The following is a 57,671-nucleotide window of genomic DNA, read 5'->3' as shown; positions in this document are numbered from 1 at the left end:
TGCCCGGTGTTGGGGCCAGCAGTAATCCACAACGGCAACGTTATCCGCTGTGCGGTTGGATGTGTAGCGTTTGAAGGGGAGGGGGAGCCCTAAGGGCCATGTCATTTACCCTTAGCTCAGTTATGACGATTTGCTTTGATCCCACCACGCCACATCCCAATACCATTTCATGATCAAATCACCAGTAACTGAAATCATCAATCCACGTTAACATTATTGACATCTTTTTGAATGGAATTCTTAAAAATGCTGACAATGCGCATGGTGTATGACGACCAGGCCAGAAAAAGCGGTCAGGGAGAATTGCTGATTAATGGCGTTGGCCGTTTTCCCGTTCTTAGTGGCCGCAAAACACACATCAACGATCCGAATTGTGAATATCTTGCCGATGAGGGGTCAATACCAGTCGGTCGCTACTGGATTGTGGAACCACCTCAGGGCGGTGTTTACACGCAAGCCAGGCGAGCCTTTATGGATTTTCTGCATAATACAGACCATTCAGAATGGTTTGGACTATATAATTCGCAGACGATGGATGATTACGCCTATGTTAATGGTGTAAAGCGTACTGGTTTCCGTCTGCACCCATTGCGCCCGGATGGAAGTGGCGAGTCATGGGGATGCATTACCTTGTTCAAGGTAAGCGACTTTAAGCAAATAAGGCAGGCTTTGTTGCGTACCAGCAAGGTAAAAGTACCTGGTTCCAGAAGTGGCCTGATGGCTTATGGTTATGTTGATGTGATGGGGAAAGCGGATTATGCGAAATGTGTTAATTAAAATATTCGCTGGCCTGATTTACCTTTTCCTGGCAATGCTGCTGATCAGGTATATCACGCCGTTAAATAGTATGATCTTAACCTTCGGCTCATGGTTGTTCTTCATAATTGGCCCCGGTGGTTTGGAATGGGTGGGTAGCGATTACTTATGGGCAGAAGACCCGGCCACCACGGTAGTGACTATATTGGCGGTGGTCGTCATCGCGTGGTTGCTCTCATTAGCGGCCAGAAGTCTCATTTTCAGGAAGTGAGGTTTATGCTTTGATGATCGTCACCCCTCGTGCTCGCAGATTTGGTTGCTTACCAACGCACCTTGTCGCGGACAGGGTTGATTCCGACTTTAATGATGGGGTGGTTGCCCTGTAAGTATCCCGGCAAACCGGACCATTCACATTTAGAGATCTTCTGACATACTGACTATGTTCCCGGAGGAGATTGCCATGCGCAAAGCATGACTCACCGGGCACCAGATCATCGCCGTTCTGAAGTCCGTCGAAGCCGGACGCACCGCGAAAGACGTCTGCCGCGAGGCTGGGATCTCTGAGGCCTCGTACTAAAACTGGAAAGCGAAGTTTGGCGGTATGGAAGCTTCTGATATCAAAAAGATGAAAGACCTGGAAGATGAAAACCACCGGCTGAAACGAAAGTTGTACTGGCCTGGCGTGGCATCGAAATGTAATACATATGGCTCAGGTGTTACGTTTGGACGTGGTTATGACATGAAGCACAGATCTGCCGGAGAAATCATTGCTGATTTAACCTATGTAGGCATCCCTCTGGATGAAGCGAAAAAAATAGCCGGAGGCGCTTAGAAAAGTCATTGCGCGGCCAGCGATTTCGTAAAAAATAACAAAGGCTCCACGATTGAATTAACCGAACAACAACAGCTGAGGCTGTTCGAAAAAATCTATGCCAGGTATGTAAAAGATTCCATCCGCTTTTATAACAAATATAAAAAAACAGGATTCGGTTTCATGGGATAAAATTCACCCGGCTTTGAAAGAGGTTTTTGTTGACATGAAATATCAGGGGGCCATGTCACGGGAAATGGTGCCAGTTTTTGGGACAAACAATAAAGATGATGTTATAAAACTGATAAGAAATAACCCTGACATAATGCTGCATGAATCTCAAGATGCCGTATCCCGTATATTCAGAGATATGTAAAATGAAAATAGTCTATGCTGTTTTAATTTATATGCTTACTCTAAGCAACTCTTTGGCTGAGTTAGTAGAAAAAATACTATCACTGATGCATTAAAACCATGCATGAGTATCAAGCATTCTGGTGAAGTAGAATCGTGCCTCATCGATCTTAAAGAGCAAAAAAAAAGGATTATGAAAAGGAATATAAATCTTATATTCAGTCAGTAAAAAATTCAAAGGAAACTCCGGCTAATAAAACCAAAATCATAAATATCGAACAAAAAGCAAAGGAGGGGTGGGATGCTTACCTTAAAAATTCCTGTCTGGCTGAAGTTGCTTTATACTAAAAAGATTCTTATGGATACAATTCCAAATACTATGTTTGTCTCACTGAGAACTATTTAAGTCGAATTGATTATTATATAAAAAACAAATTCTGACAAAGATGGCAGAAAAAGGATTCACAGAAAACGCCGGCGAAGGAACCCGCTCTCGCCAGAAAGCTCTTGGCGGAGGTACTTAATGAAGCTTGTAAACCATAAAGAACTGCATAACGAGTGGATGCAGGATGATGAATATAGCGCTGCGTGGCATGAAGAAGCACGCAGGGAGAAACTCAGAGATATGCTTGCTGAATGACGTAAGCGTGACAATCTGACCAAAGCGCAGGTTGCTGAACGCATGGGTGTCACGCCTCCGATTATTTCCCGCCTGGAAAACAACATCACCAAAGCCAGCATTGACACGCTTACTCGCTACGCTCACGCCTGTGGTATCAAGAAACCTGTCATTACCCTGTACTGAGCAACCAGCCTTTTGGGGCGGCCTTTTGTTTCAGAAAGCCCCAATATTGCTTTATCTTGCCCCTGACTAACCAAATCCCCGCCATCCCCTCGCGTACGCGCGCGTTTGTCTGGTGGTGGAAATGCATTTAGCCAGGATTTCGACCGCGCTTTAAATCACTCTCGCATCAGTTCAAATGCGAGGCATATCATGGGCAGACCACGTAAAAACCCCGTCGAAGTCCCCGGCGCGGAAAAATCCAGCGTTACATCGCCAGGCGCTGATGACGCCACAATAAACACAGAGCCGCTGGCAGAATCATCAGAATTTGATGTTGCCAGCGCAAGCGATGCGGAGTTACTCAACTACTTACTGAGCTACCAGTTCAGTGACGGGACGGAAACAATCTGGGGCAATGTGAGCCATTTCTGCAACAGCTTGTAACCGGTAATATATGCGCCAGCTCCATCTGCCGCAGTCAGTGAGGCTGTTACTACGCAAATCCATAACCAGCGAAAAGGCCCGGTGCTCACAGAGCCCGGCTGGCTGTACGGTCAGGATGAAATCTGGCAGTCAGCCAGCGATCCAAGTGATACGGCGATTGGATTGTCGGTGGCCGGAAGGACTGGACTGCCCCCACGACAGTAGACAGATTCTGTCCTCACGATGAGGCCTGTTCGAAGGCCTCTGGACTGACGCCGCTGAGGTGACTGTGGCGCCGGGCCCTGTTGTAGAACACTTCAATGTAATCGAAGATATCCGCCCGGGCCAGATCCCGGGTTTTATAGATACGTTTTCTGATCCGTTCTTTTTTCAGCGAACTGAAGAACGATTCGGCCACCGCATTATCCCAGCTGTTGCCACGACGGCTCATACTCGGTGCCAGATTATTGGCCCGGCAGAAACGCGGCCAGTCGTCGCTGCCGTACTGACTTCCCTGATCCGAATGTACGATGACCTCGCTATCGGGCTTTCGCCGCCACACGGCCATCATCAGAGCGTCCAGCGCCAGTTCACGTGAGAGTGTGGGCTTCATCGACCAGCCCACCACATTACGGGCGAAGAGATCGATAACCACCGCCAGATACAGCCAGCCCTGCCAGGTGCGGATATAAGTAATATCAGTGACCCAGACCTGATTGGCCCGGACAACAGTAAACTGCCGCTGCACGCGATTAGGGGCAACCACTGAGGGTCGGCCAGCGATACGACGCGGCGCTTTATAGCCGCGTACGGCTTTAATCCGGTTCAGTTGCATAATACGACCCACCCGGTTTTTGCCGCAGGTTTCACCGATTTCATTCAGATCGCCATGAACCCGACGATAGCCATATACGCCACCGCTCAGGGAATATGAATCGCGGATGAGCGTCAGCAGACGCTGGTTATCTTTATCCCGCGCAGAGACCGGATTATGCAGCCACGCATAAAACCCAGCCCGGGCAACGCACAACACCCGACACATCGTCATGACACCCCATACAGTGCGGTGCTCATTGATAAAGCGGTACTTCAGTCGGGCTCCCTTGCAAAGTAGCGCGCGGCCTTTTTCAGAATGTCCCGTTCTTCCTCAGTGCGCTTCAGCTGTGCCCTGAGCTTCAGGATCTCACTTTTGGCTTCCAGTAAATCCCGGGCATGCTGTTCGCTGCTATCAGGCTTGATAGCCCATAGCCACTTGTAGAGGCTGTGCGCAGAAACGCCCAGACGGTCGGATACTTCGGCAACGGAATAACCGCGCTCCATTATCTGACGGACGGCTTCTTCCTTAAATTCAGGTGTAAATCGTGGTGTACCCATACGCTCCTCCTATGCTCAAACTATAGGGCAGGATCGTCTACCGGGCTGGGGTCAGTCCAAAAATGACTCTGAGGTGTCTGTTAAACCCGTGGCGATTCAAACCATTTTTTTGCAGCCACCTGCAATGTGTGTTCAGTAGCCGCTTTTAAGGCATTCGCCTTCTCAGCATTATGCTGTTGTGGGTCAATCTGCTGGGCAAGAAGTGCGAGGTACTGGTCTCTTAGAGAGCGAGCACGAGCTAGGGTGAGGTGAGGGTAAGTACCCAGGCTCATTTTTGTGCGTTTTCGGGTCGTCGGAACTGTGTATCTAAAATACCAGTTTTTCTTACCACCTTTTGCTGATGGTGAGATTCGCACAAACAAGCCTTCGCCGTCGAAGAGACTCACTTCCTTCTCTCCGGGCTTGGTGTTCCTGATTTGGGTATCATTCAGCTTTATGACGACCTTAGGCATTTTTGGACACTCTGATTTTGGACCCACACTGGTGGGCCTAAAGGAGGGTGTCATAAGGCTTGAACTCTAGCAACTCTTAAGAAATTATGATGAACACAAAAAAGCCCGCAGGGCTTGTGCCGTGCGGGCTTTCAGGACTTCAGCGGACGATTCTGGTATCGCCGCGAAAGAATTTTGGGCTGGCGTCCCTGTGCTTTATTTTTCAATAATATGATTTTTATGATTATTTTTTTATAGTCCTAAATTAAGGGTTCAATAAAGGGTCCTAAAAAAGGCGTCAGCACTGATTTATGTATTCCAGAGCTACAAACTTAGATACTGCAACGTTAAGGAGTTGAACTCACGAAACAGAGCCTTTCAGATCCAGAGGTTATTTCCCGTATGCAAGAGCTGACCTCCAACTACGTCTTCTCAATGCGCTAAACAAGAATTATAAAGGGGATAGTACGGAATTAAATCAAAAATCACTTAATTCATTGATAAATAGGTTTTTATTAAAAAAACTGTCATAGGCCGGAAAAATAGCACTTTTTGCTAATGTCCTCCTAAGCCTATGCTGGCTTGCTTTCAAAAAAACCTTCATAAATCTGCCTAAAAAAACACCATGTCTTGATCAATTCGTGCTTTTTCAGTGTTGATCGTCATAAGCGATATTCGAATAATAGCCTCATCAAAACAACGACGAGGAAATATATGAACGAAAGAAAAAGACTTATCCGCTTACCCGAAGTGTTAAACAAGACTGGTTTTTGTAAGGCGTGGATCTATCGGCTGATTAGCCGGGGTGATTTCCCTGCTCCGGTGAAAATAGGTGAGAGAGCGATAGCTTTCATTGAAAGTGAAGTAGACGAGTGGATTGATCAGATGATTTTTTCATCAAGAAGCAAAGCAGCATGATTAAATATTAACATAAATAAAAAGAGGAGTATTATATGAGAACGAAAATAGAACAATGTCAGAAAAAGATTGATCAATTTGATTGGGGATATCTTGATATCCTTGCGGAATATTTATACAGCAAACGATTGATTGCTTCATTTGACGATAAAACAAGTATGTTTTATAAAGTCATCAATATATTCAGAAATAGTGATTATGAAACACAAGAAGCATTAAAGTTCTATGTTATGTTTCGTAAGTATAAGTTAGTTGCTGAAGGTAAATAGTAGATTTCATCTATCTGAGTAGAAAACATCTCAAAATCGATTACAGAGCGTTTTAGAGCTGTATATGAACAATATGACTGATAGGCTAAAGACTGGATTTTTAATATCTGGTCTTTTTATTTGTTTTTTATATTTTCCTTTGTCTATTTTTTCTGTTGATAGCAGATGTGAAAATATTTTTTGATTTTTACTTGACGAATAATATATATCAGTTAAATAAAATAAAGATACAAAAAAAGCCAGATGATAAACTGACTTTTTAAGGACTAAAAAAGTATTCGCTGACTTTTTTAAGTCTTGTAATCAGTTATAGGATTAACGTGATTACAAATATAATGAAGTATTAAATAATCTTTTCATATTTGTCAAATCTAAATCTGAGCTTTTTACAAGTCTTTTAAATACCACTTCCAGAATCTTTAATGTCCTCGAAAGCAATCAAATTATAAACCTTTGTATCAGGTCTGCATATGTGGAGCAATTGAGCGCGAGTCGCTAATAAGAGATGTCCGTATGTTTTGTTGGTTGTAGGTATAGAAGGGGAAACGACGTAATACCAACCCGAAGCGAAGTTCTAAACAGATAATGAAGTTGTATATGGAATGGCTATGAGAAAGCCCTACCTTTGTTGACAGCATAAATAGGGGATAACAATACATTGATCTGCATGAACGAATCTGGGGGTGTCGTAGGGTGTCCTACATTGGAAACGATGTAGAGCTTTAAGCCAGATCAACTTGGATGAAGTCATATTTTTCATCTTGGTTTTCGCCAATCTTGATAGATTTCCAACAAAATAAGTTGAAAATCTCAGGAGGCGAAGCCTTGGATGAAGTCGCCTTTTTCGGGGGCGAACACAAGGCAGGATATAACTCTTAGTAAGGCTGTTTTTGTTTATAGAAAAAGTTCCTAGTTTTATGGCGTCAATAAAATATAAAGTAGAACTAGATCTAAAAAATGTATAGGGCGAAGCCCAATAAAGTAAAAAGAAAACCATATATAAAATAAGTTTCGCGCCAGATATCCCACCATAGAAATTTTCCCGTTGTTAGCCATTCAAGAAACAAATCCCAAATAGAAATAGATCGGTATAAAATATCGATATGGTGATATTGATAGGTTTTATCAATCAAAAGAGTCCAAATTGATCGTTGTTAATTGTTTTAAACGATCAATCATATATATATGATAGTCTTTGGCTATCAACGTCCATTTTTTCGATCGGTACAAACGATATGACTAAGCATAAAAATAATTGAATTCTAAGGCGTTTACAGATCAATCGTAGGTCTGTGCTATTGGTGAAGGAAAAGTTATGCGCAAATTTATGTTAGCGGCAGGTCTTGCCGTCCTACTGTCGGGTTGTGGCGATGATGGGATTTATGGAAACTACGTTAATCAACAATATGGTGTAAGACTTGATGTTCAGAAAGATGTGATCAAGTTCAGAAATGGCGTTTTTACTGTTGAAAGCTGGGATGAAAGCAAGAAACCCATCTATATAGCCAAAACGCAAAACAAAGATCTTGGCTCTTGGACTTTTAAAATCGAAAAAGTCAAAGATGGCGTTGTCTATCAAGGTGCTTTTTTTAAAAGGAACTGATAAATGGAAAACAACACAATCAAATGCCCTTTTTGCCTAAAAGAAAGCCAAAGAGGTGTTCAGGTATGCACAGGCTGCCAAGCGTCAGTTCTATATGGAACATATCCCGGTTGGTATGCGGCGGTGATCATCCTGTTAGCTTTTGGTCTGTCAGTTCTGATTGGAATGTCTACTGGCATGGCAGGAGCTACAATTAGCTTACCAATAATAGCTATTGTTGGTTTTGTCGCGGGTAAGGCAATTTTCTCAGACAACATTATCTTCAGAAGAAGAATGTAAATCAGTTTCGTCTTTCAGGGTGATGCTCCACTACGTGAACCATCACCCATATAAATTTTATTTCCTCCCCCTATGTCATCAAGCACTAAATCGGAACCCGTAAACGGGACCCCACGATTTAGCACTTGACGATTTGTCCCCGCAGCTACGCATAGCTACCATAAAGACAATATATTATTTACCCTATCTTTTATTTGCTTTTTATTCGTCGTGCAGTGTATTTATTATGTAGCCGCTATTGACAAGTATATTATATCGGTTATTTATTTAAATATAAGTGTAGTTCAGATTTTTTTGTTTTTCGGAAACTGAGGCAAGGTGTAATAGCGTATCCGCTATTTACCCAATCCTTCGGATTGCCCCCACGCGCTACGCTTGGAGGGTTGTTAAAAAATCTACCCTTCCGCCTGTTCCCCTTATCAAAGGGGAGGCGGTAAATAAAACCCCAAAGATTTACTTTGGATATTATAAATAACATTAGGAGTTATACATATGTCGCACGATTTTAGTATTGAAAGAAAAAAAGATGAAAAAATAGCTTTCTTTTTTGGTTGTGCTGATGCTGTTTTTTATAAGAGTTTTCATTGTGAAGAATATAAAAATCATTTTTCTGGTAGCAATGAAGGTAAAATAATAAGTAAAAAAGGAGCTGAAAACGCATTGAGTAAAATAATAAATAGCGAAGAGATAAAGAACTATCCAGATCCTTAACGTATAAATGACATTAAGGATTTTCATAATAATTTTTTTTAAAATCAAAAGAAGAAGATAAGTTTTATATTCATTTTAGTTGAGGGGATTAATATATGATTATAGCAATAGCAATGATGCTTCTTTGTATTCTTTTAGGTGCGTTTATGATCCGTAGTTGTATGGGTAAAACAAACACACCAAGCGAAGCAAAGCAAGCAATATCAGATGTCAGAAAAATAATATATAAAAAAGAACTTACAAAATACAAAAAGAGGTATCAACAATGATTATGGAATATGAAATGAAACTTAATATATTAGCGCGTTATTTCTATTATATTGAAAAAGTTAAAGATATACCTTTTGATTACTCTAGCTATGAGGAACAAAGCTTATGCTATTTTGTTGCCAATAGATACATTAACGAAAATAAAGCTGATGAGCTTATACAAGCACTGATAGATACTAATGACGATGATTATATAAAAGCTATAAGAGATTATGTTCATCATACAGCTTTGAATGAAGTGAGAAAGAAATATGAAAACAGATAGAAGGAGAGGACGTATAGAATTAAATCACGAAGAACGCAGAGATATATCTATACAGTTTAGAGTAAACAAAGCAGAGTTTGAATATTTAAAAGAACTTGTTGAGGCATCTGGCCTTGAAAGAGGCCATTACATTAGAAAAGAGATTTTAAATTCTGAACCTATTGTTAAAAGAAAAATGCCGGATTTTGAGAAATCATTGTATAGAGAAATACAGCATCAAGGTAATAATATAAATCAGATTGCTAAAAGACTACATACTAATGAAGACTTTAAACAATCGGTAGCTTCAGAAGCTAACTTTGCTATAAAGCAACTTATGAAAAGAATATTAAAAGCTTGCGAGGTTTATACAGTATGAAAGGGAATGTGGCTAAAACAGGGAGATCATTTAAAAGTAGAGTTGAGTATATATTAAAGGATGATCACAATTTCATATGTAGCAATATGGCAAGTGATTTTAATAATGTTAGTGATTTAACTGATGAGTTCAAGACTGTAAGCAGCTTTAGACCTGACATAAAAAAACCAGTCTTTCATGCGTTTTTATCTCTTCCAAAAGGTGATCATTTGACGGATGAACAATGGCAAGAGATAGCAAAAGACTATTTGAAAGAAATGAATATCGATATGGAAAAGCATCAATATATTTGTGTGCGCCATAAAGATACTGATAAAGACCATATCCATATTGTAGCAAATAGAGTCGGTTTAGATGGTTCGGTATGGTTTGGTCAGCACTCAGCATTTAACACAATAGCAGCTTGTGAACGTTTAGAAGTAAAGCATAGCTTAACCATTACACAAAGTCTCAAAGGCCAAAAATCAGAGTTATCAGCACCAACAAAAGCAGAGATCGAGATGTCATTGAGGACAGGTGAGAAACCAGCTCGTAGCGTGCTACAGAACGCATTACAGGCGGCTATGTTGAGTAAACCAGACCTACAGACGTTCATAGACAGACTACAGGCTGTAGGCATCGATCCGGCCTTCAACGTTGCAAGCACTGGCAACGTCGCCGGAGTGTCATTTGGTATCAAAAATAATGAAAAAAATATTTATTTTAAAGGCTCACAGTTAGGTAAAAAATACAGTTGGAATACTATTAAAGGCAGGATTAAATATGACAAAAATAGAGATGATAAACTCATTAGGAGCTTCTCAGCAAGAAAAGATGATGAATCAGATAGTATTGGACGATCACCTTTTGAATCAGATTTCAATGACAGTAGAACCCCTGACGGAATCAATGATGATATTATCCGAATCAATCAGTACAGCATTGAATCAGACGCAACAGACACTAACAAGAGTGAACAACTCATTAGAAGCAACAACAACAGCTTTAAACTCAGCGAAAAATATAATAGATCAGCAAGCCATAAAGTTAGAAGAACAACACAAAAAGCTGCACAAATACTCAACAGAGTTAAAAAACAATACATTAAAGAACCAATCAAAACTTATACTAAAAGTAGCTTTAATCGTGGGAGCAATACATTTAGCGGCAGTTCTATCAGTAGGATACTTGATCATGCAGAAACAGCCACAACAGCCACGAATAACTTTAGACTCAAAGGCCGTCGCAATTTCAATAGTAGAGCAGCTAAGATCGAAGAAATAAGACGTAGACTTGGAATAGAAAAACCTGTTATTCAGCCAAGGAAAATACTTAAAGAAGAAATAAAGAAAAAGCCTTTAGGTTCGAGTATGAATGAAAATAGATTTAAATCGAAGTTAAAAAAAGCTCTTAAAAAAGGAAAGCCAAAAAATGAAAGAATATCCTTACAGAAGGAAGATGAACAGAGTTTAAAACCAAAGGCTCTTAATTCTCTTTAATGTGATATCAATGAATCAATGTGTCAATATATAAGTTTTACTTGCCTCAGGTGTAATTGTTTTTTATTTATAGGACCGTTTGGAAGTTATGCGGCCCTTTAGATAAAATAAATTTACGATGTAATCAGTAAATCAAAATGGGATATCATTCTCAAAATTAATAGTTCCAGTTATCTTTGTTTTAGAAATATCTTCTATCATTTTTGCTAGTTCATCTTTAATTTCTTCATTTCCATTTAATGCGTTAATCAACTTATCATTTTTTGTGTCAATATCAATATCAATATTTCCTTTATATAATGATATTCGTGTTATTGCGCATTTATCATAAAGATTAATTTTCCTGTAAATGAGGGATCTTATTTTATTAGCGAATTTTCTATTCAGTTCATTGGCAAGGATTTTCTGTTTTTCTATTTTTTCCAATGCATCTTTGAAAAAGACGTTAAAGCAGCGCGAAATGTGTTGACAATAATGCTTATGCAGAGAGTGATAATTCTTGATTAAATCACAAAAACCGTCAGGGGTCATGAAATTAATTTTTGAGGATACGGATTCACCATTGATTATATAGTTGCTTATATATATTTGTGAATTCACTTCATTGGGTTCGATATGTTCATCTGAACAATCAAGTGTTATTAAATTGCTATCTATTATTGATAGTAGATGAAAGAAATAAACACATCTTTCTTTTTTTCTTTTAGACAATGAACTAATTTCATATGATTGTGATTTCATTAATGACGTAATTGAGTTAAATATGTTTTTATCGTTATCGGGCTTGCCATTATTTTTTGACATTTCTTGGAAAGCAAAAACTTGTTTGTGAGGCTCAAATAGTTTTTCGTAAAGTTCGCCTGTTGGGACAGCTTCTTTTATTAATTTTTCTTCTTGTAATTGATAGTCTATTATTGGATGATTGGACCAATACTGTAATGGTTCCAACTCAATATTAGGATCGCTTTTATTGAATTCTTTCGTGAGTAAAGCCCAAATTTTTTCGTCGTTTTTTTTACAACTTATTATTAGTGAAGTATAAACATAGATATCTTCTATCTTGGTGGCTTTATAGGCAATGATATCAATTTCTCTGGCTGTTTTTGCCACGTCATCAATGTAATACTTGTTGTTTATTACATTCCATTTGTTGCTGATCAATATCTTTGATATCTTGTTTTCCAAGATAAAACCTGTGGATTTAATATTTTCAGAAAAAATTGTCAGGTCCATTTATACGCCTCTATTGATTGCCTTGATTTATACAATCGCTCATAGTTTATCTATTTATAAATGCCTATCACGCTGCAATTGCCTTATATTTCTGCGCCTGAACGTAATCTCCCCACCACTGCATCAGCTCTGTTCTTTCAGCAAGATACTCAGCACGATTGTAAGCGGCTATGATTTCGTTGTTCTTAGTATGAGCTAAGGCTGATTCAAGCACCTCTGTTCTAAATTTACCACTTTCTTCAGCAGCCGTTCTTGCTATAGAGCGCATTCCGTGAGCAACCAGTTCACCACCGAATCCCATACGGATAATTGCAGCATTGGCTGTTTGTTCATGCATGTGGTTAAGAAGGGCCTTAATACTTGGGAAAACCCACTCTCTATGACCACTGATCGGTTTAATTGACTCAAGGATGCGCATAGCTTCTTTGCTCAGAGGAATCTTGTGAGGGCGCTTCATCTTCATAAACTCACCGGGGATATTCCAGAACCGATTATCTTCGTCTATATCACTCCAACGAGCACGGACTGCTTCCCCTGGACGAACCCACGTAAGGAGTTGCCACTCAATTAGAAGACGTGTTTCGAGTCGTATAGAAGCGTTATAAAGAGCAATTAAGAATCGGGGTAAATCATCTGGTGGTAAAGCTGGCATATTTTGCTTCTTGGGTTTGCTGAATCTCTGGCCGAGATTGTCAGCAGGATTAAACTCAATAAGTTCTTCTGTAGCAGCCCAACGAAAAATTTCATTTAGACGCGAAATGATACGGCGTAGGGTTTCCAATACGCCTCGTTGTTCTATGGGGTCAAGGTGTTGTTTTAAGAGCTTGGGACGGATCTCTTTGATCGGAACGTTGCCTAAACCGGGGAAGATATTTCGTTCAAGGCTCCGCCAGATATCTTCTGCGTGGTCTGTAGAGATACCAGAAGTCTTGACCTTCTCATCTAACCATTTCCTAGCAACTGCCTGTAGCGTGTGCTCAGTGGCATCCTTAAGAGCATTGGCTTTATCGTTGTTGTGAATCTGCGGATCGATACCATTTGCAAGCAACGACAAGTATTCATCACGTAAAGCCCGGGCTTTGGCAAGTGTGAGATGAGGATAGGTTCCTAAGCTCATCTTTGTTCGCTTTTTATTCACTGGCACTGCATACCTGAAATACCAATTTTTCTTACCACCCTTTGATAGGGGAGCGATTCGTAGCATCAGGCCGTCACCGTCAAAAAGGTTGATCTCCTTTTCTGCTGGCTTGGTATTTTTGATTTCAGTGTCAGTGAGTTTCTTAGCGATTTTTGCCATTTTTAGGACCCTCGATTTTGGGACCCTTTGCGTTGGGTCCCAAAAAGGGTGCCACAAGGAGTAGCTTCTAGCAAATTTCAGTAGACTTCTGCAGACGTAGAAAAGCCCGCAAGGCTGGTTCCATGCGGGCTTAGTAGACTTCAGTATACTTCAAACAACTAAAAAGTGGTGGAGCTGGCGGGAGTTGAACCCGCGTCCGAAATTACTACACCGTCGGCACTACATGCTTAGTCCAGTTATTACATTCGCTGGTTAGCTGCGAACGGACACGCCACTAACAAACTAGCCTGATTGGATTTAACGCTTCAACCCCAGGCAGGGCATCCACGCGATCTCTTTTGGGTTTGACCTCTCTTGATCCCCGTCCTAAGAGCGGAGGCTAGGGAGAGAGGACACCTTCAGTTTCTTAGGCTGATTAAGCTGCGATTGCAGCAGGTGCGTAGTTTTCGTCGTTTGCGACTATTTTTTTGCGGCTTTTAACGAGGCCAACCGCCCCTCGGCATGCTCCTTGGGCTTCGCAAATCCCGTCGAATCCAGAATCAGCCCCAGGTACTGGAACAGCACTATACAGAAAAACCTGCCATTACACCAGTGGCTTAGCGATTAGCGTGTTTCATAATACGTGCTTTGTCTAATTTCCACTCTCTGTCTTTAATATCATCGCGTTTGTCATGCTCTTTTTTGCCTTTGGCAACGCCGATTTTTAGCTTGGCCCAGGCATTTTTCCAGTAGAGTGACAATGCCACTATGGTATAACCTTCGCGGTTTACACGACCATACAATGAATCCAGCTCGCGTTGATTTAACAATAACTTACGGTTGCGAGTGGGGTCGCAAACCACATGTGAGGACGCTACGGTCAACGCCTGAAAAGTAGAGCCGAACAGGTAAGCTTCACCATCACGCAGTAAAATATAGCTGTCGCTGATATTGGCTTTACCTGCACGTAATGATTTGACTTCCCATCCCTGTAACGAAAGCCCGGCTTCGAATTCTTCCTCAATGAAGTATTCATGGCGGGCTCGCTTATTCATGGCAATGGTGGCTGAACCGGGTTTATGTGCTTTTTTCTTTGTCATAGTGCAACTTAGTCTTCATGAAGCAATGATTGATGGCATCCCCTGTAACAAGCGCGGCAGGGAAAACCGCTATTCTAGCAGAACACTGACGGCTGAGAATTTTTGTTTGATCTCCGGCAATGTTATAATCGGAAAGTTTTAAGATTAACAGGAAATGTTATGTCTCAGATTAGTCGCTCGGCTTTGGTTCCTTACAGTGCAGAGCAAATGTTCAGGTTGGTAAATGATGTTGATGCTTACCCGGAGTTTCTTCCAGGCTGTACTGGTAGCCGTGTTCTCGAAGCCAGTGAACAACAAATGACAGCATCCGTGGACGTCTCAAAAGCAGGTATCAGCAAAACTTTTGTAACCCGTAACACATTGACCAACAATCAAAGCATACATATGCAGCTGGTTGACGGGCCGTTCCGCAAACTGACAGGTGGCTGGATATTTACTGCGTTAAGTGAAGAAGCATGTAAAGTTGAGCTGAATCTTGAGTTCGAATTTACCAATCTGTTAGTGGAAATGGCCTTTGGAAGGGTCTTTAAAGAGCTTGCCAGTAGCATGGTTCAGGCTTTTACCCTTCGGGCTAAAGAGGTCTACAGTGCCTGATATCGCGGTCGAAGTTGTTTATGCTCTTCCGGATAAACAGTATCAGCTTACAGTCAATGTGGCAGAGGGCTGCACCATTGAGCAGGCGATTAAACTATCCGGACTTCTCGAATTAAGAAGCGAAATCGATCTTTCCAGCAACAAAGTAGGAATATTTAGTCGTCCGGTAAAACTTTACGATGAGGTTCACAGCGGCGATCGAATTGAAATCTATCGTCCTTTGCTGGCAGATCCAAAAGATCTGCGCCGTCAGCGTGCTGAGCGAGCGAGCAAAAAATAAGGCGCTTTCTGCGCCTTATCATTCCTGACTTTTCCCCGCCATTCATCAGCTTTATCGTAAAAATCAGCCTTTTTTGCTGGTCAGATTGGGTTTGTTATCGATGTTAGTCAGCTTACCGTTACTGTCAAAAGTTAGCGTCAGCGTCTGCTGAGTGACAGGTTCATGTCCTGGTTCCTGACGGAAAACGTAATACCAGACGTTGCTCCCAAACGGGTCACGCATCATTGGGGTTCCCAGCGTATAAGCCACCTGCTGTTGCGTCATTCCGGTATGAATTTTAGAAACGTCGTTTGCAACAAGATAGTTACCCTGATTGATGTCTGGCCGATAAACCACACGTTCCAGAGTGGAACATCCTGTAGTCATCATTAGAAGAACCACCGCAGCAGCAGTCAGCGTTTTACAGCGCATAAGTATCTATATTCCTTTTAAGGCCAACAATCTGGCTGCATCGAACAGTCACGACGATAACAGCATAAGAAGTCGATGATAATAAACCTTTCCGCAGTTTTAAACCTCTGCGAATTAAGCTTATGACCACAGCTGCCTTAAAAAGTGCAACATCAGGCAGCTAAAAGCTCTCTGGCATTTGCCAGTGCGTTACGGGTCACTTCACTTCCACCCAGCAAACGTGCGAGCTCCTGCAAGCGGGCACGTTTATCAAGAGGCCGCATATGCGTTTCTGTCATCTCACCATCCGTCTCTTTACTGACGAAGAAATGATGATTACCGCAACCCGCAACCTGTGGCAGATGGGTGACACACATTACTTGGGTAGACTCACCCAACTGCCGCAGCATCTTCCCGACTACCGCTGCGGTTGGTCCGCTTATGCCCACATCAACTTCATCAAAAATCAGTGCTGGGGTATCCATTTTACGTGCGGTAATGACCTGGATCGCCAGCGCGATACGCGAAAGTTCACCCCCGGAGGCCACTTTTGACAGAGGTTGAAGTGGCTGACCGGGATTGGTGCTGACCCGAAAATCAATGCGGTCTGCGCCTTCCGCTGTGAGCTGATCGGGATTAAAAACGATGTCGATGCCAAGCTGTCCATGCGGCATTGACAGGGCGTGCATACTTTCGCCAATCAACTGGCTGAGTTCCTGTGCATAGTGAACGCGGCGCTGGTGCAGCGTTTTAGCATGGTTCAAGGCGAGATGATGATGTTGTGCGGCAATTTGTGCCAGATTTTCCTGGTCGCTTTCCTGCTGATTGAGCAGTCCCTGCTCCTGCAACAATTGCTGATGAAAGCCCGGGAGTTCTTCCGGAGTAATGTGATGCTTGCGTGCCAGGCTAATCTGTCGTGACAGGCGTTGTTCCAGTTCATACAACCGGTTAGGATCCAAATCAAGATGTTCGCAGTAATGGCGAAGCTCATCGCTGGCTTCACTGATTTGTATTGCAGCCTCATCAAGCAGGGTACAAATCCCGCTGAGTTTATTATCCATGCCGACCAGTTCAATCAGCATTTGTTGGGTAATATAAAGCTGATTTTGTAAGGTACAGTCCTCGCCATCAGCCAGTAGCATCAGCGCTTGCTGGCTGGTGGATAACAGTTGTCCGCTATTAGCCAGCCGTTTGTACTCTTCATCAATGGACTCGTATTCACCCAACTGTGGGGCAAATTCATTGAGTTCTTTCAACTGATATTGCAACAGCTCGCGGCGGGCTTCACGTTCCTGCGACAGTTGCTGATGCTGTGCCAGCAAACGACAGCTCTGATTCCACTGGCGATAGCTGTCAGCCATTTCCTGCAACAGCATATTTTCACCCGCATAACCATCCAGCAAGGTCTTTTGATGTTCAGGCTTAAGCAGTAGTTGGTGGGCGTGTTGGCCGTGAATCTGAATAAGCAACTGACCAAGTTCACGAAGTTGTGAAAGAGGAACGGCAGTGCCATTAATGAAGCTTCGCGAGCGGCCATCGCTGCTAATTACACGGCGTAACAGGCATTCGCTTCCTTCATCAAGTTCATTAGCAGCCAGCCATTGTAAAGCCGTTGGGGTGTCTTTGAGGGTGAAACTGGCACAGATGTCAGCTCTGGTGGCTCCACGGCGCACCATGTCTGCTTCTGCACGACTTCCCAGACACAAACTCAACGCATCAATTGCAATCGATTTACCGGCTCCTGTTTCGCCGGTGATTGCTGTCATGCCGCGTTGAAAGTCGATTTCAAGTTCACGAACAATCGCAAAATTACTGATGGTCAGTTGTGCCAGCATAATGAATATTCCTGTATGAATACACAGATATGATTTTTCATACAGTATATACTGGTTTTATAACCAGTAAAGTGGCTGGCGTTGATTTTCAAAACAATTTTTTTGACCAGTTAAGCTTGGAACTTAATGTGTTGAAATAATTATAATTTTGCGGATGGATGAGATTAAGATGATCATCATTTCTGCGAATCAGCACATCTTCGCCCTCCTGAATGGGCAGGGCAATCTGACTGTCACAGCTGACTTCCAGATCGCTGCGCATGTGAGAGAAGCGTAGTCGGATAGTGCTGCTGCTGTTGATAACCAAAGGACGGGCTGAGAGCGTATGCGGAAACATCGGCACAATTGCTATTGCGTCCAGGGAGGGAGTGAGAATAGGGCCCCCCGCAGAGAGTGAATAGGCAGTAGAACCGGTTGGTGTTGAGATGATCAAACCATCAGATCGCTGTGAAAATGCAAAAGTTTCATCAATATACACTTCAAACTCAATCATATGAGCGACTTTGCCCGGATGCAGCACCACTTCATTTATTGCGGTACCAATTCTTGGCTCTCGTCCCTGGCGGCAGACCTGTGCTTCCAGTAAAAAACGGCTTTCGGTGATGTATTTGCCTTCCAGTACGTCTGCCAGTTGTTGTTGAGCATTGTCAGGGTCGAGATCGGTGAGAAAGCCCAAATTTCCCCGGTTGATACCAATTACTTTAATATCGTAGCGCGCAAGCACGCGAGCGGCACCCAGCATATTTCCATCACCACCCACCACGACCGCCAGATCGGCACGTTGGCCGATTTCAGCCAGGGTTCCGGTTGCAACATCAGAAAGGTTCAGCTCACGGGCAATTTGCTGCTCAATGATCACCTGATATCCTTTAGCCGTCAGCCAGCGGTAGAGCATCTCATGAGTGGTCAGCGCAGTGGGATGGCGTGGATGTCCCACAATACCAATGCAATTGAAAAGATTGTTCATCATGCTGGTGTTCCTCGTTAAGGTAAACTACCTCAGACAATGTGATGGGTTCACTTGAAACCGCAATTCTGATCCCCATAATAAGCGAACCAGCGAGATGAATGTGCACAAACGCGGAGAATTTCATGAGCAGTAAAGAACAGAACACACCAAACGAGCAAGTCTCAGACGATATGGAGATGGCGCAGGCGCAACAACAGGAAGCGGAGACAACTGAAGGCGTGGATCTGCGTGACGAGCGTATTGCTACATTAGAAGCTGAACTGGCACAGGCTCAGGGCGGTGTACGTGAAGCACAACTTCGTGCGCAGGCAGAAATTGAAAATATTCGCCGCCGTACCGAACAGGATGTAGAAAAAGCACACAAATTTGCTTTGGAAAAATTTGCTAATGAGCTGCTGCCGGTGATTGACAGCCTGGAACGTGCGCTGGAAGTCGCAGACAAAGAAAATCCTGAACTTACCGCTATGGTTGAAGGAATTGATCTGACTCTGAAATCACTGCTGGGCGCAGTAGGTAAGTTTGGTGTTCAGGTTGTCGGGGATATTAACGTTCCTTTTAATCCGGACATTCATCAGGCTATGTCGATGATGGAATCCGCCGATGTGGCACCGAATCACGTTTTGATGGTAATGCAGCGTGGTTACACACTGAATGGTCGCTTGTTGCGTCCTGCAATGGTGGCGGTATCCAAAGCTAAAGCTTGATCACTCGCCTTTTCAGGGTTTAATGCCGGTTTTATCAGTGTTAAACCCTGACCCACCCGCTTGTTATGGCAACACGGGTTTCCAGTCTACCGGCTGTTCACCATGTTCAACCAGCCACTGGTTGGTTTTTGAAAAGTGGGCGCAGCCAAAAAATCCCCGATGAGCAGATAAAGGCGATGGGTGAGGGGCCTGCAATACACAATGGCGCTTTCTGTCGATGATGGCTCCCTTCTTCTGTGCGTGAGAACCCCACAATAAGAACACGACGTCTTCACGATGCTGATTAATTGCGGCTATTACATTATCAGTGAAGGTTTCCCAGCCAAAACGTGCATGCGAGTGTGCATGACCGCCTTCCACTGTCAGAACTGTATTGAGCAACATCACCCCCTGTCTGGCCCAGCTTTCCAGAAAACCGTGATCGGGGCGTTTGAAGCCGGGAATATCTGTTTCCAACTCCTTATAGATATTGAGCAGCGAGGGAGGCACGGCAATGCCCGGCAGAACGGAAAAAGATAAGCCATGTGCCTGATTCGGGCCGTGGTAGGGGTCCTGGCCCAGGATCACAACTTTCACCTTACCCAGCTCGGTCAGACGAAAAGCGTTAAAAACGTCTTTTTGCGGTGGATAAACTGTTTTGCCTGCGGCCCGTTCTTTTGCTACCGATGCCAGCGTTTCGATGAAGTAAGATTTTTCTTTTTCCTGTGCCAGCACATCGTGCCAGGTCAGCGCATTGACCATTTCTGCCTCCTTAGGGGTAACCAGAGCGTAGCTTAACGCGGATTCCTGGCGGCGCAAAATTAAAATAAAATTGAAATTTACAAAATTATTTTTAGCGAAGCGGTTGTGAAAATTGAGTCAAATCAAAAAGTTGATTGTCGGGCAACTCTCAATGCGTAGGCGTGATTGATTCAGATCAAAATCATCCTTTTCTCATGCTGATATACAGCTCTGATACGGTTTAAGTTTTCACCTGATTTAACTCGCTGATCATTTCAGCACTGAATAGCCTGGGAGGCATAACATGATTACCGGAGTTCAAATTACCAAAGCAACCAATGCTGCATTGCTGAATTCATTCTGGCTGCTTGATGATGAGAAAAATGAAGCTCGCTGTGTTTGTGCTAAAGCAGAATATAGTGAAGACCAGATTGTGCCTGTCGATCAGCTTGGCAAGTTTGAATATCGCGAAGTTCCTCTGGAGGTGAAACCTCAGGTGCGTGTTGAAGGTGGTCAACATCTGAATGTGAATGTTCTGCGACGTGAAACACTGGAGGATGCCGTTAAACATCCTGAGAAATATCCACAACTGACTATCCGTGTTTCCGGATATGCCGTGCGTTTTAATTCTTTGACTCCTGAACAGCAGCGGGATGTTATTGCTCGTACTTTTACTGAAAGTCTTTGATATCGCGGAAATAACAACGGAATCATTAATCATTTACGGCTGGTGCAATCTCGTATAGCGGCAGAGTAGCAGGGGATTCAACTTAGCTGTGCCAGATACATATATCGAATTGAAGGATCTGGCAGACATTAATGATTCCGTTAACTGACGTTGTCATCTCTCAAGTCAGAAGCCGTCTCATATCATTGTTGGTGGAGAGGCGTTCGGTATGAGTAATTATAAGAATGTGCATTACTGTTTTTTTACCAGGCTTCATTGGCGGGTAATTATTTTTTGATGCCCGGGAAATATCTCCGCTAAACCGCAGACAGCCGCCGCGAAGACGGCTGAGCGGGTTTATTCCTGATCGGCAGGAACAATGTTTTCGCTCGGGTAGCAGCCAAGTACCTTGAGTGATCGGGTGATAGTAGCCAGTTCGCGCAAAGCCTGCTGTACCGCTTCGCTGCGCAAATTACCCTGAAAATCAATGTAAAACATCTCTTCCCACGGGTTACCATTAATAGGACGTGATTCCAGTTTGCTCATTGGCAGATTATGCTTTTGTAACACCAGAAGCGCTTCTACCAGTGCACCTGCTTGTTGACCTGTTGCCATGATCAATGTGGTTTTTGCCGGAACTTGCTGTGTGACTTCTACGGGTTTACGGGCGAGAACAATGAAGCGGGTGAAATTGTGTTTCTGGTTTGCCAGACCTCGTTCCAACACCTGCAATCCATACAAATTACCGCCAGCTTCACTACCCAGCGCGGCCACCTTTGGTGAATTCAGCGTGGCGACTTTCTCCATTGCCGCTGCGGTACTTTCGGTATATTCAATTTTCCAGTGCGGATAGCGATGAATAAACAGGCTGCATTGTTGAAAAGGCTGAGGATGGCTGTAAACCGTGTCGATTTGTGCCAGATCGGTAGTATCAGAAACCAGTACACAGTGGTCGATTGGGATGGTCATTTCACCGACAATGGACAAACTGGTTTGCTGTAAAAGGTCATAAACCTCATTAATTGAACCTGAGCTGGTGTTTTCGATTGGCAGAACTGCATAGTCTGCCTGCCCCGTTTCTACCTGTCTAAAAATATCACGAAAGTTCAGGCATCCGCTTTCAATAACATTATCAAAGTGGCGGGTTGCATACTGACGTGATGCCAGGTGGGAGTAAGAACCTTTGGGACCAAGGAAGGATATACGCGCCGAATGCGCACAGGTTTTATTCAGGTGTTTTTGCAGTAAAGCCTGCTGGGTTAAAACTGAGTCTTCAATAATCAGTTGGAAGAGACGGGTGATGTAGTGTGCATTCAGATTGTGCGTTTTAGCTTGTATTATGAGGTTTTCCAGAAGCTCCCTTTCTCGCTCAATGTCGCGAATAGGGCGATGTGTGGCCATTTTAGCTGTCGCCACCTCAATTGCCAGTTTCCGGCGACTGGCCAGTAAGTCCAGTAGTTTGGTATCCAGTGCGCTGATCTTTTCACGCAGGCTCAGCAAAGGATTTTCATCGGTCATAGTGCTACCTGTCAGATGTTCATAAAAAAAAAAGCCTCCCGCTGGGGAGGCTTAGTTGTTCGTCTTCGCATTCTTACTTAAATGACGAATAGCCTCCCAGTCAGGGGAAGGTAAAAAAGAATGCGAAGAAAAACAGCTGTTTTTTCATAATAATGTCCATAGTACCTGAGTACTTAAAATAACCGCTGCAAATTCTTTCTGTCAATAAAAAACGCGCCCTGAGGCGCGTTATCCCATTTATCAGGTTATTCTTCGTCTACAACGCTAAGATCCTTCACGCTGGCTGCTGCGCGTCGCGCCTCACCTTTATGCTGAACTTTGTTCAGCTGGCGTTCGAGTTTGTTGATAAGTTCATTGATAGCCGTGTACATATCATCATGTTTGGCGCTGGCAACCAGGGGGCCATTAGGTGTGTTGATGGTCGCATCGGCGACAAATTCTTTCGGTTCTTTCGAAAGAACAATGTGAGGATTGATCAGATGAGTTTGCCATTTTTCAAGTTTGGCAAGACGATCTTCGACATGCTGGCGGATAGCCGGAGTGATTTCCATTTGCTTGCTGGTAATGTTCAGAACCATATATGCCTACCTCTCTGTCATTTCCGTCGAATGTAGATTCAGCATACCCGCAAAAAGGAGGAAATGTATGATTCAGATCGCATTTTTTTGTCACTTTTTGTCAAGCATACAAAATTTGCGAGATCTGCTGATAATTGGAGGCTCTGGCCTTGTAGGACAGAACATTGCAGTGCATTATGGGTAAGTTAACTCAGGAAGAAGGGTATGACTGATGCTCTGTCTGAGGAGAAAAAGCAGCCAGTGGCTGCTTTTTTTGTAGTTAAGTGTGGTCAGAATAAGAATGCCATCCGCATCTGAATGGCATTACATTAGTCAACCCACTGGCTTACTTATATCATGCTTTGTTCAGCGCGATAATTTTTGCCACTTTCTCCGCTTCGGCGTTTAGCTGTAGCTGGCGGTAAGCATTTTCCATCAAAGGCAGGGCTTTGCGAGTAGCCTGTGTATCGGGATAGTCTTTCATCATTTGTTCTACCCGGTTGACGACGGCAACATAAGCTTCGCGCATAGTGTAGAATTGCGCAACGGATAATTCATACTTTGCCAGGCGATCTTTCAGGTATACCAGACGCTTTCTTGCATCTGTCGCGTACTGGCTGTTTGGATAGCCACGCAGCAACTGAGAGAAGTCATGGAAAGCATCACGTGCGTGGGTGGGATCGCGATCGGAACGATCAATACCAAAAAAGCCCTGTAATGCGCTGTCATCAAGCGCCATGTCAGTCAGACCACGCATGTAAATAACGTAATCAATGTTTGGATGGGTTGGATTCAGACGCATAAAGCGGTCAATTGCGGCCTGCGCCAGCGGCAAATCGGCATTTTTGTAGTAAGCGTAGATCAGGTCCAACTGAACTTGCTGGGAGTAAGGTCCGAACGGATAGCGATTGTCGAGTGCTTCCAGTTGCGTTATTGCTCCTTTAAAGTTACCGTCCTGCAGTTTTTGCTGGGCAGTGGCATAAATCTCAGAAGGCGGGCTATCGGGCACCGTATCCTTCGAGCCGGAACAACCCGCTAATGCCAGGCTCAACGTGGCTGCAGCCACCAGATATTTCATACGCGTCATGACGATTTGATTATCCTCAGAGTGTTATTCAGGAAGCTGTCCATATAGCTCCCGATAGTGACCAGGTACAATAGCACATTATATTAAACGGCATTGCCGTGAAAACCCAACGTTAACGAAGAAGCTGTTTATGGCACAACAAGTAAAACTCAACGCAACGGTCTCCGAGTCGCAACTCGGACAACGCTTAGATCAGGCTTTGGCCGAATTGTTCCCGGATTATTCAAGATCTCGCATAAAAGAGTGGATTCTTGACCGTCGCGTCGAAGTGAATGGCGCAATTATTGATAAACCTAAAGAAAAAGTGCTCGGTGGTGAACACGTCGCTATCAACGCGGAGATTGAAGAGGATGTACGCTGGGAAGCACAGGACATTCCACTGAATGTGGTTTATGAGGATGATGATATCCTGGTTATCAATAAGCCTCGAGATCTGGTGGTGCATCCGGGCGCAGGCAATCCTGATGGAACGGTGCTGAATGCCTTGCTTCATCTTTATCCTGCTATTCGCGATGTCCCCAGAGCGGGAATAGTACATCGCCTGGATAAAGATACTACCGGCCTGATGGTTGTAGCCAAAACAGTGCCAGCTCAGACGCATCTTGTGGAGTCGCTGCAATTACGTGAGATTACGCGAGAGTATGAAGCGGTTGCAATTGGCAGGATGACTGCGGGGGGCACGGTGAACGAACCGATTAGCCGTCATTCCACCAAACGGACCCATATGTCTGTACATCCAATGGGAAAACCAGCCACTACGCACTATCGCATTATGGAGCATTTTCGTGCTCACACACGTCTGCGGCTACGGCTGGAAACTGGGCGTACGCACCAGATTCGTGTTCATATGGCGCACATTAATCATCCGCTGGTGGGTGATCCTCTTTATGGCGGCCGCCCACGTCCTCCGAAAGGTGCCTCTGACAGTTTCATCTCTGTTTTACGTAAATTTGATCGTCAGGCGCTGCATGCCACAATGTTGCGTCTGTACCATCCAATTACCGGTATTGAAATGGAATGGCATGCACCATTGCCGCAGGATATGGTTGACCTGATCGCGGCATTGAAAGCTGATACCGAAGAGTTTAAAGATCAACTGGACTGGTAATGAATCTTATTATCCCTCAATGGCATGCGCCGGCTGACGTGCGGGCAGCATCGACCACGCGTGCAGGCGGCGTCAGCTGTTCGCCATGGGATGCGCTTAATCTGGGGGCGCATGTGGGCGATAACCCCAGGGATGTGCAGTTTAACCGCCAACGTCTGGTGATGCAGGCAAAATTACCTGCTATGCCAGTGTGGCTGGAGCAGGTTCATGGTGCCCGGGTGCTTCACATAAAGGCGGGACAGCCAGATTCATTGCAGGCTGATGCTGCATACACACGTGAGCGTGGGGTGGTGTGTGCGGTAATGACCGCGGACTGTCTGCCAGTGCTGTTTTGCTCACGAGACGGTAAAGAAGTTGCCGCAGCCCATGCAGGATGGCGTGGATTGTGTGCTGGTGTTCTGGAAGCCACACTGGATGCTTTTAACGCGCCTCCACAAGATGTATTTGCTTGGCTGGGGCCCGCCATCGGGCCAACTGCTTTTGAAGTTGGACCTGAGGTGCGTGACGCTTTTCTGGCACAAGATTTAACCTCTGGCGCGGCATTTCGTCCTGCTGGCGAAAAATATTATGCCGATATCTGGCAACTGGCCCGCATCCGACTTGCCCGCAAAGGTGTGCGGAATATAACGGGTGGCGGGCTTTGCACCGTATCAGAATGGCAGCAATTTTTCTCTTTCCGACGCGATGGTGTCACTGGCCGTATGGCAAGTTTCATCTGGCTGATATAACCTGTCGCCATAAGACGGTCCGGATTGATGTATTTTTCGCCAAAATGTTCGGGTCATTAACTTGAAAATTTGAGGGACGACCTCATTTAATCTCCAGTAGCAATTTGACCTGAATGGGGGAAATTATGCGTCTGGACCGTCTTACTAATAAATTCCAGCTTGCTCTCGCTGATGCCCAGTCTCTGGCTCTCGGGCACGACAACCAGTTTATCGAACCTCTCCATCTGATGAGTGCACTTCTCAGTCAGGATGGTGGATCCGTCCGGCCTCTGCTTACCACCGCTGGTGTTGATGTGGCCTCACTTAACAGCAGTGTGCAACAGGCTATCTCCCGGCTACCTCAGGTGGAAGGAAGTGATGGCGATGTCCAGCCTTCTGCCGATTTAGTCCGCGTACTTAATCTTTGTGACAAGTTGGCGCAAAAACGCGCCGACAATTTTATCTCATCTGAGCTGTTTGTTCTGGCAGCCCTCGACTCGCGTGGCTCGCTGGCGGATTTGCTGAAATCTGCGGGTGCAACCAGTGAAAAGCTGACACGGGCTGTAGAACAGATGCGTGGGGGAGAAAACGTGAACGATCAGGGTGCCGAAGATCAGCGGCAGGCATTAAAAAAATACACCATCGATCTGACCGAAAGGGCAGAGATGGGCAAACTGGATCCGGTTATTGGTCGCGATGAAGAGATCCGTCGCACCATCCAGGTATTGCAACGGCGAACCAAAAATAATCCAGTGCTGATTGGTGAACCCGGGGTGGGTAAAACGGCCATTGTTGAAGGCCTTGCTCAGCGAATTATCAATGGCGAGGTGCCGGAAGGCCTGAAAGGCCGGCGCGTGCTGGCTCTGGATATGGGGGCACTGGTGGCTGGTGCTAAATATCGCGGTGAGTTTGAAGAGCGTCTGAAAGGCGTACTTAATGATCTTTCTAAGCAGGAAGGCAACGTTATTCTGTTTATCGATGAGCTGCACACCATGGTTGGTGCGGGTAAAGCCGACGGGGCGATGGATGCAGGAAATATGCTCAAACCCGCTTTAGCGCGTGGCGAATTGCACTGCGTGGGTGCCACCACGCTGGACGAATACCGTCAATATATTGAAAAAGATGCTGCCCTTGAGCGTCGTTTCCAGAAAGTTTTCGTCGCTGAGCCGGGCGTGGAAGACACTATCGCCATTTTACGCGGTTTGAAAGAACGTTACGAATTACACCACCATGTACAAATTACCGATCCGGCAATCGTTGCAGCGGCTACGTTATCGCACCGCTACATTGCCGATCGTCAGTTACCTGATAAAGCCATCGACCTGATTGATGAAGCGGCTTCCAGTATTCGTATGCAGATTGACTCGAAACCGGAATCTCTGGATCGTCTTGAGCGCCGCATAATTCAGCTCAAGCTGGAACAGCAGGCACTCAAAAAGGAATCGGATGAAGCCAGTATTAAGCGCCTCGATATGCTGGAAAGCGAGCTGACGCAAAAGGAGCGGGATTATTCTGAGCTGGAAGAAGAGTGGAAAGCGGAAAAAGCCTCTTTATCAGGTACTCAGACAATAAAGGCTGAGCTGGAACAGGCAAAATTATCGCTGGAGCAGGCACGTCGTTCTGGTGATTTGGCGCAAATGTCGGAGCTGCAATACGGAAAAATTCCTGAACTGGAAAAACAGCTTGCTTCAGCAACTCAGTCAGAAGGCAAGACAATGCGCCTGTTACGCAATCGTGTAACAGACATTGAAATTGCTGATGTACTGGCGCGCTGGACCGGGATCCCGGTAGCCCGCATGATGGAGGGAGAGCGGGATAAATTATTACGTATGGAGCAGGAACTACACAAAAGAGTTATTGGTCAGGACGAAGCGGTTACTGCGGTTTCCAATGCTATCAGACGCAGCCGTGCCGGACTGGCCGATCCAAATCGTCCGGTTGGTTCATTCCTGTTACTTGGACCTACGGGAGTCGGTAAAACTGAGCTTTGTAAGGCGCTGGCTAACTTCCTGTTTGACAGTGATGATGCGATGGTCCGCCTCGATATGTCTGAGTTCATGGAAAAACATGCGGTTTCGCGTCTCGTCGGGGCACCTCCAGGGTATGTAGGCTATGAAGAAGGGGGATATCTGACAGAAGCTGTGCGTCGCCGCCCTTACTCAGTGATCCTGCTGGATGAGGTAGAAAAAGCGCATCCGGATGTTTTCAATATTTTGTTGCAGGTTCTGGATGATGGACGACTCACTGATGGGCAAGGCAGAACGGTAGATTTTCGTAATACCGTGGTGATCATGACCTCGAATCTGGGATCTGATTTAATTCAGGAGCGTTTCGGTGCCCTGAGCTACGCCGAAATGAAAGATGTTGTGATGACAGTGGTTGGGCAACATTTCCGCCCCGAGTTTATCAACCGTATTGATGAACTGGTGGTGTTTCATCCATTGGGTGAAAAACACATTGCATCAATAGCCAAAATTCAGTTGCAGCGACTGTATGATCGCCTGGCAGAACGCGGTTATACGTTGCACATTTCTGACGAAGCGCTGCAAATGTTGGGTGAGAATGGCTATGATCCTGTCTATGGTGCAAGGCCACTGAAACGCGCTATCCAGCAACAGATAGAGAATCCACTGGCTCAGCAGATCCTTTCCGGTAGTCTGACGCCAGGAAAATTGATTGAAATGGATGTACAGAATGGTGCAATTGTCGCTCATCAATAACGATTAATCCGGATGGTTTTTTTCCATCAGGTTCTTCATTGTATCAATCCGGGAAGTGATATCTGAGAAGCACCGTTCGCATAAAGCGTCGGTGCTTTGTTTTCTTTCTTTAACTTAACGAAATGTCTTACTGGCTTAATTTTCACCATTCAGGATGAATTTTGAGCTGTTGAATTTTTTTTGCAGATAGCGCTTGTCAGCTCTCAGAAACTCCCTATAATGCGCCACCACTGACACGGAACAGCGGCTGAGAAGCCGGCGGGTCAGGAGGTTCAGCAACGCTGAGCCGCCGGAGAAAACCTCTTAAAAAAGAAGTTGACTCTGAAGGAGGAGAGCGTAATATACGCCACCTCGCAACAGCAGCAGCGCTGCCGGTTGCACCGCTCTTTAACAATTTATCAGACAATCTGTGTGAGCACTCACAGGATTGATATCCGCATCTTAGGATGCAAAAAAATATCAAGCCTCAGAGTGAACACGTAATTCATTACGGTTTTTCCTGAGCACCGCTTCACGAGTTGAAGCAAATCAGACTTTTAATTGAAGAGTTTGATCATGGCTCAGATTGAACGCTGGCGGCAGGCCTAACACATGCAAGTCGAACGGTAGCACAGGGGAGCTTGCTCCCCGGGTGACGAGTGGCGGACGGGTGAGTAATGTCTGGGAAACTGCCCGATGGAGGGGGATAACTACTGGAAACGGTAGCTAATACCGCATAACGTCGCAAGACCAAAGTGGGGGACCTTCGGGCCTCACACCATCGGATGTGCCCAGATGGGATTAGCTAGTTGGTGAGGTAACGGCTCACCAAGGCGACGATCCCTAGCTGGTCTGAGAGGATGACCAGCCACACTGGAACTGAGACACGGTCCAGACTCCTACGGGAGGCAGCAGTGGGGAATATTGCACAATGGGCGCAAGCCTGATGCAGCCATGCCGCGTGTATGAAGAAGGCCTTCGGGTTGTAAAGTACTTTCAGCGGGGAGGAAGGGAGTGGAGTTAATAACTTCATTCATTGACGTTACCCGCAGAAGAAGCACCGGCTAACTCCGTGCCAGCAGCCGCGGTAATACGGAGGGTGCAAGCGTTAATCGGAATTACTGGGCGTAAAGCGCACGCAGGCGGTCTGTTAAGTCAGATGTGAAATCCCCGGGCTTAACCTGGGAACTGCATTTGAAACTGGCAGGCTTGAGTCTTGTAGAGGGGGGTAGAATTCCAGGTGTAGCGGTGAAATGCGTAGAGATCTGGAGGAATACCGGTGGCGAAGGCGGCCCCCTGGACAAAGACTGACGCTCAGGTGCGAAAGCGTGGGGAGCAAACAGGATTAGATACCCTGGTAGTCCACGCCGTAAACGATGTCGATTTGGAGGTTGTGCCCTTGAGGCGTGGCTTCCGTAGCTAACGCGTTAAATCGACCGCCTGGGGAGTACGGCCGCAAGGTTAAAACTCAAATGAATTGACGGGGGCCCGCACAAGCGGTGGAGCATGTGGTTTAATTCGATGCAACGCGAAGAACCTTACCTGGCCTTGACATCCACGGAAGACCCCAGAGATGGGGTTGTGCCTTCGGGAACCGTGAGACAGGTGCTGCATGGCTGTCGTCAGCTCGTGTTGTGAAATGTTGGGTTAAGTCCCGCAACGAGCGCAACCCTTATCCTTTGTTGCCATCGGTTCGGCCGGGAACTCAAAGGAGACTGCCGGTGATAAACCGGAGGAAGGTGGGGATGACGTCAAGTCATCATGGCCCTTACGGCCAGGGCTACACACGTGCTACAATGGCGCATACAAAGAGAAGCGACCTCGCGAGAGCAAGCGGACCTCATAAAGTGCGTCGTAGTCCGGATCGGAGTCTGCAACTCGACTCCGTGAAGTCGGAATCGCTAGTAATCGTGGATCAGAATGCCACGGTGAATACGTTCCCGGGCCTTGTACACACCGCCCGTCACACCATGGGAGTGGGTTGCAAAAGAAGTAGGTAGCTTAACCTTCGGGAGGGCGCTTACCACTTTGTGATTCATGACTGGGGTGAAGTCGTAACAAGGTAACCGTAGGGGAACCTGCGGTTGGATCACCTCCTTACCTGAAGATACCTTCCCGTGCAGTGCTCACACAGATTGTCTGATAGAAAAGTAATGAGCAGGACGGCTGCGAAGTCGAGACACCTTTGTGTCCCCTTCGTCTAGCGGTTAGGACTCCGCCCTTTCACGGCGGCAACAGGGGTTCGAATCCCCTAGGGGACGCCACCTGCCTGGTGACAGGTGAAAGATGTCTCCGCCCGTATCTCAGAGCTGATTTACCGCAAGGTGAATCGGTTATGAGATACATGCTCTTTAACAATCCGGAACAAGCTGAAAATTTGAAACGACATGTTGTGGTCATTCTCCGTAATAAGAATGGCATAACGACATGTTCGGGTCTCTCAAATGCTTACAACATGCAGCGTGACTCTGTCGGAGTAACGAACGAGCAAGGTCGTGGCAAGGCGTCAGCGCGCAGCAGGGCGGAGTGGACTGATGTCCATGAGCACTGCAAGCACTGCATAACGCGGCCATGACGACGCGCAGTCGTTACGAAACCAGAAGAAAGGACGCCTGTGGGTTGTGAGGTTAAGTGACTAAGCGTACACGGTGGATGCCCTGGCAGTCAGAGGCGATGAAGGGCGTGCTAATCTGCGATAAGCGTCGGTAAGGTGATATGAACCGCGATACCCGACGATACCCGAATGGGGAAACCCGGTGCACTCAGTGCATCATTGCAGCATGAATACATAGTGCTGCAAGGCGAACCGGGGGAACTGAAACATCTAAGTACCCCGAGGAAAAGAAATCAACCGAGATTCCCCCAGTAGCGGCGAGCGAACGGGGAGGAGCCCGGAACCATCATCGGCTTGTGCATCAGTGGAAGCGTCTGGAAAGTCGCAGGATACAGGGTGATACTCCCGTACACGAAGAGGCACAGGTCGTGAGTTCGAAGAGTAGGGCGGGACACGTGGTATCCTGTCTGAATATGGGGGGACCATCCTCCAAGGCTAAATACTCCTGACTGACCGATAGTGAACCAGTACCGTGAGGGAAAGGCGAAAAGAACCCCGGCGAGGGGAGTGAAACAGAACCTGAAACCGTGTACGTACAAGCAGTGGGAGCACCTTCGTGGTGTGACTGCGTACCTTTTGTATAATGGGTCAGCGACTTGTATTCTGTAGCAAGGTTAACCGTATAGGGGAGCCGAAGGGAAACCGAGTCTTAACCGGGCGTTAAGTTGCAGGGTACAGACCCGAAACCCGGTGATCTAGCCATGGGCAGGTTGAAGGTTGGGTAACACTAACTGGAGGACCGAACCGACTGATGTTGAAAAATCAGCGGATGACCTGTGGCTGGGGGTGAAAGGCCAATCAAACCGGGAGATAGCTGGTTCTCCCCGAAAGCTATTTAGGTAGCGCCTCGTGAACTCATCTCCGGGGGTAGAGCACTGTTTCGGCCAGGGGGCCATCCCGGCTTACCGATCCGATGCAAACTGCGAATACCGGAGAATGTTATCACGGGAGACACACGGCGGGTGCTAACGTCCGTCGTGAAGAGGGAAACAACCCAGACCGCCAGCTAAGGTCCCAAAGTCATGGTTAAGTGGGAAACGATGTGGGAAGGCCCAGACAGCCAGGATGTTGGCTTAGAAGCAGCCATCATTTAAAGAAAGCGTAATAGCTCACTGGTCGAGTCGGCCTGCGCGGAAGATGTAACGGGGCTAAACCATGCACCGAAGCTGCGGCAGCGGCGCGCAAGCGTTGTTGGGTAGGGGAGCGTTCTGTAAGCCTGCGAAGGTGGCCTGTGAGGGCTGCTGGAGGTATCAGAAGTGCGAATGCTGACATAAGTAACGATAAAGCGGGTGAAAAGCCCGCTCGCCGGAAGACCAAGGGTTCCTGTACAACGTTAATCGGGGCAGGGTGAGTCGACCCCTAAGGCGAGGCCGAAAGGCGTAGTCGATGGGAAACGGGTTAATATTCCCGTACTTGGTGTTGCTGCGAAGGGGGGACGGAGAAGGCTGTGTCAGCCGGGCGACGGTCGTCCCGGTTTAAGCGTGTAGGCTGGTTTTCCAGGCAAATCCGGAAAATCAAGGCTGAGGCGTGATGACGAGGCACCACGGTGCTGAAGTGACAGATGCCCTGCTTCCAGGAAAAGCCTCTAAGCATCAGGCAACACGAAATCGTACCCGAAACCGACACAGGTGGTCAGGTAGAGAATACCAAGGCGCTTGAGAGAACCCGGGTGAAGGAACTAGGCAAAATGGTGCCGTAACTTCGGGAGAAGGCACGCTGGCGCGTAGGTGGAGGGACTTGCTCCCCGAGCCGAGGCCAGTCGAAGATACCAGCTGGCTGCAACTGTTTATTAAAAACACAGCACTGTGCAAACACGAAAGTGGACGTATACGGTGTGACGCCTGCCCGGTGCCGGAAGGTTAATTGATGGGGTTATGGGTAACCAGAAGCTCCTGATCGAAGCCCCGGTAAACGGCGGCCGTAACTATAACGGTCCTAAGGTAGCGAAATTCCTTGTCGGGTAAGTTCCGACCTGCACGAATGGCGTAATGATGGCCAGGCTGTCTCCACCCGGGACTCAGTGAAATTGAACTCGCTGTGAAGATGCAGTGTACCCGCGGCAAGACGGAAAGACCCCGTGAACCTTTACTACAGCTTGACACTGAACGCTGAGCCTTGATGTGCAGGATAGGTGGGAGGCTTTGAAGCGTGGACGCCAGTCTGCGCGGAGCCATCCTTGAAATACCACCCTTTAACGTTTGGCGTTCTAACCTTGCGCCGTGATCCGGCGCGGGGACAGTGTCTGGTGGGTAGTTTGACTGGGGCGGTCTCCTCCCAAAGCGTAACGGAGGAGCACGAAGGTTGGCTAATCCTGGTCGGACATCAGGAGGTTAGTGCAATGGCATAAGCCAGCTTGACTGCGAGCGTGACGGCGCGAGCAGGTGCGAAAGCAGGTCATAGTGATCCGGTGGTTCTGAATGGAAGGGCCATCGCTCAACGGATAAAAGGTACTCCGGGGATAACAGGCTGATACCGCCCAAGAGTTCATATCGACGGCGGTGTTTGGCACCTCGATGTCGGCTCATCACATCCTGGGGCTGAAGCAGGTCCCAAGGGTACGGCTGTTCGCCGTTTAAAGTGGTACGCGAGCTGGGTTTAGAACGTCGTGAGACAGTTCGGTCCCTATCTGCCGTGGGCGCTGGAGAATTGAGGGGGTTTGCTCCCAGTACGAGAGGACCGGAGTGAACGCACCGCTGGTGTTCGGGTTGTCACGCCAGTGGCACTGCCCGGTAGCTAAGTGCGGAAAAGATAAGCGCTGAAAGCATCTAAGCGCGAAACTTGCCCCGAGATGAGTTCTCCCTGTGGCTTTAAGCCACCCGAAGGGACGTTGAAGACGACGACGTTGATAGGCCGGATGTGTAAGCGCAGCGATGCGTTGAGCTGACCGGTACTAATGACCCGAGAGGCTTAACCTTACAACGCCAGAGGCGTTCTGTTGAGAGACAGTGAATAATTTTCAGCTTGTGACGGATAAGTAATTTGCAGGGAACGTGAGATTTTGTGCTGAGAGAAGGCGGCAGGCGAAGGAAAGGAAAGAGCATACATAAGTATGCGACTGACTTTACGAGCGCAGGCAACGCGGTATCAGGGCAAAAGAAGCGTTTTGTGCACCAAGATTTGCCTGGCGGCCGTAGCGCGGTGGTCCCACCTGACCCCATGCCGAACTCAGAAGTGAAACGCCGTAGCGCCGATGGTAGTGTGGGGTCTCCCCATGCGAGAGTAGGGAACTGCCAGGCATCAACTAAAGCGAAGACCCCGACCGTAAGGCCGGGGTTTTTTGCGTTTTTCCCCAATAAAAAAAGTGGATACCCCCTCCCGGGCCGACTTTTACCTCTGAAGGCCTCAGCGCCGGGTGCGCAGCCATGCGGCAATAAAATCAGCAATCTGCGGCGGGTCATTGAGATCCAGCAGGGGGCACGTCACCGGGATGCTACGGTCGCTGGCCTGTCCGGCAGTAGGTCCGCACACGTCACCGGCCCGGTACAGCTCCTGTGCACAAGCCTGCCAGCGTCCAGAATCAGCAATGTGCGGCGCGGGTCATTAAGATGCGGCTATGGCCGGTAATGGGGGGAACTAGCGCGAAACATTCCACAGGGCGTAGCCCGTCGCGGCCCCCGCCACATCCCAGGCGAAATCCTTCCAGCTCCAGCCTGTTCCACCAGCCCGGCTGTCATACAGCTCTTTAGCTGCGCCAAAGCTTACAGAGAACATCAGGCCGAAACTGCCACTCTGGCTGCTGCTCCAGTTTTGTTTTTGCCCCCAGGCATTACCAGCCGCAGAGATAAAAGCTGAAGAAATAAAATGCTGAGCTTTGTCTTTTCCTGTCCAACTGTCCTGAGCCATATGTGTACAACCTGAGCAGAACAGCGTCATCATCAGCCAAAATTTGCCCACGGACACTCCTTCAGAACTGGCCCAGCACGATATCAGGGCCGGGGATGTGAGGAAGCGAAAACTCAGAGAATACGGCTGATTAGCCTGTCGATGCGGATGCGTCTGAGCCTTCGAATAAGCTTTCTGACTTTGACGGGATACTCTGAAATACTTTCCAGATCGCTGAAATGGCGAACGAGAACGGTATGTTGGCGAATCAGCTCCAGTTCTTTTTCACGCTGATCGCCTAATTGCTGAAGAGGATCGTGGATCAGCACCGCATTTTCTAAATCCAGACGCCATGCACGTGGATTCAGATTGTTACCGGTAATCAACATCCACTCATCATCGACCCACATTCCTTTAAGGTGATAGCTGTTTTCGCCATCGCGCCAAAGACGGACACTCAGTTGTCCATTAGTCACGTAGTATTGTAAACGGCTGAGAAAGCGGCGCAGATTGATCTCATAGAGGTAGGGCAGAGCACCAATAATTTTAAATGGTTGATTCTGAGGGATGTAAAAATCATTCGCGGTTTTGTCACCCACAATGATCTCAACCTTCTTGCCCTGTCGTAGTAACCAGATAATGTTACGAACGAGAATGGCCGGGAGATTAAAATAGGGCGTACACAGCGTCAGTTTCTTTTCAGCACAGGGCATCAGGTGATAGATGGTTTTATTCAGCAGGCTGCGCTTACCCAGGCCAACCAACGGTGTCACTGTCAGTTGTTCGTTACCCGCATCACCATTGAAATCATAGTCAAATCCACGAAGATCCTGACGAAACTGTCGCGTCTCATTTTTTATTTCCGGACTTTTGGGCCGCTCATGCTGGTCCAGTCGATGGACCGCATCGGCCTGGATCAGATTTGTGTCTATCCAGTTGATTAAAGTATCAGCCAGCGGAGGATTAGTGATCAGCTGATAGCGATCGTAGCGATATTTATCATGCTGATGTAAATAAACATCGTTGAGGCTGGCACCCGTATAGAGCAGCGTATCATCAATAACTGAACCCTTCAGATGCAACACGCCAAGAGCTTCACGGGTATTCACCGGCACACCATAGACCGGGATGGCAATCTCAGCGTTCAAATCGGCCATTTCGCAGTACCAGTCAGCATTCGTTACGCCGCGCGCCGCGCCAATACGACCACGCTGTGCACGGTGCCAGTCAACGAGGATCCTGATATCAAGACCAGGACGGCGGCGTTTCGCTTCATAAAGTGCAGAAAGTATACTGCGCCCGCCATCATCATTTTCCAGGTAGAGTGCCACAATACAGATTCGGTACGTTGCACTGGCAATTCTCTCCAGCAGTGCCTGACGAAAGTCGGCGGGAGAATAAAGCGTGGTAAAATCGGCAACCGACTGAGACAGTTTTGGCAGTTTTGCAAGGTGCTGTTGATGTTTATTACGTTTGAATTTAGACAGCATCACAATGCGTTTCTTCTCTGTCCATGGAATGGCCTTTTGCCATAAAATCATCACCCTAACCGCGAATAGTATCATTAGTTGATGTTGGAGTGGGCAGTTTTACGTTTCCAGACACTCTCCCGATCCACTTAATGGTAGTGACAGACTAACAATTCCGTCTTCCAGCTGGACATCGACAGCAAAATTCAGTTTACGTGCCAGCGTAATCATGCCGCGATTACCTGGCATGGTGATGCCATTAAGCTGCTGTAAGCCATGCTGACGGGTGTACATAATCATCTTTTCCAGTAGCTGTCTCCCCAGGCCCAGTCCTTTCAGATCGGAGCGCACCAGCACTGAAAACTCGGCATCAATATTGTCCGCGTCAGATATCGCTCTTGTCACGCCGATAATCGCCCTTGTATCACCCTCATCCCGGACCGCAACGAATGCCATTTCCCGATCGTAGTCGATCTGGGTCATGTTAGCCAAATCGTCGTGAGTAAACTCATTGATCTCACTGAAGTAGCGATAGTAAAGATCCTCCTTAGTTACAAGGGCAATAAACTGTTTTAGCAGCGGTTCGTCTTCAGGGAGAATTGGGCGAAACAGCAGCTGTTCACCATTTTTCAATTGCACAATTTCTTCTAACTGATGAGGATAAGGGCGGACGGCCAGGCGAGTTTCAGGATTGCCATAAAAAGTGGCAAGCTGCATGGTAGCATCGAGCACCGAAAACGTTGCGCCTGCGGCCAGAAGCGGATGAATATCAAGCCTGGTGATTTCGGGACAATCAACGATCAGATTGGAAACCTGTACCAGAACAGTGCTCAGGCCCTGAATATCCAGCGGAGAAAAAGCGCTCTGGTCGCGAATTTTTCCCTCTTTAACAGCCTGGATAACCAGATAGCGGGCGAGCGTCATATTCAGAGGGGGAAGTACCACCGCAGCCTGCCGATCTGCCTGCCACTCAACTCCGGCTTCACCCAGCATAATAATCGGTCCAAACACGGGATCCTGTTCCATCACAATCCGCAGCTCCTGAGCCCCCGCACGATTAGCCATACTTTGTACCAGTAGCCCATCAATACGTGCCTGAGGCCAGCTCAGTCTGACACGAGCGACAATCGCCACCGCCGCCTGATGCACTTCGGCAGCAGAACGCAGGTAAAGCGCCACGCTGTGCACCCCGGATTTATGCGGAATATCAGGAGACTGAAGCTTCAGTGCAACCGGATAGCCTACTTTACCCGCAATCTGTATTGCTTCAGTGCTGTCACTGGCGAGCCAGCCAGGCAGGGTTTTCAGACCATAGGCCTGCAAAATGTGCTGAGCCTGATGGGTGGCAAGGGTTGTCATCCCCTCATTCAGTGCCTGGTGGATAAGCTGATGCGCTTCAGCCGTATCCACCGCAAGACTGGCGGGCAACGAAGGTGTTTCGCGAAGCTGTTTCTGATTACGGCGGTACTCCACCATATGCATAAACGCAGTTATTGCGCCCTCAGGGGTACGATAAGTGGGAATGCCTGCTTCACTGAAGCCACGCCGCGCTTCGGGGGCAGAGAACTCCCCGCACCAGTTTGTTAACAGCGCAATTTGTTTACCACGCGGATGACCGCTGACCACGTCGATTACCGCTCGTGCGGTTTGAGTGGCAGGTGCCACGGCACTGGGAGAATAGATCACCAGTAATGCATCGATATCGCGGCTCTCAAGCAGGACGGATATTGCCTGCTGATAACGTCCGGCAGTGGCATCATCTTTCAGATTGAGAGGATTACCTGGAGAAATGCCTTCCGGCAGAGTGTTTGTCAGTCTGGCAACAGTCTCGTCGCTCAGTAAGGCCAGCTTGCCACTGCGTGCATCCAGCGCATCCAGTGCAAGAGCGGCCGGCGCGCTACCGTTGCTGATAATCATCAATCGCTCACCGTGAAGTGGCCGCATGTGGCTCAATGTTTCAACGGCGGAGAACAGTTCATGGGTATCCCTGACCCGCAGCAGCCCCGCGCGCTGGATAGCAGCATCCCAGGCTCCGTCCATACCACCCCGTGTTCCCAGCAACTGCCGCGCCTGCGCTGAACGTCCACTTTTAATCACCAGCACGGGTTTATTTCTTGCCGCGCTGCGTGCCGCAGAAACAAAGCGGCGGGCATCGCTGAGATGTTCAAGATAAAGCAAAATCGCGCTGGTTTTACCATCACGGGCGAGAAAGTCCAGAAGGTCATCGGCATCGATATCCAGACTGTCGCCCAGCGCAATAAACCACGAGAAGCCGAGATGCCGTTGTTGTGCCCAGTCCAGAATCGTATTGGAAACGGCGGCCGACTGAGAAATAAAAGCCAGTTTTCCCGGATAAATCGGCACTGGCGAAAAGCTGGCGTTCAGTCCCTGCCACGGAGCCAGCAGGCCAAGACTGTTCGGGCCAAGCAGGCGGATCTGCCACTGCCTGGCACATTCCCGCAGGGTTTCCAACTGCGAGGGAGGAGCGGAAAGGATAATACAGGCTTTGCAGCCTCGCTCACCCAGCGCCTGCAACAACTGAAGATTGCGGCTGGCATGAGTGCAAAGGACGGCCAGATCGGGTGCAAACGGCAGACTGGCAATATCCGGCCAGGCCAGAACCCCGCACACCGCTTTATACTTTGGCGTAACGGGAAGGACAGGGCCGCTGAATCCCCCCGCGAGCAGATTGCGCATCATCAGATAGCCAGCGCGTTCAGGGCGAACAGAGGCCCCGATAACGGCAATAGACCTGGGACGTAGCAACGCTTCGAGCGCTCGTTGGCTCATTTCTGGCTCCTGACTCAGAGGGGATACCTGATTTTAAACGCTTTCACCTTTTATTGCTGCGTTTCCGTTGCTGAAGGCGGCCCGTGTGCAATCCACACTAAAAGGCGATACCACTCTCCTCAGGCATCATGCACTTTTCTGATGAGGCGCGTGGAAAGACTTACCCGCGAGATAACGCTGACGAAATAAATCAAAGTGTTGACGCAGCGCGGCACCTGCGGCGTTATCGCCTGCCTGCATCAGTAGCTCTGCTGCGACTTCGGCCGTGCAGTGCTGGCCTTCGGCGTGGATTTCCCGCAGCTGATAGTTCGAAGGCGTGGTCAGGCTGAGTGACATTACCGGCAGCTTGTCCAGCCACGGGCTTTTACGAAACATTTTGCGCGCCTCGCTCCAGGTCCCATCCAGCATAATAAACAACGGAGGTTTTCCGCTTAACGGCGGGGTATTCAGCACCTCGCGACCAGCATCGGCATAAGACTGAGGGAAAACCACCAGGGGGGATACCTCGGGATTCTTCACCGCCGCCAGAAGCGCCGGGTCCGGATCGGTACGTGACCAGCCAAAAGCCTGAGTGCCTGGCAGGATATCCGCAATCAGTCTTCCGGTATTACTGGGTTTCAACGGCTCGCTACCAAACATTATCAGGCAAAAAAGGCTGCGCGCCTGTTGAGGTTGCAGCGTGTCACAGAGGCAGTTTTTTTGCGGCAGCAGACAGCGCTGGCAGCGTTGAATACGGTTACCACGGGCAAGAAACGGGCGAGTCGAGCGGGAAAGGCGCTCTGCACGCAGACGGAGGACGGCGTTATCAGTCATGGCGATTAATCAGCGAAAACCGCCATTCTGACAGAAACAGACAGGCAGAAGTAGTGTTCAGAGGCGGTCTGAACACCCGCATTCAAATATTTTCGTCAAGCCATTCACTGAAAGGCGCTTTTGGCATGGCACCATTGAGCATATCGACCATCTGCCCCTGTTTGAACACCATGATGGTGGGGATGCTACGAATGCGAAAACGCGCACTCAGTTCAGGCTCTGCTTCCGTATTGACCTTCAGAAAGCGCACCTGATGGCTGCGTTCTCCCGCCACATCTTTATAAACAGGCGCAAAATTAATGCAGGGGCCGCACCAGGGTGCCCAGAAGTCGATAACCACAGGCAGATCGTCCTGCAAATATTTATCGAAAGTCGCCGTGGTGACGTTAACTACTTCTCCACTAAACAGAGACGTTCCACAGTGTCCGCATTTGGCCCCGTCGTTAATACGATCCTGCGGAACACGATTGGTTGCCTGGCATGATGCACAAACCGTATTCATAGATACACCTCGGGTAATAATTTGCGGCAAGCACTCACTTACCACATAACTCAGTTTTACGATGATAATTATGGCGAGGCAGGGCTACGGCAACAACGCGATTTGTTCGATGAATACAATAGGTGGTGACTGATTAGTCAGGATGCCGCTGACATTCTGCGAAACGCACGCCATCGCATCATTTTGGGAAGTTGATAGCCAAGTGTTGTTACATCAGGTAATCTGCGCGCTTCGCGCTCAGCCAGGTGGAGGGAAAATGAACGACGAATTTAAAGGTAAAAGCGGCAAAGTCAAAGTGATGTATGTCCGCGGTGATGACGAGAACAGTAAAGGTGGGCACAACCCCCGTACTGGTAAGGGTGGCGCTCGTCAGGATGGCAATCGTCGTCCTTCACGCAATGCTGATGGCGGAGGTGGTCGTGGTCGCAGCCGTGAGCCTGAGCGCGAGTTAACACCGGGTGAATCCCCGTGGCGCACGGTGTCGCGTGCGGCATATTCTGCTGAAGAAAATAAGCCGGAGCACGGCGGTATCAGTGGCAAGAGCCATGTCGATCCGCAGCAGATCCGTCGTCAGCGTATGGAAGAGACGCGGGTATATGGTGAAAATGCCTGTCAGGCACTGTTTCAGAGCCGTCCGGACTGTATCGTACGCGCCTGGTTTGTGCAGAGCGTGACCCCGCGTTTTCGCGAGGCATTGAAATGGATGGCCGCTAACCGCAAGGCTTATCACGTCGTTGATGAGGCTGAGCTGGCGAAAGCCTCCGGAACGGAACATCATGGTGGCGTCTGCTTCCTGATTAAAAAGCGCATGGGTATGCCGGTCAGCCAGTGGCTGGCAACGGCGGGTGAGAAAGATTGCGTGCTGGCACTGGAAGAGATCGGTAACCCACATAATCTGGGCGGCATGATGCGCAGCTGCGCGCATTTTGGTGCAAGAGGGGTGCTGGTGGATGATGCTGCGATACTCGAATCAGGGGCCGCAGTACGAACGGCGGAGGGCGGCGCTGAGTATGTTCAGGCTATCAGTGGCGAGAGCTTTGCCTCTGGTCTGAATGCTTTCCGCAAGGCTGGCTATACCATTGTGACCACTTCCAGCCACAAAGGCATTCCACTCACCGAAGCTGAACTGCCACCCAAAATGGTGCTGGTGTTAGGACAGGAACGTGATGGTTTGTCTGACAGCACATGGCAGCAGGGCGAGCTGAACGTCTCCATCACCGGGACCGGGAATGTTGAAAGTCTCAACGTTTCGGTAGCAACAGGTATTTTGCTGGCCGAGTGGTGGCGACAGAACGCCTGATAAAACAACGGGCCATAACGGCCCGTTTTTTTTGCGTAAAATCAGTGTGCGCCACCGCCGCCACTACCCGAACCGAAGGGCGGACGGGCAAACCAGATCAATACCAGTAATATCAGAAATACCCCCGCCGAGGCCCAGAAGATCTCATTCGCGGAAATGATCAATCCCTGGTTGGTTATCTGCTGAGCAATCCATGAAGACGCCTGGTCGTGAGTCATCCCGGTCTGTTCCAGCTTACTGTACATCTGTTGCGAATTGACGTTCCAGGCATTGACTGATTCGCTCAGCTGGCTGTGATGCATCGATTCCCGGTCGCTCCACATGGTCGTGGTAATTGACGTGCCGATTGAGCCTGCCAGGGTCCGGGTAAAGTTTGACAAACTCGATGCGGCGGCCAGTCGCTCTGGTGGTAAACCAGAAAGGGTAATGGTCGTCAGCGGCATAAAAAAGCAGGCCACGGCAAAACCCTGAATAAACTGCGGCCAGGCGGATGCGCCAAAATCCATCCCCGGTTCAAAGGTATAAGCACGCCAGTAGAAGCAGATTGCATACATGATAAAGCTGAAAGTCACCAGCTTGCGCATGTCAAGCCGATGGGCAAAGCGTCCAATCACCGGGGAAAGCAGCACCGGCAATATGCCTACCGGTGCTGAAGCCAGTCCGGCCCAGGTTGCGGTGTAGCCATAAACTTCCTGTAGTAGCTGAGGCAACAGGACGATTGAGCCAAAATAAAGCATATAGGCCAGACTGATCGACAGGCAGCCGATGGTGAAGTTTCGCGATTTGAACAGCGATAAATCCACCACCGGATGATCGTCAGTCAGTTCCCAGACCAGCAGCAAGGCCAGTGCCACCACTGCCACTACCGTCAGAATGATAATCTCTCTGGAACTGAACCAGTCCAGCTCTTTGCCGCGATCCAGCATCACCTGCAGGCTGCCAATTCCCACAATTAACAACACCAGACCGACCGTATCAATAGGGCGGATAACCGTTGCCGTTTCACGATTGCGCAGCGTTTGCAGGGCCAGGATCACCACGACCGCACCGATCGGCACGTTGATAAAGAATATCCAGCCCCAGTGATAGTTATCACTGATCCAGCCACCCAGAATCGGTCCGCAAATGGGTGCCACGATAACCGTCATCGCCCACAGTGACAGCGCGATACTGCGTTTGGCGGGGGGGTAGTTACTGAGCAGCAGGCTTTGCGACAACGGGATCAGTGGACCAGCCACCACGCCCTGAATGACGCGAAAGAAAATCAACATTGTCAGGCTTTCCGACATCCCACATAGCCATGACGCCACGGCAAAGGCCGCTGTTGCCCACAGAAATAACCTGACTTCACCCACCCGCTTAGCCAGCCAGCCGGTTATCGGAATCGAGATAGCATTCGCGACACCGAACGAGGTAATGACCCAGGTTCCCTGCGAGTTGGACGCACCAAGATTGCCGGCGATAGTGGGTATGGCTACGTTGGCAATGGTGGAGTCCAGTACCTGCATAAACGTCGCCAGTGACAGCGCGATAGTCATCAGAACCAGTTGGGTTCCTTCAAGCGGTTTTTGCGCCATATCAGCCTCTTATCCGTTCAGCCCGCATTGGCGCGGATGATATCGGCTATCAGCTGGTTAACGGGCGCCAGATCAAGTGCCAGCGCATTACTTTCATAAGCCGGTGTGGTGCGAACATTGCTGGCGAGCACTGCGCCTTCAGTATTGTCGGTATCAATACTGACCAGCGTTGACAGTCCAATCCGCAGCGGATGCTGAGCCACTTCTTTCGGATCAAGTTCAATCCGCACCGGCAGGCGTTGTACCACCTTAATCCAGTTCCCCGTGGCATTCTGCGCGGGAAGCAGAGAGAAAGCGCTGCCTGTTCCCATATCCAGACCGACCACTTTGCCGTGGTAAACCACATCACTGCCATAAATATCGCTGGTCACCGTCGCAGGCTGACCAATGCGCACGCCGGCAAGCTGGGTTTCTTTGAAATTGGCATCCACCCAGAGGTGCCTGGCGGGCACCACCGCCAGCAGTGGGGTAGTGGAAGAGATTTGTGCGCCGACCTGAACGCTACGACGCGAGACAAAGCCGTCGATGGGGCTCAACACCTCAGTACGTTGCAGTGCCAGCCACGCGTCGCGTAGTTCTGCTGCGCTCTGTTTGACGGCGGGCTGATTTTCCAGCGTGGTATTAAGGATCATCGCCTGATTGGCGTTGTATTGCTGTTCGGCGACGTCGAGCTGAGCTTTAGCGGTGGCTACCGCATCGCGAGCATGTTGCAAATCCTCGCGGCCAATCAGATTCGCCGCGCCCAGTGGTTCACGTCGTTTTTAAAATCGGCTTCGGCCTGAGCCAGCGCGGTTTTTTGCAGTTCAATTGTTGCCTGATATTGTCTGCCGTTAATAGTCAACTGGTGAGTCTGACGGACGCTGGTGGCCAGTGCCGTTTGTGCTTTTTCAAAAGCCTGTTCGGCATCGGTTTTGTCGAGGGTGACCAGCACATCGCCTTTTTTAACGAAGTCAGTGTTATCGAACCACACTTTATTCACGCTACCTGAAACCTGTGCCATCACCTGGGCCTGATTACCGGCAACATAAGCATCATCCGTTTCCTGGTAATGACGCAACACCAGAAACCAGTAAACCAGCCAGGCGATGCCGATAACAATAAACAATACAGCCAGAAAAATTAGCGCACCCTTGCGTTTCTTCTTCTTATTACTGGCTGGCTACTGCGGCTGTTGCAGCTCCGCATTTGCACTCATGATGCTCTCCCCGTTTACCTTACTATCCTGACAGTCGGCCTGATACCGCGCTGTGCGGATTCGAAAATGCCAGCGGGTCAGCGCTGGCATCAATTGGAAAATTGCGGTTTAAAATAGCGGTTACCGACGGGCGGAGTGTCACTTAATATGCTATTGCCGGATTAGCTAGCGTGAAAGTGCAGCAACCACTTCTTCTTCGTCCATTTGATCAAGACGAGTCAGTAACTTACGAGTAATTCCTTCGAGCTGCGATTTCTCCGCAGAATTCAGGCAGGACCACAGCAATTGCAGGCACTGATGCTGAGATGGCAGTAACTGATGCAGGAATTCGTTGCCTTTTTCTGTGAGATGCAGATGCAAACAGCGACGGTCATTGTCGCTCTCGCGACGTTCAATCCAGCCACGTTTTTCCAGTTCGTCGGCAATACGGGTGGCGTTAGTGCGGAATGACCCCAGCGCAGAACTGAGCTCAGAAGGCTGAATGCTGTGGTTTTCCTGGGCATCCAGGGTAATCAATGCCATGAACAATGTCTCGTTAATCCCCTGGGCCTTGAGCATTTTATTGCGATTTTCCAGCAGCTTACTTTGCATGTGCATGCAAAGCCGCGTCAGTATGATCTCCTGTAAAGGGAAATCCTTATGACGGTTAGCGCGAAAATTCAGCATCTGTTCAATGGGGGCGAACGAACTTTCCATCTGGGGGAACCTCATTAGTTGCAACTGGTATCGTAACGATGATGATTAACAGGCTATGTTTTCAGGAGCCGGAACACCGTCTGTAATTGCCAGGTCACTCCATAACCCAGTCTGCTGAGCAACATCAGAAGCGCGATGTTGCAAGTGGTATCAAAGGGATAACCTTGTAAGCCTGAACGCCAGGGGGCAGGCTGAAAATGTCCGGAATGCTGGTAACCCGGCGATATAATGGTTATCGCCACAGGCGAGATCAGCCTGAATTTGTTTCAACATCCGCACCGATAACCCGGTCTTAAAGACGGGCTGAATATACTGACCAGCAGGCAGACGCGCAGAGGCACAGGCTGCCAGTCAGGTAACAAGTTTGTTGGTTTCGTCGGGAAAAGACATGAATGCGCGGTGGCGGGATCCAGTGCCTGTCTTAATAGTTTCATTAGAAAAAATAACCGACTTAAATAACTACGGCGCTAACCTTAGCAGAGAGTACAAATGGTTAACAAGGCGCTGGACCTGAAATTTATACAATTATTTATCGATAATAAGAGGAGATACTGCGTTTGAGCGTCTGTTTTGCCCCTCAGTGCACAGATAAAGTGTCGTTATGAAAACTTCAGCAACTTTAACCGGAACGGCAAACCGGGCCAGTATGAGGCCTCATCGGCAGTTTATGGCAACGCTTATTACCATTAATCAATTAACTTAAAACCTGTTGCCGCAGGGAGTGGGGCAACAGGTTCAGGAAGGGGGCCGGGTAAGGAACATTCCCGTTACTCAGCCACAGTGTAGATCATTAAAGAAAAAGCGAACTTATTTCGCTGCGGCCTGAGCCTCTTTCACCCAGCCATCAAACAGCGCCTGGTGGGCTTTGATCCAGCCATCCACATGAGCATTGATATCGGCTTCAGAAGACTGTCCCTGATGCATACGTGAGTTCTGGGCATTGATATCAGCAATTGGCAGTTTCATTTCTGCAAACAGTTTTGCGGCGGCCGGATTTTTCTCTGCCCAGGCTTTATTGGCCACAATGTGCATCACATTGACCGGGAAACCGTAATTGGCACCGTTTGGTAGTTTGGTATCAATCTCTTTCTGCGCGCCGGGCATGGAAGAGAAGGGCACCTGTAACCACACCACATCACGGCCAGGAACCAGCACATCACTCACCCAGTAAGGCGTCCACGTGTAGTAGAGAATAGGCTTGCCCTGTTTGAAGCGGGTAATGGTGTCGGCGATCAGTGCGGAATAGTTGCCCTGATTATGTTCTACCGTATTGCTCAGGCCATAGGCTTTTACCTGATGATTTATCACCGCCTCACAGCCCCAGCCGGGTGTACAGCCGGTAAGATCGGCTTTACCGTCCCCGTTGCTGTCAAACAGCTTCGCCAGTTGAGGATCTTTCAGCTGATCGATCGTGCGGATGTGGTATTTATCAGCGGTTTTTTTGTCGATCAGATAGCCCTGGGCCGCGCCGGAGACATACGTACCCTGACGGTAAAATTTGCTGTCGCCGCCGGCAGCCTTATACATATCATCATGCAGGGGTTGCCAGTTGGTGGCGATAAAGGTGCCGTCACCGGAAGCGATAGAGGTATAAGCGACGTTGTAGTCCACTTCATTGGGGGCTTCGACGGTGTAGCCAAGTTTTTCCAGCCCGCGACTGACCAGCAATGTCTGGAACGTTTCTTCCGAAATATTGCTCTGTAACGGTTTCACGGTAATGCCTTTGCCTGGCAGATCGGCGGCGGAAACTTGAGAGGCAGCCAGCGTGGTCAATGCGGCGGCTAACAGTGCTGTCTTACGCATAGTGAATCCTTATTATTGAGTTGTGTACCCGGAGGCAGGTGGAGCGCAGAACGCGTCCCACCTGAAGTCTGACGGATTATTTAACAAACGGACGGGTGAGCAGGCCCAGAGGACCGCTACTGTACCAGCGGCGAGCTCCTCTGCTGCGACTGTCACGGCCAACGGACTGGGTCAGGCGGTCGAGGATGATCGCCAGGATAACGATTCCCACCCCACCCACGGTAGCCAGTCCCATATCGAGACGGCCAATACCGCGCAGCACCATCTGGCCCAGACCGCCAACGGCGATCATTGAGGCGATCACCACCATCGACAGCGCCAGCATCAGGGTCTGATTAACCGCGGCCATAATGGTTGGCATCGCCAGCGGTAGCTGAACTTTAAACAGCATCTGCCGGGTATTGGCCCCAAAGGATTCGGCTGCTTCAATCAGGTCGGCAGGAACCTGTTTAATGCCCAGAATGGTCAGACGCACAATCGGCGGCAGGGCAAAGATAATGGTTACCACCACTCCCGGCACATTGCCGATACCAAAGAGCATCACAATCGGCACCAGATAGACAAAGGCAGGCGTGGTTTGCATGGCATCGAGCAGTGGACGAATAATTTTCGCGGCTCTTTCACTGCGGGCCAGCCAGATCCCCAGCGGTAGCCCGATGACCATACAGAACAACAGCGCAGTGAGCACCAGAGCCAGGGTAACCATTGCCTGCGACCAGGCACCAATAGCGCCAATAGCCACCAGTGAGATTAGCGTGGCCGCCCCCATTCCCAGTCCGGCCATCTGCCAGGCAATCAGGGCAAACAGCACAATGGCGACAGGGGCAGGCATCCCCAACAGCAATTGCTGAAAAGCACTGAGAATATAATCGACCGGCACGCGAATACCCTGAAACACCGGTCGGAAATGAGAGACGATCCAGTCGATTCCGGTGGTTACCCAGCTGTCCAGCGGGATCCATGTCTTGTGAAAGGGATCAAGCAGCGAAAAATGTTCTGGCTGAGGGGCAGGCGCGCTATTAAGCCAGTCACTGCCGCTGGCGGCCTGTTCGTGCCCGGCAGGTGCCGCTGTGGAACCCCAGGCGTCACCTCCTCCGCTGGGTGCGGAATCTGCGGGAGCTGAAGAGGTGGACCAGGGGTCGTTACCTGCCGTTGATGGCGCAGGCTGCCCGGTTGCCGGGGCTGGCTGAGCTGAAGCGGATGCCCATGGATCGGTTGTTTGTTCAGTCATTGCTGGCCCCCTCACGATCTAAAGCCTGTAATAATGTGCCTTTGGAAATAATCCCGATGTACTGGTTGTCTTCACCAACAACAGGAACGGCGCAGGGTGCCTGCGCCACATGTGACAGCAGGTCGTTCAGCGAAGTATCGCCGGGAACGGCAACAGGTGACGGCAGCACTGCGCCATCGATTCAGCTGCCTGAAGCAAGGGCAGCTTTCAGTGAATCCGTTGAGACCACGCCAACAAAACGCTGTTTTTCCAGGATATAGCCAAATTCGCGGTCACTGTCCTGTAACAGTTTCAATGCTGAACGGGGACCAAAACCCGGTGTTTTGCGCAACAGGGCACCCGCACTTCGACGGGCAATATCTTTCGCGCTGAAAACGTGGCTGATATCCACCCCGCGAAAAAAGGTGCGCACATAGTCGTTCGCCGGGTTGTTGAGGATCTCATCCGGCGTACCGACCTGAACCACTTCTCCGCCCTGCATAATGGCAATACGGTCGCCAATGCGCATGGCTTCATCAAGATCGTGGGAAATAAAGACGATGGTGCGCTGGTGGCGAGACTGCAATTTCACCAGTTCATCCTGCATTTCAGTACGGATTAACGGATCCAGTGCGGAGAACGCTTCATCCATCAATAAGATGTCCGGATTAATTGCCAGCGCGCGGGCCAGTCCAACGCGCTGACGCATACCACCGGATAATTCATCCGGATAAGCCTGCGCATAATTATCAAGACCAACCTGATGCAGAGCTTCGAGGGCTTTTTCCTGACGCTCCTGAAGGGGCACGCCAGCTAATTCCATGCCAAAAGCCGTATTATTTAATACCGTCATATGTGGCATTAACGCAAATGACTGGAATACCATACTGATTTTATTTCTGCGAACCTCGCGGAGTTCGCTGTCAGATATTTTGGCAATATCAACGCCATCAATAATAACCTGACCACGGGTAGGTTCTATCAGACGATTGAGAAGGCGAACCATAGTCGATTTACCGGAACCGGATAATCCCATGATCACAAATATCTCGCCTTCTTCAATGGCCAGACTGGCATTTTTCACACCAAGCGAGAGGCCTGTTTTCTCGAGTAATGCTTCTTTAGTGATTCCTTTATCGATGTGCTTAAAGGCACGTTCGGGGTGTTCTCCGAAAACTTTATAGAGATTTTTAACTTCAAGTTTTATAGCCATGTGATGGTTATATCCCTGGTTGTTGATGAGTATTTTTATATTTTGTGTATCGTCCTAGTCTGATATTGGCGGTCAGTAACTTAGCACACTGAGATTCTGAGGCAACCCTTCAGGCGCTTTATGGAAATTGAGAATGAGACCATCATCTCCGCAAATGGCAGGGAGGCTAAGGGATTGCGGGGAATTTCAGAAGACTAAAAAAAATCACTATTTCGCCGGAGAAAGAGCGATAAGCAACCAGATTATTATGTCTGATGCCAGCTGAAGGGTGAAAATAAGATGAGTTCTGGTGTCATTTATTTGTCACCCGTTCAGGGAATAGTATCTGGTTAATATTTAAATAACGGGGATGAGAAGCAGGGAAATGGGGCTGAAATATTCAGCCACCGGTAAGGAGATTAAAAATTCCAGTCTTCGTCTTCAGTATCGACGGCTTTACCCATCACATAGGATGAACCTGAGCCGGAAAAAAAGTCGTGATTTTCATCGGCACCAGGTGAGAGAGCAGCAAGAATTGTCGGATTAACGGCGGTCAGTTCAGCCGGAAACAAAGCCTCGTAACCCAGATTCATCAGCGCTTTATTGGCGTTGTAATGCAGGAAGGTGTTCACTTCCTCTGTCCAGCCCACGCTGTCATATAACCCGACCGTGTATGTCAGCTCATTTTCGTACAGAGCCAGCAGCAGTTCTACCGCAAACTGTTGCAGCTCATCCTTACGGGACTGGCTCTCTTTCTCCAGTGCTTTCTGGTACTTATAACCAATGTAATAACCGTGAACCGCTTCGTCTTTGATGATCAGACGGATCAGATCGGCAGTGTTGGTCAGCTTACCCCGGCTGGACCAGTACATTGGCAGCCAGAAACCGGAATAGAACAGGAAAGACTCAAGGAAAACACTGGCGATTTTCTTCTTCAGCGGATCGTTATGCTGGTAATGCTCCAGTACGATCTCAGCTTTACGTTGCAGCGCCTCGTTGTTTTCGCTCCAGGCATAGGCCGCATCGACATCGCTGGTGTGGCACAGAGTTGAAAATATTGAGCTGTAAGATCGCGCATGAACCGCTTCCATAAAGCTGATATTCGACATCACGGCTTCTTCATGTGGGGTCTGCGCATCGACCATTAATGCCGGGGCACCAATGGTGTTCTGGATAGTATCCAGCAGCGTCAGGCCGGTAAATACGCGGATGGTCAGCTGTTGTTCCTCGGCACTCAGGCTGTTCCAGGCCGGGATATCATTGGAAAGCGGGACTTTTTCCGGCAGCCAGAAATTAGACGTCAGTCGGTTCCAGACTTCGAGATCTTTATCATCTTCGATCTGATTCCAGTTTATGGCGTGAATACGTTTCAGTTTCATTCTCTTATCTTCCGGGGCCGGCTCACCGACCTCTCAGGTTAACCTTACAGCGAACAGGACACGCAGCCTTCAACCTCGGTCCCCAGCAGGGCCATCTGACGCAGGCGGATGTAGTAAAGCGTCTTGATGCCTTTTTTCCACGCGTAAATCTGCGCCTTATTGATGTCACGGGTAGTGGCCGTATCACGGAAAAACAGCGTCAGTGACAGCCCCTGATCAACATGACGGGTCGCTTCAGCGTAGGTATCGATGATCGCCTCAGGACCAATATCATAGGCGTCGCGATACAGTGCCTGATTGTCATTGTTCAGATAAGGAGCCGGATAATAGACGCGGCCGGTTTTTCCCTCTTTGCGGATCTCAATGCGTGACACGATAGGGTGAATGCTGGAAGTGGCATGATTGATATAGGAGATCGAACCCGTCGGCGGAATAGCCTGTAAATTCTGATTATAGATGCCGTGTTTCATCACCGAATCGCGCAGATCGCGCCATTCCTGCTGGGTGGGTAATTTCACGCCAGCCCGTTCAAACAGTGCGGCCACTTCGGCCGTGCGTGGCAGCCAGCTTTGACTGACATACTGTTCAAAATATTCACCGCTGGCATAACGCGAGCGCTCAAATCCGACAAAACGTTCACCTCGTTCCTGCGCCAGCAGGTTGGAGGTGCGCAGCGCATGATAGGTCACGGTGTAAAAATAGAGGTTGGTGAAGTCCAGCCCTGCTTCTGAACCATACTGGATACCTTCACGCGCCAGATAGCCGTGCAGATTCATCTGTCCAAGACCAATGGCGTGGGACTGCGCATTTCCCTGTTCAATGGAAGGCACCGAATGGATGTGGCTTTGATCCGAGACCGCAGTCAGGCCGCGCACGGCGACTTCAACCGTGCGGGCAAAATCCGGCGAATCCATCGTGTGTGCGATGTTCAGCGAACCCAGATTACAGGAGATATCTTTACCGATATGGCGGTAACTGAGATCGTCATTGTATTCAGTGGGGGAGTTAACCTGGAGGATTTCCGAACAGAGATTACTCATGTTAATTCTACCCGCCACCGGATTGGCGCGGTTTACCGTATCCTCAAACATAATGTAGGGATAGCCGGATTCGAACTGGATCTCAGCCAGCGTCTGAAAGAATTCCCGTGGGTTAATGAAAGTGCGACGAATGCGTGGGTCTGCCAACATTTCATCGTATTTTTCACTGATGCTGATATCGGCGAACGGTTTGCCGTAGATCCGTTCAACATCATAAGGGGAGAACAGCGCCATCGGCTGACTGGCTTTAGCCAGCTGGAAGGTGACATCCGGTATCACCACGCCAAGCGACAGGGTTTTGATGCGGATTTTTTCATCGGCGTTTTCACGTTTGGTATCAAGAAAACGCAAAATATCGGGGTGGTGAGCGTGCAGATAAACCGCGCCCGCCCCCTGACGTGCGCCAAGCTGGTTGGCGTAAGAAAAGGCGTCTTCCAGCATCTTCATTACCGGGATCACACCGGATGACTGGTTTTCAATACGCTTGATGGGCGCACCGGCCTCGCGCAGATTGGAGAGCAGAAATGCGACCCCGCCGCCGCGTTTGGAGAGCTGTAATGCTGAATTTACCGCGCGCCCGATAGATTCCATATTGTCTTCGATGCGCAGCAAAAAGCAGGAGACCAGTTCGCCACGCTGTTGCTTACCGCAATTGAGAAACGTCGGGGTTGCGGGCTGGAAACGTCCGGAGAGCATCTCTTCCATTAGCGACAGCGCGAGTGTCTGGTCGCCTCTGGCCAGCGTCAGCGCTACCATGCAGACGCGCTCGGTGAAGCCTTCCAGATAGCGTTTACCATCGAAGGTTTTCAGCGTGTAGCTGGTATAGAACTTCCAGGCACCAAGGAAGGTGCGAAAACGGAAACGCCGGGCGTAAGCCTGTTCAAACAGCGTACTGATAAAGTCGAACGGATAGGCATTCAATACGTTGGCTTCATAATAGCCTTCCGCAACCAGATACTGCATACGTTCGGCTAATGAATCGAAGGTCACGCTGTTTGGCAGTACATGCTGTAAAAAATAGTGCCGCGTGGCCTGATGATCTTTTTCAAACTGAATTTTTCCCTCTGCATCATAGAGGTTCAGCATCGCATTCAGTGAGTGGTAATCCAGCGCCGCCGGATTAGGGGTGATCACTGTACTTTCTGTCGCAGCCAAAATTCGGTTACTCCCTGAGATACGTTGGCGATGTCTTCGCTCGTGCCAAGCAGCTCGAAGCGATACAGACAGGGCACCTGACATTTGTGTGCGATGATGCTGCCAGCCAGACAGAAGCCTTCGCCAAAATTACGGTTGCCGGCGGCAATGACCCCACGGATCAACTGGCGATTAGCGGCATCGTTTAAGAATCGGATTACCTGCGCAGGAACAGCGCCTCTGGTGGAGCCGCCACCATAGCTTGGCACGACCAGAATATAGGGTTCACTGACGGTAAAAGGCTGTTGATTGTTCAGAGGGATGCGCAGGGCTGGCAGGCCGGTGCGCATGACAAAACGATGCGTATTTTCCGACTGGCTGGAGAAATAAACCAGCGTCGACACCGATTCAGCCCTGCACGGCTGACAGCTGACGCAAAGCTGAAATTTTGTCCGGGCGGAAACCGCTCCAGTGATCCTGTTCAGCCATCACCACCGGCACCTGACGATAGCCAAGAGATTTCAGGGTTTCCACAGCCGCAGGGTCCACATCAAGATTAATCAGCTGGTAATCAATACCTTGCTTATCCATTGCATTTTTTGTCGCATTGCACTGGACACAATTATTTTTAGTATAAATAATAATGCGCATGATTCGTATTTACCCTCTGATTAAGTTGACGTCGTGTCAGGCCTGTTTTTTGCTGCCGTTGCCAGATGGATACTATATATAGCGTTCTGACTGGTTTTAAGATACTAGATATAGTTCATGGTAATTGCAACCCCGCAATATGCAGGCCTTTAAGATTTCTCTGAGTAAGCGTGATCAGCCCTGATGTGAAGCTGTAATGGCAGGCAAAAAAAATCCCCGCAGGCGGGGATATTATTTGTGAATCGGGGGAAATTAATGACGTGAGGTGGTTGTGGCGATCAGTGCTCCCACAAGAATGCCCAGCGCGGCGCCGACACCATGCCACGGCCTGTCGCGTAGATAAGCATCGACCTGCTCACCGGCATCTCTTGCCGCCTGAGTGACGCGGTTATGGCCTCCCAGTTTTGCCCGTGTTTCTTTCAACAATGATTCAGCTTTTGCGCGTGCGGAATCAACATCCTCTTTGGTTTTGCTACCATAAGATTTCAGCAAATCGTCAAGGGTATCGGCCAGATTGCTTACGTCCTGACTGATATCAACAGCATCGTTTTTAGCTTTCCGTTTAAACATTTTTCTCTCCCCTGGAAATGAAACGTACTATTAACTGTAGACCACAGCAGCGATTTTTAGTGGCCCGGACCAGAAAAGGTCACCTTTCTGGATTATTCCGAAAGCGTTCAACATTCATGCTGTTGTAAAGTTGCCGGGTTGTCAGTTCAGAGGAAAAGGTATGTATTTACGCCCTGATGAGGTTGCCCGTGTACTGGAAAAAGCGGGATTTGAGATGGATGCCGTTACTGCTAAAACTTACGGATATCGTCGTGGCGACAATTACGTTTACGTCAATCGTGAAGCGCGGATGGGACGGACTGCACTGGTTATCCATCCCACACTGAAAGAGAAAAGCCACAGCTTTGCTGAGCCTGCTTCAGATATCAAAACCTGTGAACATTATGTGCAGTTCCCGATGTATCTTGCCGGCGATGATCACGGTCATTACGGCATTCCCCATGGCTTCAGTTCACGTGCCGCGTTGGAGCGCTATCTCGCCCAGATGTTCGATTAGGCACACCGCCATAACTGTCGCCGCTCTGACCAGAGCGGTGTGAATCCCCCCACCTGACTGCGTTTACCCCACACACTGTGGCGTTGCTTTACGGCTTAAGAATCGGTATAACGCTGAGCCATGTGGAAGTTCAGACGTCTGTACGGATATCACAGTGATGCAGGATACAACCCAGCAGTTTAAACGCAGTATGAAAACCCGCCATCTGGTGATGCTTTCCCTTGGCGGCGTCATCGGTACCGGGCTGTTTTTTAATACCGGCTACATTATTTCCACCACGGGAGCCGCCGGCACACTGCTGGCTTACCTGATTGGCGCGCTGGTGGTGTACCTGGTGATGCTCAGCCTCGGCGAGCTGTCTGTGGCAATGCCTGAAACCGGCGCTTTTCACGTCTATGCTGCCCGCTATCTCAGTCCGGCCACCGGTTATACCGTTGCCTGGTTGTACTGGCTGACCTGGACTGTGGCGCTCGGCTCCAGCCTTACCGCCGCTGGCTTCTGTATGCAGTACTGGTTTCCACAAACGCCGGTCTGGCTGTGGTGCCTGCTGTTCTGCGTGATGATTTTTGTCCTTAACGTCATCTCCTCCCGCTTTTTTGCCGAAGGTGAATTCTGGTTCTCGGTAATAAAAGTGATCACCATTCTGGCATTTATCGTGTTGGGTGCAGGAGCGATGTTCGGCTTTATTCCGATGAAAGATGGCAGCAGTGCGCCGTTTTTCCATAATCTGAGCGCCTCCGGCTGGCTGCCGCATGGCGTGTTGCCGATCCTGATGACCATGGTGGCGGTTAACTTTGCTTTCTCTGGCACCGAATTGATCGGCATTGCGGCGGGGGAGACAGAAAATCCGCATCAGGTCCTGCCCATCGCTATCCGCACCACGGTAGCGCGTTTGATCATCTTTTTTATTGGTACGGTGCTGGTGCTTGCCGCACTGATCCCCATGGATCAGGCCGGGATCGTGAAAAGCCCGTTTGTGCTGGTGTTTGAAAAAATCGGTATTCCCTGGGCAGCAGATATTTTTAACTTTGTGATCCTGACGGCCATCCTCTCCGCCGCCAACTCGGGTCTGTATGCCTCTGGTCGCATGCTCTGGTCACTCTCCAATCAGCAAACGCTGCCGCGCTGCTTTGCCAGACTGACCCGCCGGGGTATCCCGCTCACCGCCATATCCGTCAGTATGCTGGGCGGCCTGCTGGCACTCTTTTCCAGCGTGGTGGCACCCGATACCGTCTTTGTCGCACTTTCGGCTATCTCCGGCTTTGCGGTGGTGGCAGTGTGGCTGAGCATCTGCGCCTCACACTATTTTTTCCGTCGGGCGCATCTGAAAGAAGGCAATTCGCTTTCCAGCCTGAAATATCGTGCGCCCTGGTATCCGCTGACGCCGATTCTTGGCTTTCTGCTGTGTCTGCTGGCCTGTGTGGGGCTGGCATTCGACCCGTCGCAGCGCATTGCTCTGTACTGCGGCCTGCCTTTTGTGGCGCTGTGCTACGCTGCTTATTATTTGACGCAGCGGCTGAATAAACGCAACTGAACAGGAGAGGGTTAACATGCCAGACACGACTCTTACCGTACAACAGCAGGTGTCCGCCGGACTGGTTCTGGATGGTGCGATGGCGACCGAGCTGGAAGCTCGTGGCTGCGATCTGACCGATGCACTGTGGTCAGCTAAGGTGCTAATTGAAAACCCGGAGCTGATTTACCAGGTGCACCTTGATTATTTCAATGCGGGAGCGCAGGTGGCGATTACCGCCAGCTATCAGGCCACACCGCAGGGATTTGCCCAAAGAGGACTCAGTGAAGCTGATTCGCTCCAGCTGATCGCCCGTAGCGTGGAACTGGCCTGCCGCGCCAGAGCAGATTACCTTGCCGGGCATCCTCAGGCAGCCTTGCTGATTGCCGGTTCGGTCGGGCCTTACGGCGCATTTCTGGCTGATGGCTCAGAATACCGGGGGGATTATTCCCTGCCAGCGCCGCAGATGATGGATTTCCATCGTCCGCGTATCCGTGCTCTGGTTGACGCGGGAGTGGATATCCTTGCCTGTGAAACCCTGCCTTCATATGCTGAAATCGACGCGTTGGTCACGCTGCTGAAGGAATTTCCCTCCACGCCAGCCTGGTTTACCTTCACCCTGCGTGATAGCCAGCATCTGAGCGACGGGACGCCGTTAAGCCAGCTGGTTGCCTTGCTGGACAGCTGTCCACAGGCCGTGGCGTTGGGGGTTAACTGTATTGCACTCGATGAGGTAACGCCTGCATTGCAGACCTTATCCTCCCTGACGGCTAAGCCGCTGGTGGTATATCCCAATTCAGGTGAACAGTACGATGCCATCAGTAAAACATGGCACAGTGAGGCGTCTTCCTGCTCGCTGACTGATTTTCTTCCCTCCTGGCAACAGCTGGGCGCAAAACTCATCGGGGGGTGCTGCCGAACCACGCCAGCGGATATTGCCGCGATTGCCCGGTGCTGCCACCCGCGATAACAGACTGGAAATTTGCTTTATAACGCCCGAAGTTGTCGGGCGTTAATAATGAAAACCCGCCGTACTGCGTTTAGACTTATCTGACTTCTACTGCTCAGGAACCTTTATGAAAATGCTGTTACTGGCACTGGCTTCAGCGTGGTGGCTGAGCGGGTGTGCAACCATTGTTGGAAATAAAACCCAGGACGTGGCGATTCAGACCTGGCCACAGGGAGTGAAATTTGTCGTGCAGGATGAAACGGGCAGGGCGGTGGCAGAAGGGGTGACGCCAAAGACTGTGACGCTGGAAAAATCGGACGGCAGCTATTTTGGTAAGAAAAAATACACGCTTCAGCTGGAACGTGCCGGTTATGTGCCGCAAACCATTCCGTTAAAAGAGACGCCTAATCTCTGGTATATCCTCGGC

51 protein-coding genes, 1 tRNA gene, 3 rRNA genes, 1 other RNA gene, 6 pseudogenes and 1 other annotated feature (1 of these 63 only partly in view) are annotated in these 57,671 nt (G+C 48.8%); of the genes and pseudogenes, 31 read left to right on the top strand and 31 right to left on the bottom strand.

Annotated elements, in window-relative coordinates; genetic code table 11:
* Positions 1-246 precede the first annotated feature (246 nt).
* From AC3RPL_RS14360 to AC3RPL_RS14335, 6 genes and pseudogenes are all read left to right on the top strand, one after another.
* The gene (locus tag AC3RPL_RS14360; protein ID WP_490740493.1) at positions 247-777 is read left to right on the top strand and encodes a DUF2778 domain-containing protein; all 531 of its coding nucleotides are present in this window, start codon (positions 247-249) and stop codon (positions 775-777) included.
* Positions 758-1,027 (top strand): hypothetical protein, encoded by a 270-nt coding sequence (locus AC3RPL_RS14355; RefSeq protein WP_490740492.1) that lies wholly within the window; start codon positions 758-760, stop codon positions 1,025-1,027. Before AC3RPL_RS14360 ends, AC3RPL_RS14355 begins: the two co-directional genes overlap by 20 nt.
* A 219-nt stretch (positions 1,028-1,246) precedes the next feature.
* Positions 1,247-1,420, top strand: a pseudogene (locus tag AC3RPL_RS14350) (transposase); the annotation flags it as partial.
* A 75-nt stretch (positions 1,421-1,495) separates the two neighbouring features.
* Complete coding sequence (locus AC3RPL_RS14345) at positions 1,496-1,588, top strand: hypothetical protein (protein WP_490740710.1); 93 nt, start codon at positions 1,496-1,498, stop codon at positions 1,586-1,588.
* Between the two features lie 856 nt (positions 1,589-2,444).
* Positions 2,445-2,726, top strand: a pseudogene (locus AC3RPL_RS14340) (helix-turn-helix domain-containing protein).
* 189 nt (positions 2,727-2,915) lie between these two features.
* Positions 2,916-3,149, top strand: coding sequence for a hypothetical protein (locus tag AC3RPL_RS14335; RefSeq protein WP_490740491.1), 234 nt, complete (start codon positions 2,916-2,918; stop codon positions 3,147-3,149).
* 217 nt (positions 3,150-3,366) lie between these two features.
* Here AC3RPL_RS14335 and AC3RPL_RS14330 read toward each other — a convergent pair.
* Positions 3,367-4,502, bottom strand: a protein-coding gene (locus tag AC3RPL_RS14330; protein ID WP_490740490.1) for an IS3 family transposase whose coding sequence is annotated in 2 segments (ribosomal slippage) — positions 3,367-4,256 and positions 4,256-4,502 — 1,137 coding nt in all. Because the reading frame shifts where the segments join, the coding sequence is not laid out codon by codon here.
* A 95-nt stretch (positions 4,503-4,597) separates the two neighbouring features.
* Positions 4,598-4,954, bottom strand: a pseudogene (locus AC3RPL_RS14325) (integrase arm-type DNA-binding domain-containing protein); the annotation flags it as partial.
* A 693-nt stretch (positions 4,955-5,647) separates the two neighbouring features.
* On the opposite strand from AC3RPL_RS14325, the gene AC3RPL_RS14320 reads away from it, so the two are divergent.
* From AC3RPL_RS14320 to AC3RPL_RS14280, 9 genes are all read left to right on the top strand, one after another.
* Positions 5,648-5,851: a helix-turn-helix transcriptional regulator gene (locus tag AC3RPL_RS14320; protein ID WP_490740489.1), complete on the top strand. Its 204-nt coding sequence runs from the start codon at positions 5,648-5,650 to the stop codon at positions 5,849-5,851.
* 35 nt (positions 5,852-5,886) lie between these two features.
* Positions 5,887-6,120, top strand: a complete 234-nt coding sequence (locus tag AC3RPL_RS14315; protein ID WP_490740488.1) for a hypothetical protein — start codon at positions 5,887-5,889, stop codon at positions 6,118-6,120.
* Between the two features lie 1,315 nt (positions 6,121-7,435).
* The gene (locus AC3RPL_RS14310) at positions 7,436-7,723 is read left to right on the top strand and encodes a hypothetical protein (protein WP_490740487.1); all 288 of its coding nucleotides are present in this window, start codon (positions 7,436-7,438) and stop codon (positions 7,721-7,723) included.
* 3 nt (positions 7,724-7,726) lie between these two features.
* Positions 7,727-8,002, top strand: coding sequence for a hypothetical protein (locus AC3RPL_RS14305; protein WP_121525355.1), 276 nt, complete (start codon positions 7,727-7,729; stop codon positions 8,000-8,002).
* 492 nt (positions 8,003-8,494) lie between these two features.
* Positions 8,495-8,713, top strand: a complete 219-nt coding sequence (locus AC3RPL_RS14300; RefSeq protein ID WP_490740486.1) for a hypothetical protein — start codon at positions 8,495-8,497, stop codon at positions 8,711-8,713.
* A 95-nt stretch (positions 8,714-8,808) separates the two neighbouring features.
* Positions 8,809-8,982 (top strand): hypothetical protein, encoded by a 174-nt coding sequence (locus AC3RPL_RS14295; RefSeq protein WP_490740485.1) that lies wholly within the window; start codon positions 8,809-8,811, stop codon positions 8,980-8,982.
* Positions 8,983-8,996: 14 nt separating this feature from the next.
* Positions 8,997-9,248, top strand: a complete 252-nt coding sequence (locus AC3RPL_RS14290; RefSeq protein WP_490740484.1) for a hypothetical protein — start codon at positions 8,997-8,999, stop codon at positions 9,246-9,248.
* Complete coding sequence (locus tag AC3RPL_RS14285) at positions 9,235-9,606, top strand: plasmid mobilization protein (protein ID WP_490740483.1); 372 nt, start codon at positions 9,235-9,237, stop codon at positions 9,604-9,606. The genes AC3RPL_RS14290 and AC3RPL_RS14285 overlap by 14 nt, the downstream gene beginning before the upstream one ends.
* The gene (locus AC3RPL_RS14280) at positions 9,603-11,084 is read left to right on the top strand and encodes a relaxase/mobilization nuclease domain-containing protein (RefSeq protein WP_490740482.1); all 1,482 of its coding nucleotides are present in this window, start codon (positions 9,603-9,605) and stop codon (positions 11,082-11,084) included. The genes AC3RPL_RS14285 and AC3RPL_RS14280 overlap by 4 nt, the downstream gene beginning before the upstream one ends.
* Before the next feature lie 132 nt (positions 11,085-11,216).
* On the opposite strand, the gene AC3RPL_RS14275 is transcribed toward AC3RPL_RS14280, so the two are convergent.
* From AC3RPL_RS14275 to smpB, 4 genes are all read right to left on the bottom strand, one after another.
* Positions 11,217-12,317: a hypothetical protein gene (locus tag AC3RPL_RS14275; RefSeq protein ID WP_490740481.1), complete on the bottom strand. Its 1,101-nt coding sequence runs from the start codon at positions 12,315-12,317 to the stop codon at positions 11,217-11,219.
* A gap of 67 nt (positions 12,318-12,384) precedes the next feature.
* The gene (locus AC3RPL_RS14270; RefSeq protein WP_490740480.1) at positions 12,385-13,614 is read right to left on the bottom strand and encodes an integrase arm-type DNA-binding domain-containing protein; all 1,230 of its coding nucleotides are present in this window, start codon (positions 13,612-13,614) and stop codon (positions 12,385-12,387) included.
* 166 nt (positions 13,615-13,780) lie between these two features.
* Positions 13,781-14,161, bottom strand: a transfer-messenger RNA (tmRNA) gene (ssrA, locus tag AC3RPL_RS14265).
* Between the two features lie 49 nt (positions 14,162-14,210).
* A complete protein-coding gene (gene smpB, locus AC3RPL_RS14260) occupies positions 14,211-14,693 on the bottom strand; it encodes an SsrA-binding protein SmpB (protein WP_261641550.1) in 483 nt (160 codons plus the stop codon).
* 159 nt (positions 14,694-14,852) lie between these two features.
* On the opposite strand from smpB, the gene AC3RPL_RS14255 reads away from it, so the two are divergent.
* Together AC3RPL_RS14255 and AC3RPL_RS14250 are read left to right on the top strand one after the other, a co-directional pair.
* The gene (locus AC3RPL_RS14255; protein ID WP_490740479.1) at positions 14,853-15,287 is read left to right on the top strand and encodes a type II toxin-antitoxin system RatA family toxin; all 435 of its coding nucleotides are present in this window, start codon (positions 14,853-14,855) and stop codon (positions 15,285-15,287) included.
* On the top strand, positions 15,280-15,567 hold the full coding sequence (locus tag AC3RPL_RS14250) for an RnfH family protein (RefSeq protein ID WP_490740478.1): 288 nt from the start codon (positions 15,280-15,282) through the stop codon (positions 15,565-15,567). The genes AC3RPL_RS14255 and AC3RPL_RS14250 overlap by 8 nt, the downstream gene beginning before the upstream one ends.
* 63 nt (positions 15,568-15,630) lie before the next feature.
* Here AC3RPL_RS14250 and bamE read toward each other — a convergent pair whose 3' ends face one another.
* The 3 genes from bamE to nadK all read right to left on the bottom strand — a co-directional run bounded on the left by bamE (position 15,631) and on the right by nadK (position 18,759).
* Positions 15,631-15,978, bottom strand: coding sequence for an outer membrane protein assembly factor BamE (gene bamE / locus AC3RPL_RS14245; RefSeq protein WP_034936017.1), 348 nt, complete (start codon positions 15,976-15,978; stop codon positions 15,631-15,633).
* Positions 15,979-16,130: 152 nt separating this feature from the next.
* A complete protein-coding gene (gene recN, locus AC3RPL_RS14240; RefSeq protein WP_490740477.1) occupies positions 16,131-17,792 on the bottom strand; it encodes a DNA repair protein RecN in 1,662 nt (553 codons plus the stop codon).
* Positions 17,793-17,880: 88 nt separating this feature from the next.
* Entirely contained in the window at positions 17,881-18,759 is an 879-nt protein-coding gene (nadK, locus tag AC3RPL_RS14235; protein ID WP_490740709.1) for an NAD(+) kinase, read from the bottom strand.
* A 125-nt stretch (positions 18,760-18,884) separates the two neighbouring features.
* Between nadK and grpE the strand changes: the two genes are divergently transcribed.
* Positions 18,885-19,466, top strand: coding sequence for a nucleotide exchange factor GrpE (gene grpE, locus AC3RPL_RS14230; protein ID WP_261641552.1), 582 nt, complete (start codon positions 18,885-18,887; stop codon positions 19,464-19,466).
* A 63-nt stretch (positions 19,467-19,529) separates the two neighbouring features.
* On the opposite strand, the gene ung is transcribed toward grpE, so the two are convergent.
* Entirely contained in the window at positions 19,530-20,207 is a 678-nt protein-coding gene (gene ung, locus AC3RPL_RS14225; protein ID WP_034936012.1) for a uracil-DNA glycosylase, read from the bottom strand.
* A gap of 283 nt (positions 20,208-20,490) precedes the next feature.
* Here ung and grcA point away from each other — a divergent pair, with 283 nt between their 5' ends.
* Entirely contained in the window at positions 20,491-20,874 is a 384-nt protein-coding gene (grcA, locus tag AC3RPL_RS14220; protein ID WP_034936010.1) for an autonomous glycyl radical cofactor GrcA, read from the top strand.
* 336 nt (positions 20,875-21,210) lie between these two features.
* Here grcA and pheA read toward each other — a convergent pair whose 3' ends face one another.
* The 4 genes from pheA to bamD all read right to left on the bottom strand — a co-directional run bounded on the left by pheA (position 21,211) and on the right by bamD (position 24,015).
* Positions 21,211-22,371, bottom strand: a complete 1,161-nt coding sequence (gene pheA / locus AC3RPL_RS14215) for a bifunctional chorismate mutase/prephenate dehydratase (protein WP_490740476.1) — start codon at positions 22,369-22,371, stop codon at positions 21,211-21,213.
* A gap of 24 nt (positions 22,372-22,395) precedes the next feature.
* Positions 22,396-22,520 (bottom strand) — a sequence feature (Phe leader region).
* Positions 22,472-22,519: a hypothetical protein gene (locus AC3RPL_RS14210; protein WP_200871605.1), complete on the bottom strand. Its 48-nt coding sequence runs from the start codon at positions 22,517-22,519 to the stop codon at positions 22,472-22,474. (Overlaps the previous feature by 48 nt.)
* 96 nt (positions 22,521-22,616) lie before the next feature.
* Complete coding sequence (gene raiA / locus AC3RPL_RS14205; protein ID WP_034936008.1) at positions 22,617-22,949, bottom strand: ribosome-associated translation inhibitor RaiA; 333 nt, start codon at positions 22,947-22,949, stop codon at positions 22,617-22,619.
* Between the two features lie 334 nt (positions 22,950-23,283).
* Positions 23,284-24,015 (bottom strand): outer membrane protein assembly factor BamD, encoded by a 732-nt coding sequence (bamD, locus tag AC3RPL_RS14200; protein ID WP_490740475.1) that lies wholly within the window; start codon positions 24,013-24,015, stop codon positions 23,284-23,286.
* Between the two features lie 130 nt (positions 24,016-24,145).
* On the opposite strand from bamD, the gene rluD reads away from it, so the two are divergent.
* From rluD to rrf, 7 genes are all read left to right on the top strand, one after another.
* On the top strand, positions 24,146-25,123 hold the full coding sequence (gene rluD, locus AC3RPL_RS14195; RefSeq protein WP_261641556.1) for a 23S rRNA pseudouridine(1911/1915/1917) synthase RluD: 978 nt from the start codon (positions 24,146-24,148) through the stop codon (positions 25,121-25,123).
* Positions 25,123-25,851, top strand: coding sequence for a purine nucleoside phosphorylase YfiH (yfiH, locus tag AC3RPL_RS14190; RefSeq protein WP_490740474.1), 729 nt, complete (start codon positions 25,123-25,125; stop codon positions 25,849-25,851). Before rluD ends, yfiH begins: the two co-directional genes overlap by 1 nt.
* A gap of 113 nt (positions 25,852-25,964) precedes the next feature.
* A complete protein-coding gene (gene clpB, locus AC3RPL_RS14185; RefSeq protein ID WP_490740473.1) occupies positions 25,965-28,550 on the top strand; it encodes an ATP-dependent chaperone ClpB in 2,586 nt (861 codons plus the stop codon).
* Positions 28,551-29,087: 537 nt separating this feature from the next.
* Positions 29,088-30,629 (top strand): 16S ribosomal RNA (locus AC3RPL_RS14180).
* A gap of 89 nt (positions 30,630-30,718) precedes the next feature.
* Positions 30,719-30,793 (top strand) — tRNA-Glu (locus tag AC3RPL_RS14175).
* Positions 30,794-31,154: 361 nt separating this feature from the next.
* Positions 31,155-34,058, top strand: a 23S ribosomal RNA gene (locus AC3RPL_RS14170).
* 205 nt (positions 34,059-34,263) lie between these two features.
* A 5S ribosomal RNA gene (gene rrf, locus AC3RPL_RS14165) occupies positions 34,264-34,379 on the top strand.
* Together the 16S, 23S and 5S rRNA genes with 1 tRNA gene alongside form the textbook arrangement of a ribosomal RNA operon.
* A 106-nt stretch (positions 34,380-34,485) precedes the next feature.
* Here rrf and AC3RPL_RS14160 read toward each other — a convergent pair.
* The 6 genes and pseudogenes from AC3RPL_RS14160 to trxC all read right to left on the bottom strand — a co-directional run.
* Positions 34,486-34,599: pseudogene (locus AC3RPL_RS14160) on the bottom strand (molybdopterin-guanine dinucleotide biosynthesis protein B); the annotation flags it as partial.
* A gap of 117 nt (positions 34,600-34,716) precedes the next feature.
* Complete coding sequence (locus tag AC3RPL_RS14155; protein ID WP_490740708.1) at positions 34,717-35,019, bottom strand: YfiM family lipoprotein; 303 nt, start codon at positions 35,017-35,019, stop codon at positions 34,717-34,719.
* 80 nt (positions 35,020-35,099) lie between these two features.
* Positions 35,100-36,455 carry a CDP-diacylglycerol--serine O-phosphatidyltransferase gene (gene pssA, locus AC3RPL_RS14150; protein WP_490740707.1) on the bottom strand — a complete coding sequence of 452 codons (1,356 nt, stop codon included), beginning with the start codon at positions 36,453-36,455 and terminating at the stop codon, positions 35,100-35,102.
* Between the two features lie 99 nt (positions 36,456-36,554).
* Positions 36,555-39,224 (bottom strand): bifunctional acetate--CoA ligase family protein/GNAT family N-acetyltransferase, encoded by a 2,670-nt coding sequence (locus AC3RPL_RS14145; RefSeq protein WP_490740472.1) that lies wholly within the window; start codon positions 39,222-39,224, stop codon positions 36,555-36,557.
* Between the two features lie 126 nt (positions 39,225-39,350).
* Positions 39,351-40,037: a tRNA-uridine aminocarboxypropyltransferase gene (locus AC3RPL_RS14140; RefSeq protein WP_261642777.1), complete on the bottom strand. Its 687-nt coding sequence runs from the start codon at positions 40,035-40,037 to the stop codon at positions 39,351-39,353.
* Positions 40,038-40,119: 82 nt separating this feature from the next.
* On the bottom strand, positions 40,120-40,539 hold the full coding sequence (trxC, locus tag AC3RPL_RS14135; protein ID WP_490740471.1) for a thioredoxin TrxC: 420 nt from the start codon (positions 40,537-40,539) through the stop codon (positions 40,120-40,122).
* Positions 40,540-40,795: 256 nt separating this feature from the next.
* Between trxC and AC3RPL_RS14130 the strand changes: the two genes are divergently transcribed.
* Positions 40,796-41,839 (top strand): tRNA/rRNA methyltransferase, encoded by a 1,044-nt coding sequence (locus tag AC3RPL_RS14130; RefSeq protein WP_490740470.1) that lies wholly within the window; start codon positions 40,796-40,798, stop codon positions 41,837-41,839.
* 41 nt (positions 41,840-41,880) lie between these two features.
* On the opposite strand, the gene emrB is transcribed toward AC3RPL_RS14130, so the two are convergent.
* The 11 genes and pseudogenes from emrB to AC3RPL_RS14075 form a co-directional block, all read right to left on the bottom strand.
* Positions 41,881-43,416, bottom strand: a complete 1,536-nt coding sequence (emrB, locus tag AC3RPL_RS14125; protein ID WP_490740469.1) for a multidrug efflux MFS transporter permease subunit EmrB — start codon at positions 43,414-43,416, stop codon at positions 41,881-41,883.
* A 17-nt stretch (positions 43,417-43,433) separates the two neighbouring features.
* Positions 43,434-44,536: pseudogene (emrA, locus tag AC3RPL_RS14120) on the bottom strand (multidrug efflux MFS transporter periplasmic adaptor subunit EmrA).
* Positions 44,537-44,776: 240 nt separating this feature from the next.
* Entirely contained in the window at positions 44,777-45,307 is a 531-nt protein-coding gene (gene mprA / locus AC3RPL_RS14115; protein WP_490740468.1) for a transcriptional repressor MprA, read from the bottom strand.
* 807 nt (positions 45,308-46,114) lie between these two features.
* The gene (gene proX / locus AC3RPL_RS14110) at positions 46,115-47,110 is read right to left on the bottom strand and encodes a glycine betaine/L-proline ABC transporter substrate-binding protein ProX (protein ID WP_367166623.1); all 996 of its coding nucleotides are present in this window, start codon (positions 47,108-47,110) and stop codon (positions 46,115-46,117) included.
* Positions 47,111-47,186: 76 nt separating this feature from the next.
* A complete protein-coding gene (gene proW / locus AC3RPL_RS14105; protein WP_490740467.1) occupies positions 47,187-48,341 on the bottom strand; it encodes a glycine betaine/L-proline ABC transporter permease ProW in 1,155 nt (384 codons plus the stop codon).
* Positions 48,334-49,533: pseudogene (proV, locus tag AC3RPL_RS14100) on the bottom strand (glycine betaine/L-proline ABC transporter ATP-binding protein ProV). Before proV ends, proW begins: the two are co-directional and overlap by 8 nt.
* A 398-nt stretch (positions 49,534-49,931) precedes the next feature.
* Positions 49,932-50,891 carry a class 1b ribonucleoside-diphosphate reductase subunit beta gene (gene nrdF / locus AC3RPL_RS14095; RefSeq protein ID WP_490740466.1) on the bottom strand — a complete coding sequence of 320 codons (960 nt, stop codon included), beginning with the start codon at positions 50,889-50,891 and terminating at the stop codon, positions 49,932-49,934.
* A 44-nt stretch (positions 50,892-50,935) separates the two neighbouring features.
* Positions 50,936-53,041 carry a class 1b ribonucleoside-diphosphate reductase subunit alpha gene (gene nrdE, locus AC3RPL_RS14090; protein WP_490740706.1) on the bottom strand — a complete coding sequence of 702 codons (2,106 nt, stop codon included), beginning with the start codon at positions 53,039-53,041 and terminating at the stop codon, positions 50,936-50,938.
* Positions 53,042-53,061: 20 nt separating this feature from the next.
* Positions 53,062-53,469: a class Ib ribonucleoside-diphosphate reductase assembly flavoprotein NrdI gene (gene nrdI / locus AC3RPL_RS14085; protein ID WP_490740465.1), complete on the bottom strand. Its 408-nt coding sequence runs from the start codon at positions 53,467-53,469 to the stop codon at positions 53,062-53,064.
* A gap of 4 nt (positions 53,470-53,473) precedes the next feature.
* On the bottom strand, positions 53,474-53,716 hold the full coding sequence (nrdH, locus tag AC3RPL_RS14080; RefSeq protein WP_261642764.1) for a glutaredoxin-like protein NrdH: 243 nt from the start codon (positions 53,714-53,716) through the stop codon (positions 53,474-53,476).
* A gap of 252 nt (positions 53,717-53,968) precedes the next feature.
* Positions 53,969-54,286, bottom strand: coding sequence for a DUF883 family protein (locus AC3RPL_RS14075; protein WP_490740464.1), 318 nt, complete (start codon positions 54,284-54,286; stop codon positions 53,969-53,971).
* Positions 54,287-54,446: 160 nt separating this feature from the next.
* Between AC3RPL_RS14075 and AC3RPL_RS14070 the strand changes: the two genes are divergently transcribed.
* From AC3RPL_RS14070 to AC3RPL_RS14055, 4 genes are all read left to right on the top strand, one after another.
* Positions 54,447-54,782, top strand: coding sequence for a DUF2002 family protein (locus AC3RPL_RS14070; RefSeq protein ID WP_490740463.1), 336 nt, complete (start codon positions 54,447-54,449; stop codon positions 54,780-54,782).
* 157 nt (positions 54,783-54,939) lie between these two features.
* On the top strand, positions 54,940-56,316 hold the full coding sequence (gene mmuP, locus AC3RPL_RS14065) for an S-methylmethionine permease (protein ID WP_490740462.1): 1,377 nt from the start codon (positions 54,940-54,942) through the stop codon (positions 56,314-56,316).
* 16 nt (positions 56,317-56,332) lie between these two features.
* Positions 56,333-57,265, top strand: a complete 933-nt coding sequence (gene mmuM / locus AC3RPL_RS14060) for a homocysteine S-methyltransferase (protein ID WP_490740461.1) — start codon at positions 56,333-56,335, stop codon at positions 57,263-57,265.
* A 106-nt stretch (positions 57,266-57,371) separates the two neighbouring features.
* Positions 57,372-57,671: the 5' portion of a hypothetical protein gene (locus tag AC3RPL_RS14055; protein ID WP_490740460.1), read on the top strand. It continues 120 nt past the right edge of the window; 300 of the gene's 420 nt are visible here — the first part of the coding sequence; the start codon lies at positions 57,372-57,374; its stop codon lies off the right edge, out of view.

The organism is Erwinia papayae (assembly GCF_058241465.1).
The sequence above is the reverse complement of the archived record's forward strand: the minus strand, read 5'-3'. Positions and strand labels throughout refer to the sequence as shown.

Excerpts from the sequence above, each read along its gene's own strand:
- AC3RPL_RS14360 (WP_490740493.1), top strand. The coding sequence starts at position 247 with ATGCTGACAATGCGCATGGTGTATGACGACCAGGCCAGAAAAAGCGGT.
- AC3RPL_RS14355 (WP_490740492.1), top strand. The coding sequence starts at position 758 with ATGCGAAATGTGTTAATTAAAATATTCGCTGGCCTGATTTACCTTTTC.
- AC3RPL_RS14345 (WP_490740710.1), top strand. The coding sequence starts at position 1,496 with ATGAAGCACAGATCTGCCGGAGAAATCATTGCTGATTTAACCTATGTA.
- AC3RPL_RS14335 (WP_490740491.1), top strand. The coding sequence starts at position 2,916 with ATGGGCAGACCACGTAAAAACCCCGTCGAAGTCCCCGGCGCGGAAAAA.
- AC3RPL_RS14320 (WP_490740489.1), top strand. The coding sequence starts at position 5,648 with ATGAACGAAAGAAAAAGACTTATCCGCTTACCCGAAGTGTTAAACAAG.
- AC3RPL_RS14315 (WP_490740488.1), top strand. The coding sequence starts at position 5,887 with ATGAGAACGAAAATAGAACAATGTCAGAAAAAGATTGATCAATTTGAT.
- AC3RPL_RS14310 (WP_490740487.1), top strand. The coding sequence starts at position 7,436 with ATGCGCAAATTTATGTTAGCGGCAGGTCTTGCCGTCCTACTGTCGGGT.
- AC3RPL_RS14305 (WP_121525355.1), top strand. The coding sequence starts at position 7,727 with ATGGAAAACAACACAATCAAATGCCCTTTTTGCCTAAAAGAAAGCCAA.
- AC3RPL_RS14300 (WP_490740486.1), top strand. The coding sequence starts at position 8,495 with ATGTCGCACGATTTTAGTATTGAAAGAAAAAAAGATGAAAAAATAGCT.
- AC3RPL_RS14295 (WP_490740485.1), top strand. The coding sequence starts at position 8,809 with ATGATTATAGCAATAGCAATGATGCTTCTTTGTATTCTTTTAGGTGCG.
- AC3RPL_RS14290 (WP_490740484.1), top strand. The coding sequence starts at position 8,997 with ATGAAACTTAATATATTAGCGCGTTATTTCTATTATATTGAAAAAGTT.
- AC3RPL_RS14285 (WP_490740483.1), top strand. The coding sequence starts at position 9,235 with ATGAAAACAGATAGAAGGAGAGGACGTATAGAATTAAATCACGAAGAA.
- AC3RPL_RS14280 (WP_490740482.1), top strand. The coding sequence starts at position 9,603 with ATGAAAGGGAATGTGGCTAAAACAGGGAGATCATTTAAAAGTAGAGTT.
- AC3RPL_RS14275 (WP_490740481.1), bottom strand. The coding sequence starts at position 12,317 with ATGGACCTGACAATTTTTTCTGAAAATATTAAATCCACAGGTTTTATC.
- AC3RPL_RS14270 (WP_490740480.1), bottom strand. The coding sequence starts at position 13,614 with ATGGCAAAAATCGCTAAGAAACTCACTGACACTGAAATCAAAAATACC.
- smpB (WP_261641550.1), bottom strand. The coding sequence starts at position 14,693 with ATGACAAAGAAAAAAGCACATAAACCCGGTTCAGCCACCATTGCCATG.
- AC3RPL_RS14255 (WP_490740479.1), top strand. The coding sequence starts at position 14,853 with ATGTCTCAGATTAGTCGCTCGGCTTTGGTTCCTTACAGTGCAGAGCAA.
- bamE (WP_034936017.1), bottom strand. The coding sequence starts at position 15,978 with ATGCGCTGTAAAACGCTGACTGCTGCTGCGGTGGTTCTTCTAATGATG.
- recN (WP_490740477.1), bottom strand. The coding sequence starts at position 17,792 with ATGCTGGCACAACTGACCATCAGTAATTTTGCGATTGTTCGTGAACTT.
- nadK (WP_490740709.1), bottom strand. The coding sequence starts at position 18,759 with ATGAACAATCTTTTCAATTGCATTGGTATTGTGGGACATCCACGCCAT.
- grpE (WP_261641552.1), top strand. The coding sequence starts at position 18,885 with ATGAGCAGTAAAGAACAGAACACACCAAACGAGCAAGTCTCAGACGAT.
- ung (WP_034936012.1), bottom strand. The coding sequence starts at position 20,207 with ATGGTCAATGCGCTGACCTGGCACGATGTGCTGGCACAGGAAAAAGAA.
- grcA (WP_034936010.1), top strand. The coding sequence starts at position 20,491 with ATGATTACCGGAGTTCAAATTACCAAAGCAACCAATGCTGCATTGCTG.
- pheA (WP_490740476.1), bottom strand. The coding sequence starts at position 22,371 with ATGACCGATGAAAATCCTTTGCTGAGCCTGCGTGAAAAGATCAGCGCA.
- raiA (WP_034936008.1), bottom strand. The coding sequence starts at position 22,949 with ATGGTTCTGAACATTACCAGCAAGCAAATGGAAATCACTCCGGCTATC.
- bamD (WP_490740475.1), bottom strand. The coding sequence starts at position 24,015 with ATGACGCGTATGAAATATCTGGTGGCTGCAGCCACGTTGAGCCTGGCA.
- rluD (WP_261641556.1), top strand. The coding sequence starts at position 24,146 with ATGGCACAACAAGTAAAACTCAACGCAACGGTCTCCGAGTCGCAACTC.
- yfiH (WP_490740474.1), top strand. The coding sequence starts at position 25,123 with ATGAATCTTATTATCCCTCAATGGCATGCGCCGGCTGACGTGCGGGCA.
- clpB (WP_490740473.1), top strand. The coding sequence starts at position 25,965 with ATGGGGGAAATTATGCGTCTGGACCGTCTTACTAATAAATTCCAGCTT.
- AC3RPL_RS14155 (WP_490740708.1), bottom strand. The coding sequence starts at position 35,019 with ATGATGACGCTGTTCTGCTCAGGTTGTACACATATGGCTCAGGACAGT.
- pssA (WP_490740707.1), bottom strand. The coding sequence starts at position 36,455 with ATGCTGTCTAAATTCAAACGTAATAAACATCAACAGCACCTTGCAAAA.
- AC3RPL_RS14145 (WP_490740472.1), bottom strand. The coding sequence starts at position 39,224 with ATGAGCCAACGAGCGCTCGAAGCGTTGCTACGTCCCAGGTCTATTGCC.
- AC3RPL_RS14140 (WP_261642777.1), bottom strand. The coding sequence starts at position 40,037 with ATGACTGATAACGCCGTCCTCCGTCTGCGTGCAGAGCGCCTTTCCCGC.
- trxC (WP_490740471.1), bottom strand. The coding sequence starts at position 40,539 with ATGAATACGGTTTGTGCATCATGCCAGGCAACCAATCGTGTTCCGCAG.
- AC3RPL_RS14130 (WP_490740470.1), top strand. The coding sequence starts at position 40,796 with ATGAACGACGAATTTAAAGGTAAAAGCGGCAAAGTCAAAGTGATGTAT.
- emrB (WP_490740469.1), bottom strand. The coding sequence starts at position 43,416 with ATGGCGCAAAAACCGCTTGAAGGAACCCAACTGGTTCTGATGACTATC.
- mprA (WP_490740468.1), bottom strand. The coding sequence starts at position 45,307 with ATGGAAAGTTCGTTCGCCCCCATTGAACAGATGCTGAATTTTCGCGCT.
- proX (WP_367166623.1), bottom strand. The coding sequence starts at position 47,110 with ATGCGTAAGACAGCACTGTTAGCCGCCGCATTGACCACGCTGGCTGCC.
- proW (WP_490740467.1), bottom strand. The coding sequence starts at position 48,341 with ATGACTGAACAAACAACCGATCCATGGGCATCCGCTTCAGCTCAGCCA.
- nrdF (WP_490740466.1), bottom strand. The coding sequence starts at position 50,891 with ATGAAACTGAAACGTATTCACGCCATAAACTGGAATCAGATCGAAGAT.
- nrdH (WP_261642764.1), bottom strand. The coding sequence starts at position 53,716 with ATGCGCATTATTATTTATACTAAAAATAATTGTGTCCAGTGCAATGCG.
- AC3RPL_RS14075 (WP_490740464.1), bottom strand. The coding sequence starts at position 54,286 with ATGTTTAAACGGAAAGCTAAAAACGATGCTGTTGATATCAGTCAGGAC.
- AC3RPL_RS14070 (WP_490740463.1), top strand. The coding sequence starts at position 54,447 with ATGTATTTACGCCCTGATGAGGTTGCCCGTGTACTGGAAAAAGCGGGA.
- mmuP (WP_490740462.1), top strand. The coding sequence starts at position 54,940 with ATGCAGGATACAACCCAGCAGTTTAAACGCAGTATGAAAACCCGCCAT.
- mmuM (WP_490740461.1), top strand. The coding sequence starts at position 56,333 with ATGCCAGACACGACTCTTACCGTACAACAGCAGGTGTCCGCCGGACTG.